51 protein-coding genes (2 of these 51 running past the window's edge) are annotated in these 57671 nt (G+C 44.0%); 19 read left to right on the top strand and 32 right to left on the bottom strand.

Going from position 1 to position 57671, the window contains the following annotated elements; translation table 11 throughout:
• A protein-coding gene (locus tag L3V35_RS06485; RefSeq protein ID WP_004733012.1) for an SDR family oxidoreductase crosses the window boundary here: on the top strand, positions 1-301 show its 3' end. It extends 419 nt beyond the left edge of the window; only the last 301 of its 720 coding nucleotides appear in the window; the start codon falls outside the window, past its left edge; its stop codon occupies positions 299-301.
• Positions 302-493: 192 nt separating this feature from the next.
• On the opposite strand, the gene L3V35_RS06480 is transcribed toward L3V35_RS06485, so the two are convergent.
• From L3V35_RS06480 to ompW, 8 genes are all read right to left on the bottom strand, one after another.
• On the bottom strand, positions 494-946 hold the full coding sequence (locus L3V35_RS06480; RefSeq protein WP_054546286.1) for an HIT family protein: 453 nt from the start codon (positions 944-946) through the stop codon (positions 494-496).
• Entirely contained in the window at positions 939-2513 is a 1575-nt protein-coding gene (locus L3V35_RS06475; RefSeq protein ID WP_054546285.1) for an AMP-binding protein, read from the bottom strand. Before L3V35_RS06475 ends, L3V35_RS06480 begins: the two co-directional genes overlap by 8 nt.
• Positions 2500-4548, bottom strand: coding sequence for an alpha/beta fold hydrolase (locus L3V35_RS06470; protein WP_237298901.1), 2049 nt, complete (start codon positions 4546-4548; stop codon positions 2500-2502). Before L3V35_RS06470 ends, L3V35_RS06475 begins: the two co-directional genes overlap by 14 nt.
• Positions 4541-4801 carry a hypothetical protein gene (locus L3V35_RS06465; protein WP_032555445.1) on the bottom strand — a complete coding sequence of 87 codons (261 nt, stop codon included), beginning with the start codon at positions 4799-4801 and terminating at the stop codon, positions 4541-4543. The genes L3V35_RS06470 and L3V35_RS06465 overlap by 8 nt, the downstream gene beginning before the upstream one ends.
• Positions 4798-5658, bottom strand: coding sequence for a diiron oxygenase (locus L3V35_RS06460; RefSeq protein WP_054546284.1), 861 nt, complete (start codon positions 5656-5658; stop codon positions 4798-4800). The genes L3V35_RS06465 and L3V35_RS06460 overlap by 4 nt, the downstream gene beginning before the upstream one ends.
• 26 nt (positions 5659-5684) lie before the next feature.
• On the bottom strand, positions 5685-7358 hold the full coding sequence (locus L3V35_RS06455; protein WP_237298899.1) for an AMP-binding protein: 1674 nt from the start codon (positions 7356-7358) through the stop codon (positions 5685-5687).
• Positions 7359-8185: 827 nt separating this feature from the next.
• Positions 8186-10012 carry a choice-of-anchor I family protein gene (locus L3V35_RS06450; RefSeq protein WP_237298897.1) on the bottom strand — a complete coding sequence of 609 codons (1827 nt, stop codon included), beginning with the start codon at positions 10010-10012 and terminating at the stop codon, positions 8186-8188.
• 202 nt (positions 10013-10214) lie between these two features.
• Positions 10215-10856, bottom strand: a complete 642-nt coding sequence (ompW, locus tag L3V35_RS06445; RefSeq protein ID WP_054546281.1) for an outer membrane protein OmpW — start codon at positions 10854-10856, stop codon at positions 10215-10217.
• A gap of 400 nt (positions 10857-11256) precedes the next feature.
• On the opposite strand from ompW, the gene glgC reads away from it, so the two are divergent.
• The gene (gene glgC / locus L3V35_RS06440; RefSeq protein ID WP_237298895.1) at positions 11257-12477 is read left to right on the top strand and encodes a glucose-1-phosphate adenylyltransferase; all 1221 of its coding nucleotides are present in this window, start codon (positions 11257-11259) and stop codon (positions 12475-12477) included.
• Positions 12478-12599: 122 nt separating this feature from the next.
• On the opposite strand, the gene L3V35_RS06435 is transcribed toward glgC, so the two are convergent.
• Together L3V35_RS06435 and L3V35_RS06430 are read right to left on the bottom strand one after the other, a co-directional pair.
• Positions 12600-14030, bottom strand: a complete 1431-nt coding sequence (locus L3V35_RS06435) for a Na+/H+ antiporter NhaC family protein (RefSeq protein WP_054546279.1) — start codon at positions 14028-14030, stop codon at positions 12600-12602.
• A gap of 412 nt (positions 14031-14442) precedes the next feature.
• Complete coding sequence (locus tag L3V35_RS06430; protein ID WP_054546278.1) at positions 14443-15027, bottom strand: hypothetical protein; 585 nt, start codon at positions 15025-15027, stop codon at positions 14443-14445.
• A 420-nt stretch (positions 15028-15447) separates the two neighbouring features.
• On the opposite strand from L3V35_RS06430, the gene raiA reads away from it, so the two are divergent.
• The 3 genes from raiA to L3V35_RS06415 all read left to right on the top strand — a co-directional run bounded on the left by raiA (position 15448) and on the right by L3V35_RS06415 (position 17148).
• The gene (gene raiA, locus L3V35_RS06425) at positions 15448-15804 is read left to right on the top strand and encodes a ribosome-associated translation inhibitor RaiA (RefSeq protein ID WP_004733000.1); all 357 of its coding nucleotides are present in this window, start codon (positions 15448-15450) and stop codon (positions 15802-15804) included.
• A gap of 299 nt (positions 15805-16103) precedes the next feature.
• Positions 16104-16259, top strand: coding sequence for a DUF3012 domain-containing protein (locus L3V35_RS06420; protein ID WP_004732998.1), 156 nt, complete (start codon positions 16104-16106; stop codon positions 16257-16259).
• Positions 16260-16368: 109 nt separating this feature from the next.
• On the top strand, positions 16369-17148 hold the full coding sequence (locus tag L3V35_RS06415) for an HAD-IIB family hydrolase (RefSeq protein ID WP_237298893.1): 780 nt from the start codon (positions 16369-16371) through the stop codon (positions 17146-17148).
• Between the two features lie 170 nt (positions 17149-17318).
• On the opposite strand, the gene phnE (L3V35_RS06410) is transcribed toward L3V35_RS06415, so the two are convergent.
• The 12 genes from phnE (L3V35_RS06410) to L3V35_RS06355 form a co-directional block, all read right to left on the bottom strand.
• Positions 17319-18122 (bottom strand): phosphonate ABC transporter, permease protein PhnE, encoded by an 804-nt coding sequence (gene phnE, locus L3V35_RS06410; protein ID WP_004732994.1) that lies wholly within the window; start codon positions 18120-18122, stop codon positions 17319-17321.
• Positions 18122-18946, bottom strand: a complete 825-nt coding sequence (gene phnE / locus L3V35_RS06405) for a phosphonate ABC transporter, permease protein PhnE (RefSeq protein ID WP_054546276.1) — start codon at positions 18944-18946, stop codon at positions 18122-18124. Before phnE (L3V35_RS06405) ends, phnE (L3V35_RS06410) begins: the two co-directional genes overlap by 1 nt.
• Positions 18934-19704, bottom strand: a complete 771-nt coding sequence (phnC, locus tag L3V35_RS06400) for a phosphonate ABC transporter ATP-binding protein (RefSeq protein ID WP_004732991.1) — start codon at positions 19702-19704, stop codon at positions 18934-18936. Before phnC ends, phnE (L3V35_RS06405) begins: the two co-directional genes overlap by 13 nt.
• A gap of 128 nt (positions 19705-19832) precedes the next feature.
• Complete coding sequence (gene phnD / locus L3V35_RS06395) at positions 19833-20873, bottom strand: phosphate/phosphite/phosphonate ABC transporter substrate-binding protein (RefSeq protein ID WP_004732989.1); 1041 nt, start codon at positions 20871-20873, stop codon at positions 19833-19835.
• 300 nt (positions 20874-21173) lie between these two features.
• Complete coding sequence (locus L3V35_RS06390; RefSeq protein WP_054546275.1) at positions 21174-22394, bottom strand: glycerophosphodiester phosphodiesterase family protein; 1221 nt, start codon at positions 22392-22394, stop codon at positions 21174-21176.
• Positions 22395-22685: 291 nt separating this feature from the next.
• A complete protein-coding gene (locus L3V35_RS06385) occupies positions 22686-24038 on the bottom strand; it encodes a sigma-54 dependent transcriptional regulator (RefSeq protein WP_054541528.1) in 1353 nt (450 codons plus the stop codon).
• Positions 24035-26008 carry an ATP-binding protein gene (locus L3V35_RS06380; protein ID WP_054546334.1) on the bottom strand — a complete coding sequence of 658 codons (1974 nt, stop codon included), beginning with the start codon at positions 26006-26008 and terminating at the stop codon, positions 24035-24037. Before L3V35_RS06380 ends, L3V35_RS06385 begins: the two co-directional genes overlap by 4 nt.
• Positions 26009-26390: 382 nt before the next feature.
• A complete protein-coding gene (gene dgcA / locus L3V35_RS06375; protein WP_054546274.1) occupies positions 26391-27377 on the bottom strand; it encodes an N-acetyl-D-Glu racemase DgcA in 987 nt (328 codons plus the stop codon).
• Between the two features lie 57 nt (positions 27378-27434).
• Complete coding sequence (dgcN, locus tag L3V35_RS06370) at positions 27435-28442, bottom strand: N-acetyltransferase DgcN (RefSeq protein WP_237298891.1); 1008 nt, start codon at positions 28440-28442, stop codon at positions 27435-27437.
• A gap of 91 nt (positions 28443-28533) precedes the next feature.
• A complete protein-coding gene (locus L3V35_RS06365; protein WP_237298889.1) occupies positions 28534-29424 on the bottom strand; it encodes a LysR substrate-binding domain-containing protein in 891 nt (296 codons plus the stop codon).
• Positions 29425-29508: 84 nt separating this feature from the next.
• Positions 29509-30345 (bottom strand): SGNH/GDSL hydrolase family protein, encoded by an 837-nt coding sequence (locus L3V35_RS06360; protein ID WP_237298888.1) that lies wholly within the window; start codon positions 30343-30345, stop codon positions 29509-29511.
• 86 nt (positions 30346-30431) lie between these two features.
• Entirely contained in the window at positions 30432-30944 is a 513-nt protein-coding gene (locus L3V35_RS06355; protein WP_017076500.1) for an RNA methyltransferase, read from the bottom strand.
• Positions 30945-31219: 275 nt separating this feature from the next.
• Between L3V35_RS06355 and L3V35_RS06350 the strand changes: the two genes are divergently transcribed.
• A complete protein-coding gene (locus L3V35_RS06350) occupies positions 31220-32881 on the top strand; it encodes a methyl-accepting chemotaxis protein (protein ID WP_017076501.1) in 1662 nt (553 codons plus the stop codon).
• A 172-nt stretch (positions 32882-33053) separates the two neighbouring features.
• Here L3V35_RS06350 and L3V35_RS06345 read toward each other — a convergent pair whose 3' ends face one another.
• Together L3V35_RS06345 and L3V35_RS06340 are read right to left on the bottom strand one after the other, a co-directional pair.
• The gene (locus L3V35_RS06345) at positions 33054-33725 is read right to left on the bottom strand and encodes an endonuclease (RefSeq protein WP_237298887.1); all 672 of its coding nucleotides are present in this window, start codon (positions 33723-33725) and stop codon (positions 33054-33056) included.
• 4 nt (positions 33726-33729) lie between these two features.
• Entirely contained in the window at positions 33730-34599 is an 870-nt protein-coding gene (locus L3V35_RS06340; protein ID WP_017088293.1) for a LysR family transcriptional regulator, read from the bottom strand.
• A gap of 262 nt (positions 34600-34861) precedes the next feature.
• Between L3V35_RS06340 and L3V35_RS06335 the strand changes: the two genes are divergently transcribed.
• Complete coding sequence (locus L3V35_RS06335) at positions 34862-35209, top strand: DUF3316 domain-containing protein (protein WP_114635660.1); 348 nt, start codon at positions 34862-34864, stop codon at positions 35207-35209.
• A 154-nt stretch (positions 35210-35363) separates the two neighbouring features.
• Here the strand turns inward: L3V35_RS06335 and L3V35_RS06330 are convergent, their stop codons facing one another.
• Positions 35364-37001, bottom strand: coding sequence for a methyl-accepting chemotaxis protein (locus tag L3V35_RS06330; protein ID WP_237298886.1), 1638 nt, complete (start codon positions 36999-37001; stop codon positions 35364-35366).
• Positions 37002-37262: 261 nt separating this feature from the next.
• Between L3V35_RS06330 and L3V35_RS06325 the strand changes: the two genes are divergently transcribed.
• A complete protein-coding gene (locus L3V35_RS06325; protein WP_010432976.1) occupies positions 37263-37688 on the top strand; it encodes a DUF3010 family protein in 426 nt (141 codons plus the stop codon).
• Between the two features lie 106 nt (positions 37689-37794).
• Here L3V35_RS06325 and L3V35_RS06320 read toward each other — a convergent pair whose 3' ends face one another.
• Entirely contained in the window at positions 37795-38694 is a 900-nt protein-coding gene (locus tag L3V35_RS06320) for a DMT family transporter (RefSeq protein WP_054546268.1), read from the bottom strand.
• A 130-nt stretch (positions 38695-38824) separates the two neighbouring features.
• Between L3V35_RS06320 and L3V35_RS06315 the strand changes: the two genes are divergently transcribed.
• The 4 genes from L3V35_RS06315 (at position 38825) to L3V35_RS06300 (ending at position 44173) form a co-directional block, all read left to right on the top strand.
• Positions 38825-40252, top strand: coding sequence for a PLP-dependent aminotransferase family protein (locus tag L3V35_RS06315; protein WP_054546333.1), 1428 nt, complete (start codon positions 38825-38827; stop codon positions 40250-40252).
• 119 nt (positions 40253-40371) lie between these two features.
• Positions 40372-41376 (top strand): LacI family DNA-binding transcriptional regulator, encoded by a 1005-nt coding sequence (locus L3V35_RS06310; RefSeq protein ID WP_054546267.1) that lies wholly within the window; start codon positions 40372-40374, stop codon positions 41374-41376.
• A gap of 145 nt (positions 41377-41521) precedes the next feature.
• Entirely contained in the window at positions 41522-42985 is a 1464-nt protein-coding gene (gene nhaC / locus L3V35_RS06305; RefSeq protein WP_237298885.1) for a Na+/H+ antiporter NhaC, read from the top strand.
• A 12-nt stretch (positions 42986-42997) separates the two neighbouring features.
• Positions 42998-44173, top strand: coding sequence for a MalY/PatB family protein (locus L3V35_RS06300; RefSeq protein WP_237298884.1), 1176 nt, complete (start codon positions 42998-43000; stop codon positions 44171-44173).
• Between the two features lie 110 nt (positions 44174-44283).
• Here the strand turns inward: L3V35_RS06300 and L3V35_RS06295 are convergent, their stop codons facing one another.
• The 3 genes from L3V35_RS06295 to L3V35_RS06285 form a co-directional block, all read right to left on the bottom strand.
• Positions 44284-44832, bottom strand: coding sequence for a carboxymuconolactone decarboxylase family protein (locus L3V35_RS06295; RefSeq protein ID WP_237298883.1), 549 nt, complete (start codon positions 44830-44832; stop codon positions 44284-44286).
• A 341-nt stretch (positions 44833-45173) separates the two neighbouring features.
• Positions 45174-46142, bottom strand: a complete 969-nt coding sequence (gene yidZ / locus L3V35_RS06290) for an HTH-type transcriptional regulator YidZ (RefSeq protein WP_145562944.1) — start codon at positions 46140-46142, stop codon at positions 45174-45176.
• The gene (locus L3V35_RS06285) at positions 46117-47328 is read right to left on the bottom strand and encodes an MFS transporter (protein WP_237298882.1); all 1212 of its coding nucleotides are present in this window, start codon (positions 47326-47328) and stop codon (positions 46117-46119) included. The genes yidZ and L3V35_RS06285 overlap by 26 nt, the downstream gene beginning before the upstream one ends.
• Positions 47329-47809: 481 nt before the next feature.
• Here L3V35_RS06285 and L3V35_RS06280 point away from each other — a divergent pair, with 481 nt between their 5' ends.
• Positions 47810-48973: an aromatic amino acid transport family protein gene (locus L3V35_RS06280; RefSeq protein ID WP_237298969.1), complete on the top strand. Its 1164-nt coding sequence runs from the start codon at positions 47810-47812 to the stop codon at positions 48971-48973.
• Positions 48974-49132: 159 nt separating this feature from the next.
• Here the strand turns inward: L3V35_RS06280 and L3V35_RS06275 are convergent, their stop codons facing one another.
• Positions 49133-49570, bottom strand: a complete 438-nt coding sequence (locus tag L3V35_RS06275) for a MarR family transcriptional regulator (RefSeq protein WP_171312141.1) — start codon at positions 49568-49570, stop codon at positions 49133-49135.
• Between the two features lie 127 nt (positions 49571-49697).
• On the opposite strand from L3V35_RS06275, the gene L3V35_RS06270 reads away from it, so the two are divergent.
• The 4 genes from L3V35_RS06270 to L3V35_RS06255 all read left to right on the top strand — a co-directional run bounded on the left by L3V35_RS06270 (position 49698) and on the right by L3V35_RS06255 (position 52912).
• Positions 49698-50120 (top strand): organic hydroperoxide resistance protein, encoded by a 423-nt coding sequence (locus tag L3V35_RS06270; RefSeq protein WP_016797728.1) that lies wholly within the window; start codon positions 49698-49700, stop codon positions 50118-50120.
• 199 nt (positions 50121-50319) lie between these two features.
• On the top strand, positions 50320-50628 hold the full coding sequence (locus L3V35_RS06265) for a helix-turn-helix transcriptional regulator (RefSeq protein ID WP_010432957.1): 309 nt from the start codon (positions 50320-50322) through the stop codon (positions 50626-50628).
• 154 nt (positions 50629-50782) lie between these two features.
• Complete coding sequence (locus L3V35_RS06260; RefSeq protein ID WP_237298881.1) at positions 50783-52123, top strand: aldehyde dehydrogenase family protein; 1341 nt, start codon at positions 50783-50785, stop codon at positions 52121-52123.
• Between the two features lie 9 nt (positions 52124-52132).
• On the top strand, positions 52133-52912 hold the full coding sequence (locus L3V35_RS06255; protein ID WP_237298968.1) for an oxidoreductase: 780 nt from the start codon (positions 52133-52135) through the stop codon (positions 52910-52912).
• 91 nt (positions 52913-53003) lie between these two features.
• On the opposite strand, the gene L3V35_RS06250 is transcribed toward L3V35_RS06255, so the two are convergent.
• Positions 53004-54983: a methyl-accepting chemotaxis protein gene (locus L3V35_RS06250; protein ID WP_017076516.1), complete on the bottom strand. Its 1980-nt coding sequence runs from the start codon at positions 54981-54983 to the stop codon at positions 53004-53006.
• A gap of 401 nt (positions 54984-55384) precedes the next feature.
• Here L3V35_RS06250 and L3V35_RS06245 point away from each other — a divergent pair, with 401 nt between their 5' ends.
• The gene (locus L3V35_RS06245) at positions 55385-55558 is read left to right on the top strand and encodes a hypothetical protein (protein WP_162838716.1); all 174 of its coding nucleotides are present in this window, start codon (positions 55385-55387) and stop codon (positions 55556-55558) included.
• Positions 55559-55712: 154 nt separating this feature from the next.
• Entirely contained in the window at positions 55713-56297 is a 585-nt protein-coding gene (locus L3V35_RS06240; protein ID WP_065206324.1) for a TetR/AcrR family transcriptional regulator, read from the top strand.
• Between the two features lie 107 nt (positions 56298-56404).
• Here the strand turns inward: L3V35_RS06240 and L3V35_RS06235 are convergent, their stop codons facing one another.
• On the bottom strand, positions 56405-57671 hold the 3' portion of the coding sequence (locus tag L3V35_RS06235) for a fructose-specific PTS transporter subunit EIIC (RefSeq protein WP_065206325.1). Its footprint extends 605 nt past the window's final position; only the last 1267 of its 1872 coding nucleotides appear in the window; its start codon lies off the right edge, out of view — the gene reads right to left on this strand; its stop codon occupies positions 56405-56407.

The following is a 57671-nucleotide window of genomic DNA, read 5'->3' as shown; positions in this document are numbered from 1 at the left end:
AAGCCACGCAGCTTACTGTGGTACTAAATTCGCGGTACACGCTATTTCTGAGAACGTTCGTGAAGAAGTGGCTGCTTCAAATGTTCGTGTTACGACTATCGCACCGGGCGCTGTAGAAACTGAGCTTCTGTCGCACACTACCTCTCAAGAGATCAAAGACGGTTACGATTCTTGGAAAGAAGACATGGGCGGCGTACTGGCAGCTGACGATATTGCTCGCGCGGTATCATTTGCTTACCAGCAACCACAGAACGTTTGTATCCGTGAAATTGCTCTAGCGCCAACTAAGCAACAGCCATAGGCTTTACGCAATAACAAACATCACGTCATAATTGACATTGAATAAAGAAGGGACCTGTAACTAGAAATAGATTGCAGATCCCTTCTTTATTTGCTGCTTGTTCGCTGAAAACACGTTTTTGTATCTCTATCAGAACTGCTCTCTACCCTGTCTCTATCATTGCGTTTCGCTTGATACAAACAGTCGTCGACTTCAAAAATGACTTTTCAGTTTTTGAGACACTTTTAGCAAGCGCCTTTTTGAAACGGTCGGGTTAATAAACCTTGTAAGTAATCGCCAGTAAAAATTAATGTTGTCCCATTTCCGTCGTGGAATTAAGTGAATATGAGCATGAGGAATATGCTGTCCTGAATATGTTCCATTGTTTACCACCAATGTATAATCATTGACATCATCAAATGCCTCGATAACTCTCAGCCCCAACTTCTTAGCGAACAAGAACAACTCCTTGTATTCATCATCATTTAGCTCTTCAAGATGAGAAACGTGACTTCTACTGAGAATAAGTAAGTGACCTTCCGTTATCGGATGTATGTCAAGTACAGCTATCAAACAGTTAGACTTCGCAATGAGGAAATGAGCAGATTGATCACGATTAATCTGACAAAAAATACATGATTGAGTAGCGTTAAAAACTTTATTCATTGGCTTTCAACATCTCCATAATGGCTCTACGATCTAACTTTCCACTACTGTTTGTAGGAATCTTATCTAAAAAAACGATGGTATCGGGCACCATATATGTAGGTAGCGACGAACGACAAAGTTCAACTAGATCCTCTGCACTAAAGCCAAGCTCGTTATGACACAAAGTTAAACCACTACACACCTTTTCTCCATAAGGGTACGGAACGACTACGATCCTATCTGAAGCAGTAAAACGACGAATCAATGATTCAATTTCTTGTATCTCTATGCGATAGCCTCTGAGCTTAACTTGATGATCGACACGTCCATGGAAGTACATTACGCCACTAGAGTCATAGCTCGCCAAATCTCCGGTCTTATAAAGCCGTTGAACAACGCTATCATTCCATGGTGACCATTCTATAAAAACTTGGTTTGTTTTATCACTATCTGTCCAGTACCCGTCTACAACCTGAGGGCCAGTCAAATAAAGTTGCCCCACTTCACCAAACTCGGCAGGGAGCAGCTCATCATTCAAAATAACGCAGCGGTTTTGGCCAAAAGGCTTTCCAATTGGGACTATTGGATGCGCTGCTTCATCGTCTCTATTAACCCTAAACAAAGTAAACGCAATTGTTGCTTCTGTTGGCCCATACAGGTTGTCCAATGTTGAGTTTTCAGCCAAACAACTCCAGTCTTCAACAACACTGTCCGTTAAAGCCTCACCGCAAAAAAGACTATGTTTCAACGTTGGCATCTTTTCAAACTGAAAACGTTCTCCCATTGCCTGCTTCGCAAATGTCACCATTGATGGCGTGGAAAACCAGACTGTTAACTTGTGGGTGTTAACAAACTTAGTCGGAAGCAATTTATCAAACTCAGTGGCTGCATATAGGCACCCACCAGTGGTCAAACATACAAAAATGTCATGAACCGATAGATCAAACGTAAAATCGAAAAACTGACTATGTCTATCTAGATGATCGAAGTTGTACAGTGAAGTAATGCCATCTAAATAACTAAGTAAGTTCTGCTCATTAACTGGTACGCCTTTTGGTAATCCTGTACTACCTGAAGTGAACATTAGATAAACATAAGAACTCTGCAAATTATCAAACTTTTGTTCATTGCAACCTGAAGTAAGATCACTACGCCTAGAACCTATTTTGAAAATCTTATCCTCATGGATATCTATCGCTAAATCATATGAACGAATAATTTTCAGCTTCCTATCACACAAAGGTAATAGAGACTCTAGTAAGTCAATGCTTTCTTCATCGACTAATAAAGTACTGCATCCGCTCGTACGAATAATCGAGGCAATTTTTTCAACAGGAAATGTATTGTTGAGAGGAATGTAAGTTATTTTAGATAACGTGCAAGCAAGTATAGAAGCATAACCGTCAAACGATTTTCCAACCAATAGTAGAGCATTGGGTTGCTCTAGCTGGAGTAAAGATCGCGCCAACTGACTGGCGCGATCTTCAAGCTGCTCATAGGTATATGTTACATTTTTTACCCATAATGCAGGTCGTTCTCGGTGTGCTTGAAAAGCTTGCTTAAGTCGAAGACTAAGCTGGAACACCTTCTTGCTCCTTTTTAAATTGCGCGATAAATTGGATGATCGACTCCGCAAGCGAGCTGTCATAGTAATGAGCAAAATGACCACTATCTTCTAACATTAACAATCGACCATTACTCAAAGACCTCGACAGCTCAACAGCAGATTCAGGATGTGTAATTTCATCGTTCTGACAACCAACAACTAACATTGGTTGATGAGCATCACTTGTATATGCATCGTCTCGTTCATTAAATAAGTTGTTCATCATATTGGCATATCGGTACAACGTTTCACTGTTTTGATAAGGTAGGCTTGTCATTGCCATTAATCTCGGGTCAGTGCTACTTATTACCGAATTGATTGCTCTTTTATCGTCAGCATCTCCTTGGATGTTTCCGTATATCAACTGACAATATAGTTCTGCATTTCTTCTAGACGAGCTAATTTTGGGGAGAAGACTCTTCAAACTTTGTTCGAATTCACTTACTGGTAACTTCCTTTTCTGCAATGAAATCCCTCCATTTAAGAGTACTGCTGAAGAAAAACGAGAAGGAAATGCACTCAAGGCTCGCAGTGTAACTTGGACACCACTGCTCCAACCTATCATTGAAGCTTGTTTAACGTCGAAGGAATCGAGTAGGCTTATCGCATCCCTTGCATGCGTTAATGAGTGACACTTTTCTAATTCAAAACCTTGAGTAATTCCAGGCACCCAACGGGTATCCCAAGTGACAACGTGATAATCTCGCGACAAGCGAGAGGCTAGAGGTTGCATAAAATCAACTGGCATCCCATATGCGTTAGCAATAATGAGCGTCTCTTTTTTAGGTGACCCCATTGTGTATACAGTTAGTAAGTTACCATCCCAAGTCTTTACTTGATGACGTTCAAACGAATCATCGCTACCTTCAAGAACAAGTTCTTCTTGAAACATACGAATATAGTTATCCATAACATTTAGTGACATTGGCTTATGATGAGGCAATGAACGTTCAAAAGATTTCAACGTGCCATAATACCCTTCATAGAACTCTGTTCTTCCATCAAACATTGATTCAAGTGTTGTCGTTTCACTATCTCTAGAATCAACAATGTCAATACAGTCAGTCCCTATGTGTTGTTCACATTGTTGAATTACGTCAAAGACCCTTAAGTTTGAGGGGTTTACAGAATGATAAATAGGTTGTGAACCAAAGTTAATCGACCGTAGATATAGTAAGTCTGCTACTACCTGATCGACAGGAATAAAATTGCCAACAGCTTCGGGATCGCCTACGAGTCGAATTTTATGGTTTAACTGAGATAACGTTGATTTGATCTGATACATCTCATTAAAAAATCCATACAAACCAAATCGAGTTCCTCCACTGCGCTGAGTCAATACTGGCCCCAAAACAATGGAAGGTCTAACTATCGTGGAAGCAATCCCCATAGATGCAGTATATTGTGAAACTAACTTTTCCGCATAGCACTTACTCTGTTCGTAATAGTTAGTAAATTCTGTATCCTCGCTATGCAGTTGCTCCTTTATTGACCCGCTAGTTTTACCTGCGGTATATGCTGTTGATATATAAATAAATCGCTTAACTTTCAACTTTTCTGAAACATCCAGTAAGTTTTGAGTACCTATTAAGTTTGTCGCATCAATTTTATTTTGGTCTTCCCAACGATAAGATAAACTTGCTGCAAAATGCCATATTTCGGTTATATTTGCTTGTTGTAACTGTATTATCTGCTTTTGACTGAGTCCTAATCCTTGTGACTTGAGGTCTCCTCGAACACACACGAGCTTCCGCTCTAACTCATCTTCTGGGATATCCGGCAGATCATAACTTTGAGCACAGGATTTCAAGTTATTTTTAATACGCGAAAGTGCCTCTTGCTCAGAATCGCCTCTGGATAGAACAAATATTTTTCCCGGAGTATGTAACTTCCAGTAAAGGTAGTTACCTCCTAGAAAACCCGTCGCTCCAGTTATAAAAATAGATTCTTGACTATCATAAAGAGGTTGTTTAATAAGTTCGAGTAAATTGATCTGTTGGCTTTTATTAGACATATTGATTTTCATCCTCAAAGAAGTGTTTTTTTACCGAAGCTAGGGTTTTTACTTTATCATGAAGAGTTTCATCGACTTCAATAATCAAGCCTGTTGACTGTTCAAGAACCATTAAGAACTCAACAAAAACAAGAGAATCTACGATCTTGTTTTTAATTAAATCAATATCGTGTTCAATTGGTGAATTTAATTTTGTTCGTTTTTGTAACCATTCACACAACTCCAAGAATCCTTTTTCCATTTTATTACTCATTGATAAGCTTCCTCCAAAGGTATACCGCACCTGATGAGCAATCGAGTGACATGTTTCAATAATTTTTCTCGATGGAATTCGATGCGCATTGGATTATTCATTAGTTCAGTTCTCAGTGCCAGTGGTTCTAATATCCCAGCATCACGATATGCAGATGTGTTATAGAGTGCTCCAATATTAATATCTATCGATGTTTGTAGCTGCTTCGCTAACATTTGAGGGCTTCCCTCACTTTCAAGCGCCGCAGGAGCCAAGTATTCAAGAAGTTGACGACCGTATGCTATATGTCTTGATTCGTCTTTGTAGTGCTCTTCATTTATTTCTCTTACAAAAGGGTGAACACGCTCATCTTTAGCATTAACAATATTATAGTGGTGGCCAATCTCTTCAAAAATCAATATTCTCGCGAATATTAAAAACTGTTCTTCAGAAGGAGTTAATACTGGATTTTCCAATTGAAGCTTTCTATTAGGATAAACAGTATTGGTATAGTCTTTACAAAACTTATGGAAATACCACATATGCTGGTTTTCTTCATCAATCAAATGAAAAAGATATTCTCTAGCATCTTTTAGTGTAACTTTATTCAGTATCCGGCTTACCTCATGTATCAACTCCAACTCTCCGGTATAATTGAGGCTAAAAGTATTCACGCACTCCCATTTAGATAATTTTTTAAGTTGTTCTTCAGAAAAAGTTTCGAATTTTTCAGTAAGGCTAACACTTAAAATATCAGGAGATTGCCACCATGAGTCCTCTTCAATATGTTGGGGCCAATTAAAAAAACCAAATGCATAGTTGTGCTTATTCACAGACAACTTAGATAAGTTGTCTGTCCTTCTTAATAGCTGTGACATTGTTAGTTCCGTCTAATTTAGATTATTTATGCGCTTGCAGACACTCGTTTAGAGTAAGCAGTGTTAGAAGACTTATCTTTCTCTGTTAATTTACTTTCAATGATGACCTCATAAGGTAAATTCAAGTTAAGTAAGTGTTCATAACGCTCTTCAATTTTATCCCTTTTGAGCTTTAATGTAGGCGTTAGCAAGCCATTCTCAATACTCCAGGGCAGCTCAACTAAAATCAGGTGATCTAGCCGCTCATGAGCTTCTAATTCTCTGTTTACTTTCCTTAAAGTAGCTTTAAGTTCTTTTCGTACATGCGCAGCGGTACTAGGTGTGCCTTCGCCTAAAACAATTAATGCAATCGGTTGTTTTCTACCAATTCCCATAACACACACTTGTTCAATATCTGGATTCCTACCTAAGCTGCTTTCAATGGGTACAGGTGAAACGTATTTTCCTTTACTCGTCTTAAACTGTTCTTTTACTCGTCCAATAATTCGCCACGAGCCATTAGCATTGAGCTCGGCTTTATCACCCGTCTTAAACCAACCCTCTTCAAAAGCGGCTTTGGTGGCTTCTTCATTTGCGTAATATCCCGAGAAGACAGCATCCCCTTTGATCAGAACTTCACCTTCTTCAGATAATTTCATTTCGACACACGGTTGAGGCGTTCCAATTGTTCCAAGGTGCTCGAAATCAAAAGGGACATTGCTACACGATAGGCCTGACGTTTCTGTCATCCCCCAACCTTCACCGATACTAATACCGATCTTATGGAACCACAGAAGCACTTCTGGGGAAATAGGTGCACTACCAGACCCAAATAAAACCGTGTCTTGAAGTCCTAGATTTTCACGTATTTTACGCGCAACAATTTGGCCAATAATCGGGATTTTTAGTAGTAGCTGTAAACGATTATTTGGCATCTTCGCCAAGATTTTAGACTGGAACTTAGTCCATAGTCTTGGTACTGAGAGGAAAGCAGTTGGGCGAGCATATTTAACATCTTCAATGAAGGTATCAATTGATTCAGTAAAAAACACTTCAGCTGGATTATAAATCGATGGAAGTTCAACCACACAACGCTCAGTGATATGAGCTAATGGCAGATAAGACATAACGCGAGTTTCCCCCGGTTGAAAAAATATCTCACTGCCAGATGTTGCTGACGACGCAACGTTTAAATAACTAAGTTCAACTCCCTTTGCCAAACCAGTGCTACCAGAGGTGTAGATGATCGAAAACGTATCGTTAAGGCTGGGGATGTTAATATTTTCAAGTGGCGTTAACATCGGCAACCAAGCACGCCAATCAAGCTTGCAATCAACTTTAGCACTAGGCATTGCTATGGTAAGTAATGAATCAGGTAAAGCTTTGCTGAGCTCTTTGGAATCATCAAGCTTGCCGATAAACATCGCTTTAGCGCCACTATGTTCCAACACGTACTTTATGTTGTCTGAACTTGCTGTTGGGTAAATCGGGACACTAATCAGACCAGCCATCATTATTGCTAAGTCACATATGTACCACTCAGCCGAATTTTTAGCGATGATGGAGACTTTGTCCCCCTCGACTAGTCCATTGTCAACTAAACCTTTTGCGACTTTCCGTGCCGCGATATCTGCCTCACACCATGTATAAGTATGCCACTTACGATCAACAGGTTGATGAAGCCACACTTTGTCAGGGTGCTTTTTAACATTAGCTTTCAACTGTTCTAACGGCGTACAGTAAGTTGTCATAGTTTAACTTTCCTTAGTTATTAAACGGTTTCAGACCTTAAATTCAACAACGCTACAGCACTTCGATAAATTTAAGCTCCCTAAAAAAGGTGTAAATTTAACCACCACCTGGTCAGACCACGTTAATTTTTATTAACATTTAAGCAACAAATACTTATCATCTAGTTATTAAACTGAGATATGAGACAGCAACACTTAGCCCGACAAATGATTGTTTTATAAATTAGAAAGGTCATTTACAAAATGGTGAGGTAACTTCGGAGTACATTTGTTGCCCGAATATATTACTGTTAATTCAACAACCGTAAGCGCTAAATCTATAGGGTGCCTATTTTTATCAACACGTCTGTCGTATATCACGGTAGTCTTTGCAATCGTGAACTTACCTATGATGAATTAACTTAATCTCCCCCATTTAACTGATGGGGAAACAGTTGAAATCGACGTTTACCTACTTCTTTAAAAGTGTGTCATTGAATAGATGTCGTTTGACAAACATATTTATTACGCAGCAGAAAAAGCAAGCTTTCTATATAAGCGCTAGAGGAACTTTTGATACCAGTAAGCGAGCATGGCTGAAGAGACGTTACTATGTTAAACCTTCCCAAAATGAAGGTATGAAATTTTTTCATCAAAATGTTTGCTCTTCTCTGATTGTTGTTCGGCGACTAAACCCTACAACTTACTATCGTTTATTTTAGTTTCAGCAAGCCATCAATAAACTAAAAAAGCGCCACGACTTAACAAGTCGTGGCGCTTTTGTTTTTGTTGAGTCTAGTTACACGCAGTAACCGTGATTAAAACTCAACGCGATAAACTGATGTGCTGCCGCTCACTTCATTGCCAACCGCGATAAAGTGGTTACCAGAACGAGTGAAATACTTGATCGACTCAGGGCCTAGGTCACCTGCTTTCGGGTTGTACGTATCGTTGTCGCAATCACCGTCTTCATCAACCTTAGTGCATACAGGTTGAGTAAAATTGCGGTTATTTAGATAGCTAATGAAACTTGTATTTTTAGGCTGCGTTACATCGTAAACCATGATGCCACCTTGGCGCTCAAGTCCAATAAAAGCATACTGCTTGCCGTTAATCTCAGCGACTTCAATAGCTTCAGGCTCTACCCCTTTATCATCACTGCGATCATCACCGCTCTGGTTGTTATCATTGGTGCTGTTGAAGTTTTCAGGATCTTGCTCAAGTACGATTCGAGCAAAATCATCACCGCTATCAAACACTAACTCGCCTGACTCATCCCAGATAGAGAACGAGCGGCTACCGAATACTTGAACCTTTTGATCAGCAGCAAGTGTCCCTTGTGGCTTAATCACCTTAAGACGAGCAAGTTGCTTATTGTCTTTCAATGCACCAGCTAATGGGTGGTTAACATCAACGTCTAGCTTCTTGCCACGCACTTCATCGACATAAGCAATACAAAAGTCTTTTTCTGTGGTGTAGTTTTCGGTGCCTTGGTAATCGTCACCATCCCACTCAAAGCCTTTGTCATCACACATTTGTTGTGTCGTCTTGATGCCATATTCACGGCCATCACCTTCGTTCGCAGTCACAATATAGGTGTTGCCATCAACACTGTAGCTGGTGATGCTGTCTGGCATGTAAAGGCCTTCTAGCATTGCGTAGCTTTGTAGGTTACCGATGTTTTTGTCTTTGTTTGACGCATCCAACTGAGCAGTATCCCAAGGCTTTCCACCTAATCCCAGAATCGCATCCACTTCTGCACTCGCCACGTCAATCGCTGCCAATGCATTGTTTTCTTGAAGGGCTACGTATAGCTTTCCGTTATCAGCAAACGTTAGGTATTCCGGTTCAAGGTCTTGAGCAACGGTTACATTAGGCACTGAGATTCGAACCTTGTCGGTTAGTTCTGTATGGCGTGGCTGGCCTTGGTTAAATGCCTTAAAATCAATCTGCGTGACTTTCGCTTGCAAAGGACCATTGGTTAGATCCACCAACGTTACTGAGCCTTCAGGGTCAATGCTGTAATCCGCATTCGGCTCACCTTCATTTGCAGAGGCAATATAGCGACCATCTTTCGAGAAGCTCACCATGTCTGGCAATGCACCAGCAGTGTATGTGGTGATAAGCTCTAGCGTGTCTGAGCGATACAGAGCAATGATGCCATTTTGTTGCTTGTCGGCGTTTTCAATCGCGACAGCAACTAAACCCTGATGAGTCGATACACTGTTCGCAGCACCGATATTAATACCAGAAGCCGCAGCGGCTGATTGAAGGTCGATAGAGCCCTCAGAGGTTGGTGCGCTGTCAGCGTTCATCGACAACACATCGACTTTCTGCGCTTGAGCGTTAACCACATAAAGCTTGTCGGTACATGAATCGTAGCTGACGATTTCGGCTGCAGAAGTATCAAACGGGGCGTCGGCAATAGCACGACCAACCAGACTGATTCCGGTTACCTCAGCATCACTCGCGATTGGCTGTTGGATGGATTGGCATTGAAGGCTAAAAGCATTAAGTGACGTTTGAGATTGCGGAGCAGTTGTTGATGGTGTTACCAACGTTGAAGTTGACTGAGAACATCCAACCAGAGCAGAACTTACCGCGATAGGCAGTAATAGAGTCAGCTTATTAAATTTACGATTCATATATCCTCCATAATTAGAATCGCGATCATAGAGGGCTGTTATGACAGTTATCTTTCTCTTTTATTAACAATAAATGACGATAATAGGTTTCTTTTACTCATAACAACAGAAAGTTAAGATGAGCACTCTATTAACAAGAAAGCAAAAAAAAACGCCCAAGCTGACTGATGCTTGAGCGCCTTTAGTAAACAAATAAGGAGGGTTAGAAGTTGTAACCACCACCGATCATGAATACCCATGGGTCGATATCAACGTCTGTTGAGTACTGTTTTCCACCCGCTTTGTATTTCGCTGTAGTGCTAATGTCTGCATACCAAACTGACGCATTCAAGAACCAATCTTCATTGATCATGTAGTCCATACCGATGTTTGCAGCAAGACCCCAAGAGTCATCAAGAGACAAGTCACTCAAGCCTGCATCTTTACCCGTACCATTCAAACTTTCATCAAAGAAGACAGTGTAGTTAATGCCCGCACCTACATAAGGGCGGAAATCACTGTTCGCTTGGCCGAAGTAGTACTGAACCATAAACGTTGGCGGAAGGTGTTTAGTGTCAGCAACTTTACCTAAACCATTAACAGAAATACTGTGAGAAAATGGGCTCGCGGCTAATACTTCAAAACTGATGTTATCAGTAAACATGTAGCCGAAAGTAAGGCCAAGCTGAGTATCAGAATCAACCGAGAACTCTAGGTCTGGATTGTTAAGTACAGCGCCGCTGCTGTCGTTTGGAGATACTGTTGCTGCACCTGCACGGATGATGAAATCACCTTCTTTATGAGCAAGAACATTGGTTGACATAAGAGCCGCAATAACCGCAATACCACATACTGTTTTTTTCATTATAATTTCCTTTTGAGGGCTTAATTCTTTATTGGTGAATGAGTAATCATTTCTTATTTTGCGTGCAAGGTAGCATATAATAACCCTACTTTATTGATGGAAATCAATTTGTGAAAACTTGTGATTATTTATGTAAATTTATATCGACTCGATCACTTTATTACCTCATTTTATTGACAATTTTGTAATGCAACTTTCCCGTGCGTCATGCCGTTAAACTCACCGCCTCAATCTTGCTCGGACCTTTTGGATCAAAATGGAGCAAGCCAACATTTCGTGCGCATCAATTTGGTGCGTTCTCGTATTATTAGCTCATACCTCGCTTAATATTCAATAGGTTACATTTGGCTTAGTGCTTGCAAGTGTATGTTCATAATCATAAATACATGAGGTTCTGACCATGCAAGACACTCTAACGATCGTTCTGGCCGGCGGTGTTGGCTCTCGGCTTTCTCCCCTCACCGATAACCGTGCAAAACCTGCGGTGCCCTTTGGTGGCAAATATCGAATCATCGATTTCACACTTGCGAACTGCCTGCATTCTGGGCTTCGCCAAATTCTAGTGCTGACTCAATACAAGTCTCACTCTTTGCAAAAACATTTACGAGATGGTTGGTCGGTGCTTAACCCCGAGCTTGGCGAATACATCACCAATGTTCCCCCACAAATGCGAACGGGTGATAGCTGGTATAGCGGAACAGCAGATGCGATTTATCAGAACCTGTATTTGCTTTCTCGCAGCGAAGCGAAACATGTGGTGGTGTTATCAGGCGACCATATTTATCGTATGGACTACGCGCCAATGCTCAAACAACATAAACAGAGCGAAGCCGACTTAACGGTGGCTTGTATGGAAGTTTCGATTGATGAAGCCAAAGAGTTTGGCGTTATGGAAATTAACGAATCGCATCAGATAAACAACTTCACAGAAAAGCCCCGTTATCCTGCCTGCGTACCCGGAAGACCAACACGAAGCATGGCTTCAATGGGGATTTATATTTTTGATAAAGAAGTGCTTACACAAGCACTATTGGCGGATGCAGAAGATCCAAATTCCAGCCACGATTTCGGTAAAGATGTGATACCTAAATTGGTGAGGGATAAAAGCGTTTATGCCTACAAATTTGGAGACACCGAAGGCAGAGTTACACAAGATGCTTATTGGAGAGACGTTGGTACCCTCGACTCTTATTATCAAGCCAATATGGATTTACTAAAGCCAGTTTCCCCTATCGATTTATACCAACCCGATTGGGCAATCCGCACTTACGAACCTCAATTACCACCCGCTCGAACCATCGCTTCAGTTGAAGGTAATCAAGGGATCTTCATCAACTCGATGATCGCAAATGGTGTGGTGATAGAAGGTGGTTCAGCGCAGAACTCCATCTTTTTCCCAAAAGTTAAAGTCAACAACGCGGCCATTGTTATTGACAGTATTCTGTTTGAAGATGTTGAAATTGGGAAAAATTGTCATATACAAAACTGCATCATCGACAAGCATGTGAAAGTGCCTGATGGTACCCAAATAGGTATTGATAGTAGAGCGGATTCAGAACGATTTCATATATCAAAGAAAGGCGTGATTGTGGTTCCCTCTTCTTACCAATTTGAAGAGTAATCTTGGTCATTGTAATAGCTTTTCTTTAAACGAAAAAAGGCAGCGAATTCGCTGCCTTCTTAGTAATTCACACGGCCTCAGTTAAACCCTAACTGTCCATGCATTCGATTAAACAGAAACCCTTAGAAAGGCCCTAGCTCAATCATTTGAGCAATCACAACTGAAATCAAAGCACCCACCGACCAGAACAAGAACAGCGGTAAGAAGAAGCGAACCCACTTAGTGTAAGGCACTTTTGCAATAGCCAATACCGCTAACAAGCCACCATTGGTTGGGTAAATATAGTTAGAAATACCATCACCCAGTTGAGAAGCCAGTGCTGCTACTTGACGAGTCACTTGACCAATATCTGCCAATGGAATGATGATTGGCATAGTGATCACAGCTTGGCCACTGCCAGACGGAATGAATAAGTTGATCGCAGCCTGCGAGAAGTAGATCCCTGCCGCTGCCACGAGTTTAGAGCTACCAGAAATGATCTGTGCGAGATAGAAGATAATAGAATCGACGATCTTCGCGTCTTCCATAATGGTTAACACTGATCGAGCGAAGAAGATGATCAGCACTGCCACCAATACATCGCTAACACCTTTGGTCCAATACTCACAAATCTTGTTCGGAGATAAACCGGCAACCAAACCCGGAATGATCGCCATTGCCACGAATGCACCCGCAATCTCGGTAAAGCCGAACCCCATCGTCAACGTGCCGAAGATCATGTATGCGAATACGCCCAAGAACGCGATGCCCGCAAGCTTTTCACGAGTAGTCAGTGTTTTCGCTTCAACGCTAGATTCGTAGTGGTACCCCGTACCATGCAACAAACTTTTGGTTGGATCTTGCTTAACTTTACGCGCGTAGTTAAGCACATACCAAGCACCCGTTAGCAACATGAACATGCCAACAATAAAGCGGTACCACATGCCTGAATACATAGGCAGTTCAGCAATAGTGTGTGCGATACCCGTAAAGAATGGGTTAGCCAAAGCTGCAGCGAAACCGGCACAACTTGCCAGTAAAACAACGCCAAGTGCCGTGATCGCGTCATAGCCAAGCTTAATACAGATCGGGATCATCAAAGAGATAAAAATGACATCAAGCTCACGCATACCCGTGAAGGTGACGTTGAAAAAAATCGCCGTCATGATCACAGGTGCAATCACGTACAAGCCTTGCTTCTTTAGCTTCGTCGTCAGCGCAACGACGGATGCGTCTAACAAACCCATGTGTTTGATAATGCCGAAAGCACCACCAACGAATACCACAACACCCATCACGCCAGAAGCGGATTTGAAGCCTTTAAAAAATGATTCGAAAAAAGAGGCTAATGTCGTTGGGTTACTGGTTAATAATGTGTAACTGTCTGGGTCAATCACCGTGCGGCCATTCATGACCACTCGTTCAAACTCACCAGCAGGGATGAAGTAAGTTGCGATTGCAGCAACAATAACCATGATAACCAAAGAGAGAAACGGGTGGTTTACTTCTTTCTCTATCGGAGCTGTGTTACCAGCTTGAGATGTAGGTACGGACGTAGATACCGTAGTCGTCATATAGACTCCTTACTTGTCAGCAACTAAGGAGTACTTAGCCGCCGAGAGGGATTTTTGGAAAAACGAAACCCTTCACGCAGAACTAAGTTCGCGCTAATTTAGGCTGTTTCAAAAAGGCCTTTGATAGATGGTGCTCTCAAATGTACATAGTGAAGTAGTGAGTACTACTCTCTTTGCGTCCGAGCAAAATGCAGATGTTCAGCCAAGTCAGGCCAAACTGAATGAGGTCATTACGGGCAGATAAACAAAGAAATCCGCTGAGTAATATGTTTTTTATCAATTACAAAGACAAGCCGCGCATGCTAACACAACGAGCGGTAAATTGTCAGAAAAGTGTGAGTTTCGTCATGTTTTGGTGGGCTTTAAAAAAGCGCCTAGCAAAAACTGGGCGCTTTTTTTACATTGAACTGAATTACTTAGGCGCTAGCTCATAGTTTTCTTGCATCTCATGAGGGGCAATCCCGTACTCATAATCCGCCAAGTAACCATCCTTATAGACCTTCATTCCCTTCTCATCCCAGCTCACTTTGATCATTGCCGTGTTGCCATCTTCACTGCCTAACAGCTCAAGAATTTCAGCATCGATCTTAATCGCTTTAATGGTTTTAATACGCTTAAAGGGCTTAAATTCAGTGGTTGAGGTTGGCAAAGATCCGTAGCTGCTGATCCATGTCTCTTTAGGTACTAGCCATTGGTTGAAAACATCATCCACAATCGCTTTCGGCATGCTTGCGATAACAACAGAATCTGTCATTACGTTATTTGTCTCGATGCTGTAACCGCCCTCACCGTCTGAAACATAGGTAGGGAAATCAATGCCAATTTCAGACTCTGCTGGCAAACGACCTAGAGTGACCGACTTCTTAACGTACAGTTCTGCCGTTTCAAACTGCTGCATGATCTCTGGAATTTTCTGAAACTCAACAGGGGCAGCAAAGGCATTAAAAGCGAAAGAAAGGGAAGCTGCGATTACAGCGAATTTAACAGGCATTTTCATGTTAACGGATCCAAATAGAAGATGGCAGTTAGAGTATCCCGTACTAAAATTCATCTCAATATCTCATTGTTCTTTATATCAGTAATTGTGATATAGGCAGAGCAGATATGTTTTGTTCACTAAAATGGATGTGGATTTATAAAAGCAGACTAGAATAAGTATTTGGAGTGATGCGTGATTAGGGCGATAAAAACTAAGTTGAAAGAGTGAATTGGAGTAATACTTCAAAGGTGAGGGATTTTTAAACACGTTTGAAATTCACGAAACATAATATGCGACCAGTTCATCGGACTTTCAAGGGAGTAATGGGAGATTATTTGATAACACTGAAGTGAATCACACATGTGCTATTTCGCAGTTGGTTAAACTCACCGATGTTTGCTACGTTTAAATGACACAGTCATTGGAAAGGTATGATTTATGAAAATAAATGTTCAAACACATCACGTATCAATTAACGACGAGTCACGCAAAGACATCGAAAGTAAATTCGAGAAGATATCGAACCATTTCCCATCACTGATCAGTTGCGACATCATCATTACTAAAGAACACGGTCAACATCAGGTAGAAGTATTCACCAACTACGAAGGTGTACGAGTAACAGCAAAATCTACAGACGATGTTATGTACCCAGCTATCGCTGCAGCACTCAAGAAACTTGAAGCAGGCTTAAGTAACCGTAAGGGACAATTGAAAGCAGACCTACACGAGAAACCAACGAGCACGAAGCCAGAAATCGCTTCGGACATCATCCAAGAGATGAAACTGGTATAACTCGACAAGTAGTTAAAGCGCACTAACGAATAGAAGCGCACAAGAATTTCAAAGCCAGCACATGTTGCTGGCTTTTTCGATCTACCCCTCAATTTCTTTATCAATCTATCACTTTATCACTTTATCACTTTGATTTTGCCTATCGCGACGGTCTAACCCCCCCCTTCGCTTCCCATCTTAGAACCAAGCCCAACTCTATATCGTTTTTAGCAAACTTATGTCACTGGCTGCTATAACAATCGCTAGTCGTATTTGGTACAGTTATAAGCAGAAATTTAGAGAATAAAGGAATCTTTATTATGAAAAAAATCGCGCTAATTCTATTTCTAGCGACTCAACTGATGGCTTGTACAGAAGTGGGCAGTGAAGCTTGGTGTACAGATATGAAAGAAAAGCCGAAAGGCGACTGGACTGCCAATGAAGCCGGTGATTTTGCTAAACATTGTGTTTTCTAAACACGGTTAAGCTTTAATTAACGTCACTTAGTCAGACTGAGAGAAAGACGTTTAACGACGAACAGAGCACTCCACGCAACACAATAAACCCGAATAAGTGAGTTTGAGGATGGAACACCAACTAGGTAATGACTGGCAACACATCAACTGGGTATTAACCGACGTCGATGACACGCTCACTTGGCAAGGTTCACTCCCTCCAGAAACCCTGATTGCGTTACAAAAGCTGAGAGACAATGGAATCAAAGTGGTCGCTGTAACGGGAGCCTGTGCTGGTTGGTGTGACCATATTGCGCAGCTTTGGCCTGTCGATGCCGTGCTTGGAGAGAACGGCGCCTTCTTACTAGAGAAGCAAGATGGTGCATTACAACTCTCATCTGAAACACCGCTAGAACAAGTGCGTCAGAACCAAGCAAATCTAAAACAAGAAGTTGAAGCGATCTTGTTGAGTTACCCCGACCTATCGCTAACTTTGGATCAATCTTACCGCTTGTGTGAGGTCGCGATTGATATCGGCCAAAACCGTAAGCCTGTTGATCCTGAAACTGTTCAAGCCGTACTCGAAAGAATACACGCTTTAGGCGCACACGCGACGGCAAGTTCGATTCATATCAATGCTTGGTATGGCGAACACTCAAAGAAAAACGCCGTGCACCGTTTCCTTACTAATAAAGGCTTATCGCTTGAGCAAATCCACAATCAAGCCTGCTATGTCGGCGATTCAATGAACGATCAACAGATGTTCGAATCACTACCACTCACCGTTGGCGTGGCAAACATTAAGCATTATTGGGATAAGTTAGATCATCATCCAAGTAAGGTGATGTCGCAGTCAGGTGGCTATGGGTTTGCAGAATTTGTGGATGCGCTGCTGGCAGTTAAAAGCTAGACACTTAAAAACGAGTCACGCCCTTCTAACAAGGTCTCAGGTCACTCAATAGACATAAAAAAACGACCGCTAGGTAGACCGAAGTACCTAGGGTCGTTTGAGCTTCAAAATGCTAGATAAGCTCTTAACTTTGACACATCACACAAAACACGCTGCATTGCACCATATGTTTATATGAGTTTGTTACGGATGTGGATCACTACGGCTTCTGCAACGATAACCACTGCGAAGATACTCACTAATACCATCGAAACTTTTTGCCACTCAAAAAGGTTCTGCGCATCGTTTAGCACCACGCCAATACCACCAGCGCCCACTAACCCCAATACCGCAGATTCACGCACATTGATGTCCCAACGGAACAACACGATGGAGTAGAATGCGGGCATCACTTGTGGCCAATACCCTTTAAGCAAGATGCTCATCCAAGAAGCGCCGGTTGCGCGCAGAGCTTCGATAGGCCCCATGTTCACTTCGGCAATCGCTTCCGCTAACAGCTTCCCTACAAAGCCGATACTGCGAATGGCAATTGCCATAATGCCTGCGAGAACACCGGGGCCAAATAGTGCGATAAACAACAAAGCCCAAACCAATGAGTTCACAGAACGTGAAGACACCAGAAAGAATTGAGCCACCCAGTTCAGCGCTTTATTAGGTGTGATATTTGGCGCGTTCAACAACGCCAACGGAATTGCAAATATCAAGGTAAACAAGGTACCTAACGTCGCAATGTGCAGTGTTTCAATCATCGCTGCGTGGATTGATTCAGGATAGAAAGCGTAGTCCACTGGCACCATACGCTCGAACATATCAGCAAACTGCGCTGGCGCGTCGTATAGGAACTCAGGAATCACTTCAACCGTCTGCCAAGACCAAACAATCGCGCACACAAGGCTAAGGTAAACGGCAAATCGAGCCACGCGTTCGTTTGGTGTAAAGCGCTGCCACTCTTTATCGATAGATGCTGTTGTCATTAGAAGATTCTCCTAACAATGTTGGAAAGAAATTCACCCACAAGAATCAATGCGATAATGGTGATCAAAATAGCGGCAACAAAGTCGTAATCGAAGCGTTGGAATGCAGAGAAAAGCGTACCACCAAGGCCGCCCGCACCCACAATGCCAACCATGGTTGAGTTACGTAGATTTGAATCAAGCTGGTAACTAGCAAAGCCAATAAAACGAGTAAATACTTGAGGCATTACCGCATACAAAATGACGCTGATAAAACTGGCACCGGTTGCTTTAATCGCTTCAACCGGTTTAAAAGAGATCTCTTCAATCGCTTCAGCAAAAAGCTTGGCAATAAAACCAATCGATGCGAAGACCAAGGTCAGGATCCCAGCAAGAGCACCGAAGCCCACCGCTTTCACAAATAGGATTGCGATGATCACCGGGTGAAAAGAGCGACATAGTGCGATGAAACAACGTATTGGCGTCGATACGATTGAAGGCATCATATTTCTCGCAGCTAACAAGCCCAGAAACAATGAAATAACGATGCCAAAGAAGCTTGAGATAATCGCAATTTGTAAGCTTTCCGCTAATCCACTCAGCAGTAAGCTAGTACGCGAAAAATCAGGCGGAAACATTCTTGATAGTAACCGCTCACTTTCACCAAAACCGATGACCAAACGATCAAAGGTTAGCCCTAACGTCGAGAAACTGTAAAACAGATAAGCAACTATCGCAGCGATGATTGCTCGGTTAGTCCATGAGATTTTGAATGGGTTTTCATGCTTCGCTGGCGACTGGTTTGACGGTACGCTTGGCGATGAACTTGGGGTTAATCCAGCCATGACTCACCCCCGTAAATGATTTTTAGATCTTCTTCTGAGATCCCTTCAGGGCTACCGTCATAATGCACTTTACCGTTACACATGCCGATGATGCGCTTGGCATAACGCTTGGCTAAGTTCACATCGTGGATGTTAACCAACACGGGAATGTTTTTCTGTTCTGCGAATGTCTCCATCAACTCCATGATCTCAACCGCGGTTTTCGGGTCGAGTGATGAAGTCGGTTCATCCGCCAATAAGATATATGGGTCTTGCATAACGGCGCGAGCGATACCGACACGCTGTCTTTGGCCGCCCGATAAACTGTCGGCACGTTGGTTAGCAAAGTCTTGCAGGCCAACAAATTCAAGTAACTCGAACGCTTTTGCTAGGTCTTGCGCAGAGTAGTTGCGACGCCATGCATTCCAAGCGGTCATGTAACCCAAACGGCCACTCAACACGTTCTCGATAACCGTTAAACGTTCGACAAGGTTATATTCTTGAAACACCATGCCGATGTGTCGACGCTGTTTACGTAGCGCTTGGCCTTTTAATTGAGTCAGGTCTGCGCCATCAAATATGATCTCACCTTGGCTTGGATCGTTGAGTCGGTTGATACAGCGTAGAAGTGTACTTTTACCTGTACCAGATGGACCAATGATCGCGATGATGCCTGGTTCATCGATATCAATATTAATGCCTTTAAGGATTGGCTTGCCTGCCACATATTCGTGGAAAAGGTTGTTTATCTTTATTCCTTCATAGCTTGCTACGGCCATACTGCATTTCCTTGTGCGAATTTTCGAATGATCTATGCCCTACCCGCGAGGGCATAGATATTTAGTTGAAGTAGGTATTTTAAAAGGGCTAAGTCTTTCTAAAACTTAGCCTTCTAATAGAAAAAGAGTTAGCCGTTGTTTGCTTGTTTTGCTAGCTCAGCTGCTTTTTTCTTTGCGCGTTTAGCCGCATCTTTTTCAGCCAATTTCTTCAGGCCTGTTTTGGTGTAAGCCGTACCTGTCGCATGAGCGATATCACGAATCACATCCCACTCTTCTTTGTAGCTGATTGGCGAGAAACGATCTGCACCTTTAAATGATGCGCTCATCTCTGGTGTAAAGCGGTAGCTAAAGAAAGCTTCGTTGATCTTCTCAACTAGCTCTGGTTTTAAGTTGTACGCGTAACCAAAAGCAGACGTTGGGAAACGAGGGCTACGGTAGATGATCTTCAGTTCAGAATCGTCAACACGACCTGCTGCTACCATACGATCGTACACGTCCGATGCCACAGGTGCTGCGTCATAATCTCCATTGAAGACACCTAGAATCGATTGGTCATGCTTACCTGAGTAAAGCACTTTATAATCTTCATCTGGCACTAGGCCTTTCGCTGGGAATAACGCACGTGGAGCTAGGTTGCCAGAGTTGGAAGATGCAGAAGTGTGTGCAACCTTTTTGCCTTTCAGATCAGACATTTTGTTAATGCCGCTATCTTTACGCACAATCGTGATTAGGTTGTAGCCTTGAAAACCAGACTCATCGCCCTTCACCGCAATTGGAACGTAACCTGCCAAGTTAACTGCGTAGCCTGTTGGGCCCGTAGAGAAACCAGCAACGTGCAGTCGACCAGAACGCATCGCTTCTACTTGCGCAGAGTTCGAGTGAACTGTGTAGTAAATCACTCGCTTACCTGTAATTTTACTTAGGTGAGCTTGGAAATCCGCAAACGCATCTTTGTACAACGCAGGGTCTTCTACTGGCGTGTAGGTAAACACAAGCGTACTTGGGTCATTCCACTCATCTGGGTTCTTTGGTGAATCGGCCACCAAATCTTGGTTTTCATCACAGTATCGATCGTCTAACACACCACGACTAGAGCAGTCGCTTGCCATAGCCATTGAAGGAAGTAGTAATGAGCTAGCGATTAACAGTCCTTTAACACTGATTTTCATATTCAAACCTTACTTTTACTTATTGTTGAAAGTCACCTTAGCTACTGCAGCCTTCGTGCCATATTTTTATTTACTAAATTTCAATAACTTACAACAAAACTCAAACTAGCCAAGATCTTTTGAGTCATTCGTGTCCAACTAAAAATCCATCATTTGGGTCATTTCTGTCCCACCAATTTCAGTGGTAAAAAAAGAGCCCGAAGGCTCTTTGGTTCACTGCTTTTTCTCTTATTATTCTTTGGCTAAGCGCTCTCTATACAAACGCTATAATTAGCGACGTAACAGCGCTCTCAGAATCGCCTATGCGTCGCTGTCCATGCAGTTAGCGTAATAAGTTACCGTTGCAGGCCAGTCGCTGAATACACCCATCACACCCACATCTTGTGCCAGCACATCAAGCATTTTCATCATATCGCCATCATTGTTGATGCCGTCCTTCACGCTCTTGTAGTACCAACCACCGCCTTGCGCTAGCGGGCCAGAACGTTCCAGTGTCCATGCGATAATGTCGAGGTCTGCATCCTTAGCCAGTTTCGCGTAGTTAGACGCCACTAATTCGTTGTTCTTATCAAGTTCAACCAAAGCAAACAGAGGTGGTGCGATGATATTCACACCCGCATCGTGCAGTTCTTTCATGTTCTCAACAGACGCGACAAAGTCCGTTTGCTCATAAACACGGTCATCAAGGTAAACCGCTTGTTTGCCGAACTTCGGCGTTTCATTGATCCAATACTTCACATCATCCAAGTTAAATGACTGTAGGTAAGTCTCAGAAGGCTTGAAACCCGCCTCTTTCAGTTCATCCACCAACTTCTGCGCGTACATCTCTTGGCTAAATCCATTGAAAGGCATGTCTACTGCTGCCGATTTCAATTCAGGAGTCACTTTCACGCCGTGCTCTTTAAACAGTGCTGCACTTTCTGCGTGCGTCATCAGTGTCCCACTTTGACTGTAAAGATCGGTTCTCCAACCTGGAGTGCCGTTCATGTACTCTTCAACCGTGGTGGCTTTTGGATTCGCACCATCCATTTTACCTTTGAGCGTCTTAAACTCAGCCAGCGTGAAATCAGAAGTACGGCACTCAACCTGAGCATCTTCGCCTGTCGTTGGATTAGCTGGTGTAAACGGGGTTGAGCACTTCTTAGCAAGATCTGGGTGCGCTAATACATCGGTCGTCGTGTGTAGATCACTTTGCGAGTGACGACATACCAACGCCTTATCTTTGGTAAAGGTCACATCACACTCTACAACACCTGCGCCCATTTGAATCGCCGCTAAATAGGATTCCTTAGTGTGCTCAGGAAACTGCATCGCAGCTCCGCGATGCCCAATAGAAAAATCACTACGATGAAAAGGTCCTTCGCTGCAACTCAACAGCTTAGTTTTCAAAGGGCTCTCATCCATATTGTTGACTAAAAAGAGGGGACGAGGTCCTAAGTTTGCTGGTTCTGCAGCGGCCCATGCCGTTATTGAACTCATGCCTAATATCAGAGCAATCGAACCTTTCAGTATTTGCTTCATGTTTGTATCTCCTTGCAACAAGCAATTATTTTTCTAATGTCCTTTATTCGATCATTCAATGTTGGATAACCGTCATATGTTTTTTTGACTCAACACTGAATAACCTCATGTGGGCTGACGCCACAATGTAGGGATTGCACGCTTTGTGCCAGATGTTAAAGCTCTTTTATTACAATCACTTGAAACAGTTAGCCATTCGACTAAAAACCAAATGGGTCATTGTTGTCTTGTGCTTTTTCTTTTGGCTTTGGTTTTGCTTTTGGTTTTCCATTTAACAAACACCTGAACGAATTAAGCTTTGAAACTCTCTTTATCCAATTGGTGTTTCTTCATTTTTCGATAAAGGGTTTTACGCGGTAAATTCAGCTTACTTGATACCTCGTTAATGTTACCTGCGCTTTCAATTAGCGCTTCCGTCAGTACATTCCTTTCGTACTGCTCCATCTGCTTTTCAAAGGCGAAATCTTCTCCGGACGCTTCACAAATTGGCGATTGAAGATCGAAGCCATCACCGACGATACCCAGCACAAATCGATCAGCGACATTACGTAGTTCACGTACGTTACCCGGCCATTCATGCCGACATAGCTGCTGTATCTGCTCGGGGTAAATCGTCGATGGGCGCGTCTTATATTTGTGGCTCGCTTGAATCACAAAGTGGCGAAACAGCACCTGAATGTCTTCTTTTCGTTGGCGCAGTGCCGGAAGGTTTAAGCTTGCAATGTTCAAGCGATAAAAGAGATCGGCTCTGAATTCCCCAGACTCACTCAAGCTCACAAGATCGGCTTTACTGGCTGCGACCACGACAATGTCGACAGGTATCAACTCATTACCACCAACACGCTCAATCATTCGCTCTTGAATCACACGCAGTAGTTTTATTTGTACCGCAATCGGCATGCTCTCAATTTCATCGAGAAACAGAGTACCGCCATTGGCTTGTTCTATTTTGCCAATGCGCTTCTTGTTCGCGCTAGTAAACGAACCCGCTTCATGGCCAAACAACTCACTCTCAATAATGCTCTCTGTCATACCACCACAGTTAATCGCGACAAATGGCTTAGTCTTACGACGACTGAATTGATGCAGAGCTTGAGCTATCACCTCTTTGCCCGTTCCCGTTTCTCCGTTGATGATGGTATCGACTCCGGTATGCGCTAAAGCGAGCACTTGCTTACGTATCGTATCCATCGCTTTTGATTGGCCAATAACCACAGATTCAATCGGTAAATCCTCCTGCCCATCGCCATCCGAGGTTGACGGGCAACTGTGCTGACACTGGGCAATCGCCAAATCAAGCTTCTCCACCAGCTCACTCGAATTAAGCGGTTTTTCCAGAAAGTCGAAAGCGCCCAGCTTCATCGCTTCGATCGCCATTGGGATATCGCCATGACCACTCATCAATAAAACGGGCACATTCGGGGCACGGTGTTGGATTGAGCTCAACAACGTCAAACCGTCCACTTTCGGCATGCGCACGTCACACAACACAACCGACTGACTGTTTGCTTTAAGCGACTTTAGGCCAAGGTTGGGATCAGTAAAGGTGGTGACACTAAACCCTTCTAGCTCTAACATTTCGCTCACGGCTTCGACGACATCTATTTCATCGTCGATAAGAACTATGTGTTTTTCTGAAATCATGAACCTGTGCCTTTTGGTAGAGTGACGATAAAGGTGGTGCCTTGGTGTTCAACCGATTCCACGTGAATCGAGCCGCCAAAATCTTTTATTATGTTGTATGCGATAGACAAGCCGAGCCCGAGCCCTTTACCTGTTGTTTTGCTGGAATAAAATGGGTCAAACAAATACGGGATATCTTCTTCAGGTATGCCCAGTCCGTTATCCTTGACCAAAATCTGCATGGTGTTCGAAAGCTCTTGCGTTGCAATACTAAGTTGAGGCTGCTCTTTATGCTCAATCGCATCCAGAGCATTGCTGATGAGGTTCACCAGCACTTGTTCCAAGCGTATGCTGTTGGCTCGAACCATCTGGTAGCTTTGGGGCGAATATTGAATCGATACTGGGCTCTGTCTGGTTTCAAACAGATCAATCGCATCGCCAATCACCTTCTCTAGTTCCACATTATCAATCTTGCCGTCGCTCTTACGTGAGAAGGCTTTTAAGTGACGAGTTATCGCAGCCACCTTTTCTAGCAGGACTTCGATCTTTTTAAGATTCTCTTGTGCTCTGTCTGGTCTATTTTTACCGAGCCAAAGCTGAGCACTTCGAACGTGGCTATTCACAGCCGTCAGAGGTTGATTGATCTCGTGAGTTATCCCAACACTGAGTTGCCCCAATGCAGCCAGTTTTCCGGCTTGGATTAACTCATCTTGAGTCACTCGCAGCTTAGCTTCGGCTAGGGTGCGCTCTTCCACTTCAGCTTCTAATTTTCGGTTGGTTTGCTTAACGACTTTGGCCGTGGTTTGGAATACCTTTAGGTACTTGGCCATTTGCGTCACTTCGTCTTTGCCACGAATGGACACTTCGGTATCTAAATGGCCGGTAGAAATCGCAAACATGTTGTCTTTAAGCTGTAAAAGTCTTTCCAAAATGCTCTTACGCACGTAGAACCATGAAATAGCAGCGGCAGCCAACACGCTAAATAGAGAAAGGAAAAGAGAGAGACGCTGGTTAGATTGCAAAGATTGCTGCGCCTGCTGAATCGATTGGTCAATATTGCTATTCACCTTGCTGGTGTTGCTTTCGATCTGCACGGTTAATTGGTTCAAATGCTCGCGGCTGTTTTGCAGGAAGTATTGCTCTTGATAAAGATGATCGAGCGCTTTGTTTTTCATTCCATACAAGCTGCTATCGCTTGAGGCAAGGTTATAAATCACCGTGAGTTGATGATCTAATTGAGGAAAATCACTTCTTAAATCACCACTGACCCAGAGCTTCCACCACTCTTCCCCTACCTGCTCTAATCGCAAACTGGTGTAATCCAGTTCATTAAAACTGGAGTCGTTATACAGCTTTTCGACCAAGCCTAATTGGTAATAAAGCAGAGACTTGAGCTGTGTGTACTGGATTTGATCTTTGGCAGACTCTGGCAAGTTATCGAGTGAGTCACTGGCTTGCTGCAATAGAGGGTAAAAACCTTCGAGCAAATTACGAAGCTCTTGGTTGAGCTGTTCTGACTCAATTTCACTTTGATACAACAAGCTAAGGCTGTTATTAACTTGAGCGATAAGATCTTTAAAATAGGAGTGATAGTCCGGGAACTGAACCATAACGCTATTCATCACGGAAATAGCGTCTTCGATTTTTAGCATCGCCTGTTTGCGCTCTAAATTCGATTCAGCGTCACTGAGCTGAGAAGATGTTGTGATAATCACTCGCACCATATCATTAAGGCGTGCAGCATTATCTAAGGCCGGGATTTCACTCTCCTTTAGCTCAACAAGACGTTGGTTTAAATCATCGAAAGTAAAGCTGGAGACAACCGAGAGGAAGATAGTAGTCATCGATAGCATGGCTAACGCAAGTACCAAGCGCAGCTCAATACCTTTCCAACCAAACCACTTACGACGTGGGATTTTGATCGAGAACGGGCGCTCGAAACTATCCTTATTTTCTACAACCTCGGAGACATGACTACTCACTCGCCCCACCTTCTTCTCATCAAACAATCAACAGGAACTGTCAATGATTCAATTAGTTAGGGTGTGAGCCTTACTTAGGTTTGCATCGAATAGCTTTAGTGAAACTATTAAATGAAGAGTAATCATTAACATTTCACATAAGATATCATAACAATTGTTTTATAAAACTTGAGCTGTCTGTTTTGCGATGATAGAAAGTGACCGCACCGACAGAAACGTGATTACTTTATCAATACGCCCGTAAATCATACGAATAGCGCGCTCAATCAAGCAGTAAAAACCTTTGATTATTTAATAAGTTAAGGACTAGAGATCTAAAAAATCGCACAAGCTTTCACTCGTGCGATTTCATTTATGCCATGTCCATCGACTAACCCGAGGCTCAACGAACTTAGAGAATAATCATCCCATCGCGATAAGTCAGAGCAGGAGAAACGTCTTGGCCAAGTAAGACTGGGCCATCAAGGTCGACGATTTCAGATTGAACGGCGATAGGCAGAGCTGCACGCATCGCCAAAGAAGTACCAAGCATACAACCAGACATCAGCGTAAATCCTAGCCTTTGGGCTTCTTCTGCAAGAACCAATGCTTCAGTCAAACCACCCGTTTTATCGAGCTTGATGTTGACCATTTCATACTTACCCAACAACGATGAGAGCTGTGAAGTGGTATGACAGCTTTCATCAGCACACAGTGGGATCGGGTGCTTGATGTGTGCCAGTGAAGCATCATGTTGCTGTGGAAGAGGTTGTTCGATCATCGCAATATCAAACTCTGTTAGTTGATTAAACAACTCTTCGAGATTCAGCCCCGTCCACGCTTCATTGGCATCCAGTACAATCTGAACATCTGCCGCAGCTTCTCGTACCGCGCGAACACGCTCTACCACTTGCTCTCCATCAAGCTTCACTTTCAGGAGTTTTGCCCCATTTTCGACATAGTCTCGAGCCTGAGTCGCCATGGCTTCTGGAGTGCCAATCGAGACTGTCATTGCTGTCACGATTTGATTCGGTAACTCAAACAGGCTATTTGGGAAGACCTGGTCATGTTGTTTGGCTTCAAGCTCCCAAAGCGCACAATCGACCGCATTTCGCGCTGCCCCTCCGGTCAATAAAGACTGAAGATGATCTCTTAGCTCTGCCGGAGCGGTAACGCCTCGCTCAAACATACCTTCAAGAGCACTAGACGCTTGTTGGATTTGCGCTAACACAGACTCCGATGACTCGCCGTATCGTGGATAAGGCGTGCATTCGCCCTGAGCTTGTTTGCCATCATGTTCAATGTAAACACGAACAACGTGACACTCAGTTCGGCTGCCACGAGAGATGCGAAAAGGCGTTTGCATCGCGATAGTAATGGGTTCTGCTGTAATCTTCATAATTTCACTCGGTTGATGTTCGCTTTAACAAATGGAAACGTAGAAATGATGAAGTCGTTAAAGTGAATGTCGCAAATGATCAGTAATGTGTTGTACACCAAAACGAACTGGGTCCGTCACGGGTACTTGATAGAGTGTGGTCCATTGTTGGCATAATGTCTCAGCGTCTTCAGTGCTAATCGCCGACGTGTTCAAACAAATGCCAACCAGTTTCACGTCTGGATTCGTCAATCGCGCGGCTTGCAAGTTAGCTTCGATCGTCTGTTCAATCGTTGGCAATTGCGCATGAGGAAGGTTACGAATATGTGGTCGCCCGACTTCATGGCACAACACCAAAGCATCAGCTTGTGCGCCATGTAAAAGACCCAAACTCACGCCTGCAAATGAAGGGTTGAACAAAGAACCCTGCCCTTCAATGATGTCCCACTCATGGTCAGTAAATTCGGGGCTAATCGCTTCAACCGCGCCGGAAATAAAATCCGCAACCACAGCATCAATCGAAATCCCGCTACCTTCAATCAAGATACCCGTCTGTCCTGTCGCTTTAAACTGAGCTGACGTTCCCACTTGTTTAAGCGACTTTTCGATCGCCAACGCCGAGAACATTTTTCCTACTGAGCAATCTGTTCCGACCGTGAGAAGGCGTTTACCTTGTCGTGGTTTGCCGTTACCAACCTTTAGATCACCATCAAAATGGCGTACATCATGAAGCTTAGTCAATCCTTGTTGTTGCATGTCAGCAAGCGGTGAAAACTCGCTCAAGCGCTGGTGCATGCCAGATGCAATCTCAAATCCCATTTCTGCAGCTGCCATTATGATTGGCTGCCAAGAGTCAGGAATAACGCCCCCCGGATTTGCAGTGCCAATCACTAGCGTTTTCGCACCCTGCGCTTGCGCCTCTTGCAAGGTCATGTCCATTAAGCCCAGTGAAACGGTATCTCCCGTTAAACGCAGTTGGCCTAGGCAGATTTCTGGTCGCCACTGGTGAATACCGCGAGCAGTTTTCGCGGCGAGCGGGTCAGTAACATCCCCAAGAAAAAGAAGGTAAGGTTGAGCGATAGACATGAGTATTCCTAATTAATGAATCCTTGTATGGATTTACTCTAATTAAGAACTTGGAAGCTGCCGAATACCTATTTATGGCGAGCCTATAACCTTAAGTTATAGGGTGAGTATGGCTCTTCAATGAAGCGATAAATTGCTTAACGGAAATCGACTGAGGGGTGTGCTCTGCGCAAAGCATCGATACCGAGAATTGGATATCTGGTTGAAGTGGCAACACACAAACCGAATCGTCATTTTGATACTGCTCTGCCGTCCAAGGATCCACAATCGCAAACCCAGCTTGATATTTAACTAATTCAGCAGCCGCACTATATCCACGCACAGATATTGGATGATGATAATGCTCATCTCGCGCAATAAGGCTTTGATGTAACAGCAGACCTAATGGATCGCGGCTATCGAGCCCGATGATCGGCAACGGATAATTGATCAGATCATCGAGGGTTAACTCTGCAGGTAACCGAGCAGCCGTATCTGCTGGAACCAAAACCTTAAGTGATTGGGTCAACAAGGTTTCAGCCAATATCGCCGGCGGCGCTTCATCTCCAAACGCGATAGCGATATCTAACTCATGCTTTAACAACCCTGCACACAGTTCATCACGGTTGGCAGTCAGTAACTCAAAAGAGAGCTCTTGTACGCGAGACATTTGGGCTATCACCGGCGTAAGTAATTTAGTCGCCAGTATCGGTGGCGCACCAATGCGCAAGTGTTGATGACCTTGCTTGACTTTGTTGGTCAAAGAACGGAACTGCCCCAATTGCTGATAGACCTTTTCCGCTTCTGGCAGCAAGGTTTTCGCTTCAACTGTTGGCACTAATCGCCCTTTAACACGTTCGAATAAACCGAAGCCAAGCTGTTGCTCGGTGTGCGCCAGAATACGGGTAACATTGGGTTGTGACACATGCAGATTACGCGCCGCTCCGGATACGGTACCGGTCTGCATAATGGCGTAGAAGACTTCCAACTGTCTTAGGTTCAAATCAATGTCCTTTTGGGTTCACTTACCTATTTAACTGTTTAAACACTTATCTAATCAGCTATCTAATCCGTTACCTGAGCGAGTTTATTTTAATAACGCTTCTATCTTAGGTTGGAGAACCTCAGCCCAAACTTGATAAGCCTTAGCATTCAAATGCAAGTCATCACAACTGTACTCATTGGATAGTAATTGATTCGGTGCTAGCACACGGTTTACATCCAAAAACTCGATATCATGTTGTTGGCAATAAGCCTGTAGTCTTTTATTGAGTTCTGAAACTTGAGGATTCAACCCTTGCAGTTTATTGCCTACGTGCAGCGTTGATTGAACAAGAACAGTAATACCTTGAGCTCTCCATGTTGTCAGTATCTCAACATAGTTCTGATAGATATGATCAACGCTGTAACCTTGTGCAAGATCGTTAATTCCCGCCATAAAACACACCAGCTTTGGCTTCACGTTCAACGTGGTATCAATACGGCGCAACATACCCGTTGTGGTATCACCCGCCAGGCCACGGTTGACCATTGAGACATCACGGAAAATATCCGCCCACGGAGCCCACTCAGTGATCGAATCACCAAACACGACTAGATCCGATTTTGGCGAAAAATGACGGTGATTATCTGATGTCATGATGTAGCGACTCATACTGTGGCCTCGCTGTTGAATCTCAGATTGGATTGCGACCGATTCTAGGATTTCACTATCAGACGTGGTGCTATCGAATTGAGCCAGTAATCCTTCAATGTGAGGCTTGAAAGGGCTAAGACGAGTATTTAATTGATGCTGTTCTTTAAGGGAAGATAATCGCTCTAATAAAGCATATAAAGAGTGGTTTTGACCGACTTCTTGGAATAACTGGTATAAATCGAGGACAGGATTTTGTTGTAGCGCGGCAAGTAATTGCTTGTCTTCCATGGTGTTATCTAACCCTTCAATTATCTGGTGGTGAACTCAGATAATATCCGATTGCATGAGGGATAGATAACACTAGAAGCGGAGAATTACTTTTCTTTGACTAATAAGTGGTTACGATTATCACGGCTTTTCTTAATAAGCTCGTTGCTCTCGTCCATTTCATCCGATTTCGCAAGGCGATCATAAAGTAGCACGTTGACCGTCGCAGCTAGATTCATACAGCCTACCGTTGGTACATACACAACGTGATCGGCTCTATCTGCCACATCTTGAGAAATAGAACCGTCTTCAGGGCCAAAGATATAGATAGCATTTTCCGGGTGTTTAAAACGCGGCAATGGCGTTGCGCCTTCTGCTAGTTCCACACACACAATTTGTGTTTCTGTATCAAGGTTATCTAAAAATGACTCGACACTAGTCAGCGGAATAGTGCGCGTTGCACTCTTAGTATCGGTATGGAATTTAGCGGCTTTTTCGTAGCGTTGCCCTGTGTATTTAACTTCGTCGACTTGGTAACAACCAGCCGCACGCATAACAGCACCAACATTCGTCGGGCTCTTTGGGTTAGTTAAACCAATAGTCACATGGCTTTTGTTCATGAATTTTCTCACTTAACGAATAGACATAGCAGGGTGCTACAAAGCGTCGCATTCTAACAAAGCAACGTTCAATTCAAAAGCACATAAACGATCCTCATAGTTATGCGCACTGCCCTTGATTACATAGGCCTGCGAGCAATAAAACAGAACCACCTTCATATTTACAAAACAAATGCCATTTAGGGTAACAATTAAACAACAAGTTCATTTACATTTTGAAACCACATTAATAATCTGTTGAAAACTGCATTGGACAATCGCACAGGAACCGTGACATGACCCTAACCATCAAGAATCGCCTCTATATTCTCTCCTTCATACCCTTGTTGCTAATGGCAATCGGGATGATGAGCGTGACTTATATGAAGAGCACCGAGCTAACGGCTCAGCAAGTAGAATCGACGCGTAGCAATATGATGGCGATGAAAGAAAAGGAACTCAAAGCGTATCTCCAAATGGCCTACTCTTCGATAAGCCCATTTTTGGACAGAGGGGCAACGCTTGAAGAGGCTCTACCAACACTGAGAACATTAGAATATGGCGAATCTGGATATATTTTTGGGTATGACTCTAAAGGTGTCCGAGTCGTTGTTGGGCAAAGTAACGATGGCATTGGTAACAACTACTTCGACCTACAAGACAAGAAAGGTAACTACTTAATCCGCGACCTCATTAAGAACTCCAAACTGGGTGAATTCACGACTTACTATTTCCCAAAACCGGGGCAATCTGTCGCGCTACCAAAGCTAAGCTACTCAGTATTTGTTCCACAGTGGGACTTAATGCTTGGTACTGGCTTCTATACCGATGATATCGATGCTGTTATTGCAGAAATGAAAGAGAGCTCGAATGTCGCTCTACAAAGCTCATTAACTGCTATCGCAATTTTCTGTGGTTTGATTGCCCTTGTCGTTGCTGTATTCGCTGTTGCTGTGAATCGTACGATCATGCAGCCACTTGAGCAGTTTGACCGTTCGATTAGCGCTTTTGCTAGTGGTGAAGCCGATTTAACCGCACGAATGGAAGCGTTCAAAGCACCAGAGTTCACTAAGCTCAGCGAAAACTTCAATGCCTTCGTTGCTAGCCTGCAAACCATCATTCGTAGCGTAAGTGATGTGGGCCAGCAAGTCGTATCAGAAACCAGCAGCATGTCTTCTCGCGCCGCACAGGTTGACGAGATTGCCACAGGCCAACGTGAAGAAACAGAACAGGTCGCGACGGCAATGACCGAGATGACCACGACGGCACAAGAGATTTCAAGCAATGCAAGTCAAGCAGCAGACTCAGCCAAACAAGCGGAAAACAACGCCAAAGAAGCTCAACAGATTGTTAATGCGGCTGCAAACTCGGTTGCAGGCCTTGCCAGCGAAGTATCAGAAGCGAACACTGTGGTATCTAGACTTGAAGGTGATGTACAAAACATCTCGTCTTCACTGACAGTCATTCAAGATATTGCAGAACAAACCAACTTGTTAGCACTGAATGCAGCGATTGAAGCCGCACGTGCTGGTGAGCAAGGACGTGGATTTGCGGTGGTAGCGGATGAGGTACGTAAACTGGCAAGTCGTACTCAAGAAAGTACGGGCGACATTCACAAAATGATTCAACAACTAAAAGCCGCTTCAGATGCCGCCGTAAAGGCCATGGATTCGAGTCAAAATAGAAGTGCTCAAACCGTAGAAGAAGCGAATGCCGCTGCTGCAGCACTGGCGAAAATTCAGGCGTCGATTGATACCATCATGGACATGAACTCGCTTATTGCAACCGCGACTGAACAACAAAACATTGTAGGCCAAGAGATATCACAACGTATTGTCGTGATTTCAGATCAAAGCTCACAATCGGCATCACTGGCGAATCAAAACCGTACAGGTAGCCAGAACCTAAACAGCCGCGCGAATGAGCTTTACCACTTGGTGGATCGCTTCACGGTTTAATACATTTTCAGTCTAGTTAATAACAAGCAAACGCTACTTAACTATAAACGTTTTCGCACTACATAAAAGTTTTCGCACCACATAAAAAACGGGCTTCAGAATCACCATTCTTAAGCCCGTTTTTTATTCCAATGATATATTGATACAGTAAACTCGTTGAGTCGAACTAAAGTCAAACTCCTGCCTTAGTACAACCTTGATTCAGTGGGCAATGTTCACACTTGGGCTTTGGGTTACAAAACTGCTGGCCGTGCTCTACCAATAAGCCATGATAGTAAGCATACCCTTGTGTATCCAACGGAATCACACTCTCCATCAAGGCTCGGAATTTCTCATACGATTTAGGGACATCAAGCCCGTTGCGAGTGAAGATCCTTCTTGCGTATGTATCAATCACAAAAGAAGGTTTACCTATCGCGTACACCAGAATCGCGTCAGCCGTTTCACCGCCGATTCCTTTGACTTCCAATAGCTCTTTTCGCAACTGATTCTTATCTTGCTGCTTCACTACTGACAGATCGTATTCATAACTCGCAAACCATTCCGTAACAGCCTTTAATTTGATGGCTTTTTGATTGTAATACCCACTGGAACGTATCTTCTGCGCAAGCTCATCAATATCCATCATAGCAACGGCTTTCGGATTACAGTCTTCTCCAAGGTTATCTATCGCCTTCTCTGCATTCTTCCAATTGGTGTTCTGAACCAGAATAGCGCCAAGCATTACCAGGTAAGGAGCATCCGTTTGCCACCAATCAAAATAGCCATAGTGCTGCTCAAGTGTATCGAACACTCTGAGTATCAAGTCGTTTGGACTGATTGCATTACGGTGGCTTGGCGTCATAGAACTAGTCCAATTGCTCAGACAGGAAGTCCACCAGCAAGCGAACCTTTGAAGACAGGTTACGGTTCTGCGGATAAAGCGCCCAGATCCCTTCTTTATCGTCTCGGTAATCGGATAGCACCTCAACCAACTCTCCCGACTCTAGATCTTCACTCACGTAATATTCTGGCAGTTGAACCAAGCCAATGCTCTGTTTAGCGGCGTCCAATAAGGCTAAGCCACTGTTACACCTAATTCGTCCATTAACACGAACCGAACGCGGACGACCATTTTCCTTGAAGCGCCAATGCTCAAAACCACCCACTAAGCATTGGTGATGACTCAATTCAGAGAGCGTATGCGGCTCACCATAGCGTTCAATGTATTCAGGGCTTGCACATACATAAAGCTGTCGCTGCGATAACTTCTTTGCGACCAAGCTTGAATCTTCTAAGCGGCCAAGGCGAATCGCCACATCAACACCAGAATCGATGAGATCGAGCTTTTGATTGGTCAGCATCAGCTCAAGTTCTACTTGTGGGTGAAGCTTTAAAAATTGATGAAGTATTGGAGCGAGTTGGCGCTCACCATAGGTCACAGGCGCAGTGACTTTCAGTAAGCCTTTTGGCGTGGATTGCATCTGCGTGACCGCAAGCTCAGCAATTTCTAAGCCTTCAACCAGCAACTTACACTGCTGATAATAGAGTTGCCCAGCCTCTGTAAGAGAAACCTTACGCGTCGTTCGATTGAGCAGTTTCACCGCGAGTCGTTCTTCGAGATTTGCTACTCTACGACTGATTTGAGCCACCGACGTAGCGAGCTTCTGCGCCGCACCGGTAAAGCTTTCACGCTCTGCCACTGCAACAAACTCACTTACCCCTTCCCAATTGGCCATGTTTTTACCTTATGCTGAACGATGGTTACCCAGACAGTGTATTGAAGATAGATATCAGTGTCACCTTGCTTGATATGCGCTGTTCATAAATGGTCTTCATCTACAATCGTTCAAAATCAATACAACCAACACCTGACATTTCTCCATATTCCTTACTTAATACTAACAAAATCGGCTTTTATCCTGACACTCATCTTACCACTTCATTGGTATGTTGGTTCTGTACCGGAACACAGGTATTCCAACAAAGTAAGGTAATCCTATGAAAAAATTAATCATACTTGCATCAACTCTTGTTCTCAGCACCACAGCGTTTGCAGCAACTAAAACAACGATTCAAGAAACAACGCTAAAGTCTGATACATTTGTTACTGAAGCGGAAGCATACGATGCAGGCACGAACCTTATGGATGAGTTAGGCACAAAAACTTCTTTTGAGCTTTCAAGAGAACTGCCACAGTTCCAACAAACAACAAAGTACGATTCGTTCAAGATTGATGACGCGAATATGGAAGTGAAGAAAATCACGAATATGAACGGCGACATTCATTACCAAGCGAACGTAAAAGTTGACTACCGTTACACATACAAAGACGGTCGTAGCAGCTAACACCGAATGATTGATTAGGTCTAAAAACTGATCACCTAGTCAAAAAAAAGCCCGCACTCATAGAATGCGGGCTTTTTTGTCGTTCAGCTATGATCAATGGGAGCCAGAGCGAGCAACCATTGTCAGCTCATGTTTATCTGCTTATTTTTGAAGATTAAACCTCAAACTGAGATACAAGGCTATCAAGCGCTTCACACTGTTCGGCCAATGCCATGCAAGCATTCTCAGCGCTGCTCGCCATTTCAACCATTTGCATAGTGCTTTCTGCGATGCGTTGAACATTCTTGTTCACTTCTTCAGACACTTGAGACTGCTGAGAAGCTGCGGTTGCGATTTGTGTGTTCATGTCATTCATCTTGCCGATTGAGTTACGAATCTCACTCAGTGAAGACGCCGCAGTTCCTGCCTGAACAATGGTTTTCTCGCCACTCACTTTGCTTTCAGTCATCACGCCAACCGCGTGTTTAGCACCCACTTCTAAGCGTTCAATCATTGATTGGATTTCACCAGTGCTGTCTTGAGTTTTACTCGCCAGCGCTCTTACTTCATCTGCGACTACGGCAAAACCACGGCCTTGCTCACCGGCACGAGCGGCTTCAATCGCCGCATTTAATGCAAGCAGGTTGGTTTGCTCTGCAATGCCTTTGATCACGCTAAGAATTGAAGCTATGTTCTTCACATCGGTATCCAGCTCTTGAACCACGCCACCCGCGTTCTCGATATCTTGCGCAAGGCGTTCAATAGAAGTCACGGTTAAACCCAACGTCGTATCTGCCGATTCCACTTCATGATTGGCAACGTTACTTGCAGTTGCGGCATCCAGTGCATTACCACTGACCACTTCGCTAGTTGCTTGCATTTCATGAACCGCTGCCGCTACGACTTCACTTTCTCTCTGTTGGTTCGATGAAAATTCAGCAACACTTTGCGTGAGCGATTTGATGTTTTCCATCTCGCCACGTACTGCGTTCGATGTGAGAATAACTTGTTCCACGGTTACATGAATCTTGCCAACAAACTGGTTAAATGCGGAGCTTAAGCGAGCAATTTCGTCGTTGCCTTCAACCTTCATGCGTTGAGACAAGTTACCGTCGCCCGATGCGATCTCATTCATCGCTTTCTCTACGTTCTGGATTGGTTGGACGATAAAACGGTTAGATAACCACATCGCAAAAAGCGCAGCGAAAACAGCGACCGCCATTCCCACTTCAATGATCAACTTACTTGATTCGATAGAGTCAGCAGCTTGCTGGCGAAGCCCTCTCTGCTTCTGTTCAATCAGGGTTCTGATATCACGAAGCTGAACACGAATGATTGAAAACTCAGCGTCTAATGCTGGTGAGTAATTGATGTTATATTGGTATGCGTTGGCAGGATCTGCAAACATTGGCTCATGCAGCGCCACCCACTTGCTCATCGCGTTCACAAGCTTTGACAACTCACCGCGAGAAGAAGGATCCAGCACACCCGCTGTATATAAAGTTTCCACACTTTCAAAACGAGGAACCGCTTTGTAAGCGTTGTCTTTAAATTCAAATTTTTGGTACTCAATCGCCGCTTGGTCTTTCGCGAGTAGCAGACCTTGAGCAGAAGCAATAACTTGGTAAATGTCACGATACCCATCTTCCAAATTGTCTAGCACGGGCTGAACCACATTATTCAGCTCATGGTTGATCGCAGCCTGAGCATTAGATCTAATGACATTAAGCACAGTAACAGTCGAGAAAACAATCACGATTACCATTAGTGGAATCGCAATTTTACTCTTAATAGATAGGTTGTTGATACTCATAAGGGGGTTAATAACCACACAGTAAATAGGGACGCGCGCATAATATACAGTATCAATTTAAAAGCTAGCTAAAAGTTTGTGAACCTAGTCGCATAGCAAACGTTACCCTTGAATCGACTGTCTATTATTTATCCAAAGGTCAACTTTAAAAAGTAGAGCCAAAGACGTTTTTGCACTTATTTACCACAGACATGCTCAAATACTGGAGAAGTAATGGAAATAGCACCATAATGTACGGCTCAAAAGTAAATAGGTATGAACATGAAAATTTGTGGTGTTGAAATCAAAGGTAACGATGCTGTCATCTGTCTTCTTTCTCTGTCAGATGGTGTATTTAATATCCCTGATTGCCGAGTTTCAAAGGTTGCGATTAGCGACGCAAACGACACGCAGAATATGAAAGACTTTCAATTCTCTTTTGCAAAGTTAATGGAAGATTACCAAGTAGACAAAGTTGTGATTCGTCAACGCCAAACTAAAGGCAAATTTGCTGGCGGTGGCTTTGGTTTCAAACTAGAAGCAGCAATTCAACTGATCGACGGCCTAGACGTAACCGTTGTATCACCTGCTGACATCAAGGAGAGCCTTAAGCGCAACCCTCTTATGATGAAGTTCAAAGAAACTGGCCTTAAGCAATACCAAGAAGCACCGTTTACAACGGCTTACGCTTGCTTGATGCAGCGCTAATCAATAGTCGCTAGCCAATATTTGATACAGAAAGAGCCTGAATATTCAGGCTCTTTTTTGTTTCTATCACTCGGCTTTAAACCCAGTTAGTTTTGATGAAATACGCTTACCGCTCTAACGCTGTTCGCCTGCGAGCCTTGATCCATTCTGGCTTCTTCACCACCAGATAAACAGCAGCGGCAGACAAAGCGAAGCCCATTGTGCCGTAGATATCGAACGACTCACCAAAGATAAGCCAGGCTTGAATGGCTGTCGTCGGTGGCACCAAGTAAAACACCGATGCCACACTTGAAGATGCACCGTGCTCTACCATGTAAAGCAGCAAAAGGATGGCAACACAAGACAGAACAACCACCAGCCAGGTTAGAGTCAACGTGAATTCTACCGTCCAGTTCACTTGCATCGTTTCGTAACGCATTGCAAACGGTAGAAACAGCGCAGCAGAAGCCAAGTATTGCACCATCGCACCGCCGACCATATCTGTCCCCTGACAAAAACGCTTCTGATACAGAGTACCGCAGGTAATACCCACTAAAGAAACCAAACACAACAGCGTTGCCAAGCCTTTTTGGTCGTCTGACTGCCATTCAATATTGCCCATCAGCACCAAACTGATACCCGCAAAGCCGAGCGCTAATCCCAACCACTGTGCAAAATTAAAACGCTGTGAGGTACAGCTAATCATAATCAAGGCAGTCAAAATCGGTTGTAAGCCTACCAGTAAAGAACTCAACCCGGCAGGCATACCCATATCAATCGCCAGATAGGTGCCACCAAGGTAGAAACCATGAATCAAGATGCCGACCACACAAGCATGGAAGAATGCACGACCACGAGGGATACGACGCTTAAGGATTGCAATCAAAACCAAGAACAGCGCTACGTTGGCCACCATCCTCAGTGAGAGTAATGTTGCGGGTTCCGCGAATTCCACACCAAGACGTGCGCCGACAAAACCTGACGACCACAATATTACAAACACAAACGGAATCATTTTAATCAGCATTACAAACCTCTGGTCAACTCTTCATCAATGCTGTTACCTTAGTTGGGTACAGATAACTAATAAAGATACAGATATAACACTTTAAATGGTTACAGATTAAGAGTGAGCAACGAGGGAGAAAAACGTGGAAGTGGAAGCAGAACTCAGCGGCAATAAATATCTTGCTACCGAACAACATATTAAGGCTCAGATCGATAAGGGACTCTTTCATCCAGACGATCGCCTTCCCTCAATCCGTCAACTAAGCGAACAGCTTGGCGTGAGTAAAAATACCGTGATTCGCGCCTATCAAGAATTGGAAGCAACGGGTTGGGTTTACTCAGTACCTAAATCTGGCTATCGCGTAAAGACACCGAACACCACCAACTGGGATACACCAAGCCAACCTCAAAAAGTGGACCTCTTGTCTGTCACCAAATCGGTACTCTCTCGCCCGAAAGGCCGCCTGAAACTGTTGGCAGGTTCTGCGCACCCGAACATAAACAACCCTGCGATTCGTAGCTTGTATGCCGAGATTGGCCGCCACAGTCGATTACAAACTCAATTGCCCGGTTATTACCAATTACCTCCCGGCGATGAGCAATTAGTAAAGCAATTGTTAAAGATCACCCATGATCTAGGCGTACCTGCGGGATCGAAAGAGATTGCGATTACTCATGGTGCTCAACAGGCGATCAGTTTGGCATTACGTGCGCTCACCAAGCCCGGTGACATCGTGGCGGTCGAGTCGCCCTGTTACTTCGGTAATCTACTTTTACTTGAATCACTTGGCTTGCAAGCCCTTGAAATACCAAGCAGTGTTAGCCATGGCATTGATATCCCATCACTACAGAGTGCGTTGGACAAATGGGAAGTGAAGACGCTGCTGCTAACACCAAACTTTACTAACCCAACCGGCTCAAGAATGCCATTGGCGAATCGAAAAGCATTACTGGAGATCACCGGATCTTTACCAATTATCGAAGACGATGTGTTCGGTAGCTTGGCGTTCGATACACCAATCGCTAGCCTCAAAGAGCTTGATGACCAAGATAGAGTTATCTACGTGAACTCTCTATCCAAAACCTTAGACTCTCGCCTACGAATTGGTTGGTTACTCTCGGGGCGTTACCAAGCTCAAGTCGAAAAATATCTACTTTGCGACAACATGGGCAGTTCCAATCTCATGCAATCGGCGGTCGGACAGTTTCTCACCACAGGCAAATACCGCAGTCACCTGTCCAAAATGAAACGACTCTATCAAACCAATCAAAAGCAGTTTCAAAGCTTGTTAATACAAGCATTGGACAGCTATCCTCATATGGAAGGGCATTATCATTTATCGAAGCCAGAAGGCTCTTTTTTAAACTGGATAACACTGCCGGAATCGGTCGACAGTTATGCCGTTTATCAAGATTGCTTGAAACATAAACTAGGAATCTTACCCGGCACCGTTTTTGGTACGCACGATCAATTCAAGCACTGTTTGCGCTTTACTGTGGCTAACATTGAAGAGAGTAAAGATTGGAAAGAAGGGATAGTGACGCTGGCGAAATTGATCGCTAAACATGCACGCTAAATACTCACATATTCGACAAATATTCTCAGCTCGGCTTTCAGAAGCTTTGACCTTACTAACATATTAAACAGTAGAGATTCGCTACACTCGCAGCCTTTCTATGCTTGGCAGAATTATACGTGGCAACAATAAAAGATGTAGCAGCACTTGCAGGGGTTTCGACAGCAACGGTTTCTCGAGTATTAAATCGTACCTGCTATGTCGAACCTATAACCTTAGAACGCGTAGAGCGAGCAGTAAAAGAGCTCAACTACCACAAAGATGCGCGTGCAACCGCCTTAGCAAGTAGAAGCAGTAACACGCTTGGATTACTGACAGGTAACCTTGCCGACCCATTTTTTGCGCTCGTTGCAAAGAGTGTCGAGGAAGTAGCGAGAACCAATGGATACCAGCTCGTGGTGGTGAGCGGTGGGCACAATGCACAACGTGAAAAAGAAGGGCTCGATTTCTTAATCAGCCAAGGTTGTGAAGCGATGGTCGTTCACTCGAAAATGCTCGATGACACTACACTATTACGTTACACAGCTCAGTTGCCCGCCATGGTATTGCTCAACCGCACCATCGCTCAAGTATCCAATCGCTCAGTATGGGTAGATAATAGACTAGGCACTCAGGTATCGGTGCAACACCTTATTAAGCTTGGACACAGAAAAATAGCTTACGTCTCCAGTGATCTTCCCATCCAAGACAGAACCGATCGGTTAGAAGGCTACAAAGACGCAATGAAAGCAGCTAACATCGAAGTACAACCTAACTGGGTCATCAGCCAAAGCTTCAGCGAGTCTGGTGGTGAAGCCGCCGGTGATATATTGGTAAGCCAATGCCCAGAGGTTACAGCCGCTGTCACCTTTAATGACGTAATGGCTGCAGGCTTAATGACTAGTCTGCATGATCAAGGTATCTCTGTACCAAATGATATCTCAGTGATCGGCTTTGATGATGTACTGCTCGCTCGCTATCTCTACCCTCGATTAAGCACAATGCACAACCCCATTGACGAAATGTCGACCTACGCAGCTAACCTCGCCATCAAGTTGAAGACAGCTGGATACGCCCCACCGAAACAACATAAATTCGAAGCAACCTTAGTCGAAAGACAGACAGTTACGCCAATCAAGAACTAAAATCAGCCAAAATGTGACTAAAATCTCATGTATGCACCTCATGTAACCGCTTACATGAAAACAGTGTTGAAGTCCCACTTTCGATTTCAGAGCGCGCTTATTATCCATTCCGAACAAACCCTACATTAACCTGAGGACAACTAATATGAATAACTCAAAGCCTCTACCATCGTTCGGATTAGCACTGGCACCCATAGCCGTTATGTTTGCGCTGCTCGCTATTGGATACGGTGTTTTAGGACTTCGAATTGAAGTTTTGCTACTTATTTCTGCAACGTTCACAGCATGTATTGCCTGGAAGATGGGCTACAACTGGGATGACATCATCAACTCAATTGTTGAGAAGCTTGCCAAAGCGATGCCTGTCATCTTGATTTTAGTTTCGGTGGGCGGTCTGATTGCCAGCTGGATGATCAGCGGCACCATCCCATACATGGTTTACTGGGGGCTTAAAGTCATCAGTGCTGAATACATCCTGAGCGCCGCATTCTTCGTAACTTCTATCGTCTCGGTATGTACTGGTACTTCATGGGGTTCTGCAGGTACAGTTGGTGTTGCATTGATGGGTGTCGCCGCAGGCTTAGATGTGTCACTTGCTGCTGCCGCAGGTGCTGTTGTATCCGGTGCATATTTTGGCGACAAAATCTCCCCTCTTTCTGACTCAACAAACTTTGCGCCTGTTGTCTCGGGCACCACACTATACGAACATATTCAGCACATGCTTTACACGACGCTACCAGGCTTTGTGATTGCTTCTGTGGTCTTCTTCTTTGCAGGACAAAGCGCTGATGTCGCAAACATTGGTCAACCGGAAAAAGTAACGCAAATCCTTGCGGGGCTAGATAGCCTTTATAACTTCAGCATCTTCCTTATCATTCCGCCAGTTATGATTCTTTGGGGCGCGTTAACCAAAAAACCTGTTCTGCCCCTGATGTTAGGCGCTTCCGCCCTAGCAATTGTACTAGGTATGGTTCTTCAAGGTTTCTCTCTACAACAAGGTTTCCAAGCTTACGTCGACGGCTTTAACGTTTCATTATTTGAAGCGAACGGCACGGCGATTAATGGGTTAATTCCTGACGTATCGAAGCTACTAAACCGTGGTGGTCTGTTCTCAATGATGAGCACTATCCTATTGGTTTTCTGTGCGTTTTCATTTGCAGGCGTTTTAAGTCTAACTGGCGCCTTGAATGTGGTTCTAGGTCGCTTCTTACACATGATTCACTCGACAGGACAACTTATCGCATCGACTGTAATCGCAACAATTACAGTGGTATTCACCACATCTGACGGCAAACTAGCACTTCTTATCCCAGGCGAGTTATTCCAAAACGCTTACCGTAAAATGGGGCTAGATACGAAGAACCTATCAAGAACCATCGAAGATGCGGGCACGATTATCGAGCCACTAGTACCTTGGACAGCCGCAGGTATTTACATGGCAAGTACGCTAGGTGTCGCGACATTAGACTACCTGCCTTGGGCTATCCAATGTTACACCGGCGTCATTTTCGCTCTGATTTATGGCTTCACTGGGTTTGGCATTGCACGCGCAAAGCCTGAACAGTTAGAAGACTCAGTAGAAACATCTCTAGCTCACAGCACTAAGTAAGGCTCACATCTTATGAATTCTTTCGACAATACGATTAACCGCCGAAACACAGGGTCGGTAAAGTGGGACTTTATGGAGCAGAAACTAGGGTTGGAAGGATCTGACTTGCTGCCAATGTGGGTCTCTGACTACGACTTCCAAGCACCTCAGCAAGTGCTCAACCGTTTATCGCAAGATATCTCGCATGGTATTTTTGGTTACTCAGAACGTCAGGATGACTATTACCGAGCTGTGATTGATTGGTTCAAAAGCCAACATAACACTGAGATCGAAAAAGAATGGATCACGACAATACATGGTGTATTGCCCGGTATCGCTATGGCATTACAAATGCTCACACAAGTGAATGATCAGATAGTCATTCAAAGCCCAGGCTACGGTTCATTTCGTAAGATCATCGAACTCAATGATCGTCGAGTTCTAAACAACCCATTGATTGAATCTGATGGTCACTACCAGCTTGATTTTACACATTTGGAAGATTGTTTCGCCAGTGGCGCAAAGGCTTTGATCTTCTGTAATCCTCATAATCCGACAGGAAGAGCCTGGAATGAGCAGGAGATTACGCAAGTTGCCGAGCTTTGTAAAAAACATGATGTATGGCTGATCAGTGATGAGATTTGGAGCGATTTAACACTAGCACCCAATGTATTTCACTCCACTTTGAAATTGCCAAGTTCACTAACCGACAAACTTATCGTCGCAACAGCGGCCAGTAAAACCTTTGGTTTGTCGTCATTGCGAATTTCGAATTTTATCATCCCTAATTTGCAGTTGAAGGATCAGTTTGTTCGTCGTTTGGATGCTCATGGCATGGATTGCTTCAACAGCCTGTCAATGTCAGCGGCGACCACAGCGTATCAAGAGTGTGAAACTTGGTTGACGGACTTAAAACACTATCTGCAAGACAATATAGAAACGCTGAACGGATTCATAAAAGCAGAATTGCCTCATATCCGTTTCACAAAACCCGAAGCGACTTACCTTGCATGGCTAGATTGCCGAGCAATGAAAATAAGTGATTCAGAGCTAGAACGTAAACTCATTGCAGCCGGCATTGTACCGAGCATGGGTTGTGCCTTTGGCGAGGAAGGTTCAGGGTTTATTCGCTTGAATCTAGGGTGTCCTGCAGAAGTATTGGCAGACGCTTTAGCGCGACTTAAGGCGGCATTAGGCATAGATAAATAAATAGATAGATAGATAAGCAATAAGAAAACGTAACCCAACCAATACAACAAAGCCCCACTCAACCGAGCGGGGTTTTCACTATTCTGACTCTTTACTTAGCTAAAGGCGGATTAACCTTGCCAAGCAAACTGTTCGAACACCTTGTCTACTGGTGTTTTAGCAACGTGGTTTACGTAGTTGCTGATCACTTTCTGAGACAAACCTAAAATGACTTCTAACACCTGTTGTTGACCGTAACCCGCCGCAAAGAAGGCTTCCATTTCGTCCGCAGGCACATTGCCACGATTACGTACCATGCTTAACGTGAAGTCGTGCAATACTTGCAGTTTTTCAGTTGGCAGTGCAGTACGGTTACGAAGTGCTTCGGTGATTGCAGGATCAACCTTCATTGAATGTGCAATGCCAGTATGTGCCGGCACACAGTAGTGGCACTCGTGCTCAACATTTATGGTTTGCCATACCACGGTTAACTCATCAGCATCAAAAGACGAATCACTAAATGCTTGATGAAGCTGCGTGTAAGCTTTGAGAGTATTAGGTGATTCAGCCATCACCCCAAAAAGACCAGGAACTCGACCCATCTGTTTTACAGCCCCTTCAAGAATGGGTTTGCTTTGCTCTGGTGCTGATTCTACTGAGTGAATTTTAAAGTTGCTCATGTTCTATTCCTTTCGATTCTTTATACTAATTTGATTCACAATCGGAGTGATATATGACTGTTCTCCGTTGGCGTGAAAACAATATAGATCAAACTGGAACGATCGTTCAAGTATTAATTTGAACAATCGTTCATATTGACACTGTTTATCGAATCAACAATTAAGAAATAACCGTATTCATTTGAGAAGTTCTGACCCTATCCGTATGATTTAAAATAAAAAGCCCATCAGATAACATCTGATGGGCTCGCTTCTAACTCTGAGTTCTTATTTCAATCAACGATCAATATTAACGGTACAAGCCTTCAGGTCATCTAATCACATTTAATCTCATCACAAGGTTAGACACTTTTCCCTTCAAACTGGTAAAGCTCTCTAAGCGTGTCTTTTAGCCATAGAACGATTGGGTTGTAAGCATTGCGTTTATGCCAAATCATGGTGAACGGGATCAGCAGCTTTTTGGCGTTCTCTTCATCTAGAGGAATAGGCAGACAAGTAAGATTAGGATGAAGTTGTTCAACGTAACGTCGGCAGTAATTCGGTGCCACGGTAGTCATAGTGTGGTTTGACTGAGCCGCCATAAACAAAGACTGCTCAAAACCCGCTAGCGTAAGTGCGATATGTCGGTCGAGTTGCAAATCTGTGAGAATTTCATCCAACGCCCATGTTTCACTTTTCTCCCACACAATATTGATGTGAGGGTATTTGAGGAAAGCCTCAAGGTTCCACTCTTCTTGCAAGGCTGGGTGGTCTTTTCTCAGATACACCACGGGCAAATCGTGGAACAGTACCTCGAAATCAATGAAGTATGGCAGTGCATCTAGAGATTCTTTCGAACGAGGGTGGCTTTCTCGCCCTGAAAATCCAATATCAGATTCGCCACGTACGATGGAATCTATCGAATCGTAATCCCAATTGCGCATTTTGATCTTCGCATTGGGATAACGTTGATACACGCTTTGCGTCAATTCGTTCAGCATGATCAACGATAACGGAGATTCGGCTTCTAAATTTAAACGTAAGTCCTTTGGGGCATCGTCGCCACGAGTAGTGAGTATTTGACTACCAATCTGCAACCAGTCTTGAAGATCTTTCACCATGCTCAGCGCAAGTGGTGTTGGCGTTAAGCCCCTCGGCGTTTTCACAAATAGAGGATCATCGAACCAGTCTCGCAGCTTAGTCAGTGATTTGCTTACCGTTGAAGGCGTGACGTTAAGCTTTTTGGCAGCTTTTGAAACACTCTGTTCTTGCAACAGCAATTGCAGAGTGAATAACAAATTCAGATCAAGACGGGCTAGTGGCTTCTTCATAATCACTTTTTACTTGGGAAGGACTTATCCATAGTATTAGAGCAATACTGATAACTCCACCAGCAGCCAATATAAATACCAACATATTCAATGCACTTAGCCCGATAACGCCCATAAGCCAGATAAACAGTGCTGAAGTACATACTTGGGAAACTCCGAGTATTGAACTTGCCACACCAGCGCGCAGTGAATAACAGCTCAATGCTTGGCTCATCGCGACACCAAAACCCAGTGAGAAGCCGCCGCACACGAAAGCAAAGCCCAACAAAGTCACGTAATGCCCTAACCCACCGTCAATCGATGCGAGCAACAAGATAGCCGCAACGACAAAGCAAACTTGTGAAGTCAGCATTAAGTTCTTTTGCTTAAACACATTCAAAGCAAATGGTGCAGAGAATGACACCAACATACTCACCAAAGCCGTGAGTGCCATGGTGTAAGAGTACTGACCTCGATCGAAGCCAAGCTCTGTCATGATAAGCATTGGAGAAACATTTACGTAAGTCAAAATCGCCGTCACGCCTAAGCTGGTCATGATCACACGGCTGATAAACAACGGGTCTTTAAACGTTTCGGTTGAGGTTGATTGAGATGTCTCAGATAAAGAAACTTTCGCTAATACTGACTCTGTAACCTTAGGTTTAGTCTCTTTTAGTACGAGCACCGACAACAAACACACCACCACACCCATGCTCGCCATGGTCGTGAACAAGCTCGGCCACGGGTAAACCGTCATGATTAAGTGGCCAATCACAGGCGCAAGCACTGGTACGATGCAGGTAATGCCATTCATCATCGACAGCACCTTAGCGCGTTTTTGGTCATCCAATACATCTCGCAAGATAGCGAACGCCACCACATAACAAGAGCCAGCACCCACACCTTGAAAGAAACGCACGAGAAGAAATGGTTCTGCACTGGTCACAACACCGCCGAACATCGAAGAGGTAGCAAAGACAATTGCACCGAAAATAGCGACAGGTTTTCTTCCTACACTGTCGGCAAATTTACCGGCAAACAACATGGTGGTTGCCATTCCTGTGAGATAAATAGAGAACGCGGCATGAAGCTGAGCCTCAGACGCATTTAGGTCCGCGGCAATTTGAGGCAACCCAACCAAATACAAATCAATAGCCGTTGGATACAAGAGAACAAGCGTAAAACTACAAAATAGAAAACGGTACATAACACCCCCACATAATTGGTGTGAGGATAATAAGAGCGAAACGCCAAACTACCGAGTGGTATCTACGACAACGGATCTTTCCATTTACGACAAACCCTCATGCTACAACTGGATAGTCTCTTCATTGAGGAGATCCAATTAATACTCATAAAATAAGGGAATCCGGCAGGAAATCATCAAATTAGCAAGGTTTTGACTTGGTTTCACTGAAATTAAGGCATCCGTTAATCAGCCGTATAGAACGAATGATTAAACGGCTGTTAATGAACATAAGTTATCAAAAAGATAAAACAACTCACAAGATGAATATCAAAAACAACCAGCCATATGCAGCGCAAATCTCTTCGTAATTTTTTTAGAAAAATTCAAAATTTATTAGAAATTAACCCCTAACTTTACTGAGTAATTTGTTAGTCTTGGCAACAAATATTTACAATCCAACTAAAAATTATTTGGATACTTCGAGGTTGTTTTCTTGAATATGAAATTATTCGGCAGTTCCCTAATCCTTTCAGGGACTGCATTAGGTGCAGGCATGCTGGCCATTCCGATGGTATTGGCTCAATTTGGTTTCATGATCAGCTCAGTACTGATGCTACTTATCTTTATCGGCACCACCTACTCTGCGCTTCTACTAGCGGAAGCGTGTACAAAAACGAAAGACAACAGTGGCATGAGCAGTGTTGCTTACCTAACTCTGGGCAGCAAAGGTAAACACTTTATCAATGCACTCTTTTACTTGCTGTTGATGTGCATGCTCATCGCTTATATCTTGGGTGTCGGCGACATCATTCATAAGCTACTGCTCGATGTCGGCGTAGACATCTCTGCATCCGCTGCTTATACCGTTTTCAGCCTATTAATGGGTGTGATTGTGGTGGCGGGTAAGTCGTATATCGACAAACTAAATCGCGGTTTATTCATCACGATGGTGGTGATGCTGCTTATCGTTATCGCCTCTTTGTTTAGCAACATTCGCCTTGATTACCTGACTCAAGCTAGCAAATACACGGCTAATGACGTGGTGCAATACAGCGCGGTTATCTTTACCAGCTTTGCCTCTATGGTGGTGATTCCGTCACTGGTTATATACAACCGAGAAGCGACTCAAAAGCAGATCCGCAATATGATTCTGCTAGGCTCTGTGATTCCACTAATCTGCTACCTCACTTGGTTATTCGCGATTATCGGTAACCTTGGTACAGACGCTATCAGCCAATTCCATAACATTTCAGAACTGATCTCGGCGTTTAGCGGGCAGTCTTCTTGGCTGAAAGTAGTGATTGCGCTGTTCTCAGTATTGGCATTGGTAACCTCTTTCCTTGGTGTGTCTATGGCGCTGTATGACCAAAACAAAGATGCAGTCACCAGCAACAAAGCATTGGCTTATGCCCTAACCTTCGTTCTACCTTTGGTATTAGCTGAGTTATTCGCTAGCCAATTCGTGAGCATGTTGGATTACGCGGGGATGGTGTTGGTGTTCTTAGCTATCTGGGGACCACTTGCAATGGTAGTTAAAGTTCGTAGGCCAGACTTTCCTCACCTACAGACTCAAGGCAGCTATACCGCAGCCGGTGGCGACACGGCACTTATCGCAACATTTGGTTTTGGTGCGTTGATTTTTATCTCTTGGTTTATGGGTTAATTCTCAAACTAATACAATATCAAGTGACCATTTCAACGGTAGTCGATACCAGAAAGCCCGTGAGCATTACTCTGGATTAGCAATGACCGCTAATTAGTAGTAAAGGCTTATGGGCTTTTCATTTTCTGATTATCATTGCCGAGAACTAAAAGCCCTCTCTCATTTGGTCAAATTACCAAGCAATTGCTCACACTGTGCTTTTAGTGATTTAAGCTCATCTTCGTTCATCTTGGAGAGACACAGCATTTCGACTGGCACGGTTTGCGCTTGTTCTTTGAGATCGACCCCAGCAGGTGTCAACGTGATAACTCGAACTCGTTCATCTTCAGCACTGCGAGTTCTAAGCACATAACCTTTCGCTTCCAAACGCTTGAGTAGTGGCGTCAAGGTGCCTGAATCTAAATGCGTTTTTGCGCCTAGCGCTTTGACATTTATCTCTTTTTCTTCCCAAAGCACCATCATCACAATGTACTGCAAGTAAGTAAGATCAAGCGCTTTCAGTAAAGGTTGATACGCCCTACTCATTGCATTCGACGCACTATACAACGCAAAACACACCTGATTATCCAGCTTTAGATAGTCATCTTGGTCGCTCATGATCACCTCACCAATAAATTAAATTGTGCACAATATACTTGCGCGCTCAAATTTTATCAATTAAGCTAGCTTTAAAATTAAGTTGCGTGCAATTTAATTTTACACAATTCAAATAAGGACTAAAACAATGACAACACTCTACACAACTTCTGCAACAGCAACGGCAGGTCGTAATGGCCAAGTATCAACTGATGACAATCTACTCTCAGTGGCATTGAGCTACCCTAAAGAGATGGGCGGTTCAGGTGAAGCGACCAACCCAGAGCAGCTATTTGCTGCGGGCTATTCTGCGTGCTTCTCAAACGCGTTGCTTCATGTAGCGAAAGAGATGAAGATTAAGATCGCATCAGCGCCAACCACTGCAACGGTAGGCATTGGTCCAAATGAGAATGGTGGCTTTGCTTTAACCGTTTCACTAGCCGTTGAACTCGATTTAGATCAGGAACAAGCTGTTACGCTTGTGAAAACGGCTCACCAAGTTTGCCCTTACTCAAACGCGGTTCGTGGCAACATTGATGTGAAATTGTCGGTTAACGGACAAGCGCTTTAGTTCTTGGTTCTTGGTTCTTGGTTCTTGGTTCTTAAAGCATAGAACGAGAACCTAGAACTTAACGATGAAAATCAACACGCCGACGATAAGCGTGAATGACATTCTTACCTCAATGCAGCTAAATCATGATATCGAGATATTGCGATATCTTACTTTAAAGAGTATATTTCACGTTAATCGAAAACAGCAGCCAAACGCCATGTCAGATATGAATGAAGTTTTAAAGTCAATCAACAACCCAGTACGAAGGGATATTCTTCACTGGCTAAAATCCCCGCATGAGCACTTTAACCTAGAGAAACAACTCGTTGATACCGACGTTGAAGGGGTATGTGTCAGCATTATTCAAGAGAAAAGTGGCTTATCCCAATCGACCGTCTCGTCTTATCTCTCTAACTTGCAACGTGCAAAGCTGGTTACTTCAAAACGCATTGGCTCGTGGACGTACTACAAGCGTAATGACGAATACATCGAGAAGTTTTTAAAAGAGTTATCTAACTCACTCTAAGAAGCAGAATCAAAACAGACTGGGTGGATAACGCCGCCCATTTTAATCTTATCTATTTTTGGAAGATTAGATATCGAGATTTCTCGATATCTAGCTATGCAGATGTGCAATTAAATAGAAAAAATATACGAAAAATTAAACGGAGTTGGTAAACATGAGCAAGTCTATTCAATCTTTTAATCCTAGTAATGGAGAACTGCTTGGTGAGGTCAATAACGCCTCTAGATATGAAGTAGTTCAAACGATTCGCCAATCAAAGGCAGCACAAAAAGCATGGAGAAAACTCCCGATAAATGAGCGCGTGCGAACCATTATTAGAGCTTACCAACACCTTGATCAGCATGCAGACTCCTTCTCAGAATTACTTGCCCGCGAAATGGGTAAAGATATTGGTCGTGCAATTGGCGAAGCAACAGGCGCGATTTATATGGGTCAGCATTATGCAGAAGAAGCACAACGCGCGCTCAACACTCGTAAATTGTCGGGGTCAACAGAGCTTCAATATCGCCCACTTGGAGTTGTCGGTGTAATCTCTCCTTGGAACTACCCAGTGATGATGGCAAATAACCTCATCGTGCCTGCGTTAGTCGCGGGTAATACTGTGATTCTAAAACCTTCTGAAGAGACCCCTCTTATCGCTCAAGCCTTCTTTGGTGAGCTACAGAAACACCTACCCGAAGGCGTATTAACAATTTTGCATGGCGATCGCGAAACGGGTAAGGCTTTAGTTGAAGGTGACATTCAAATGATTGCGTTCACGGGTTCTAAAGCAGCAGGCCAAGACATCATGGTTCGTGCAGCAAGCAAAGTGAAACGCCTTGTAATGGAGCTGGGCGGCAAAGACCCCATGATAGTGATGCGCGATGCTAACTTAGAGCAAGCAGCACGTTTTGCCGTCGCGGGTAGCTTTGAGAACTCAGGGCAAATGTGTACGTCCATCGAACGTATTTATGTTGATGAGCGAATCGCCGATAAATTCGAACAACGTGTTACTGAGATCGCCAATATGTACCAGATTGGCCCGTGGGATATGCCTAACGTAAACATAGGACCAATCATCAACGCGACACAACACGCTAAGATTGTCGAACAGCTAAAAGACGCACAACAAAAAGGGGCAACTTTCCTTCTAGGCGGGATTGAACAACCAGAGCGTTATATCCGCCCTACTGTTATCACTGGAATGACTCCTGAAATGACGTTAGAAACAGAAGAGACTTTTGGGCCAGTGGTCGCTATCAGTCGCTATTCCGACATTGATGATGCGATTGAACGTGCTAACAACAGCGAGTATGGGTTGGGTGCCGTGGTGTTCGGAAACCAAGGTGTCAATGACGTTGCTGATGAACTTGATGCTGGCATGGTTGGCATTAATCAAGGACAAGGCGGTAGTGGCGACGCTCCCTGGGTTGGCGCGAAACAGAGTGGCCTTGGTTACCACGGCTCGGTTGACGGGCACCGTCAGTTTGCACAAGTAAAAGTGGTTTCAAGATAGAGGTTGATGATGAATAACAAAGAAAATTTTTATGTCGTTCGACGCGAGTCTGGTACTCAGCGCAGTGACCTTCCCGTTTGGGCACCAAAGTCGGCTAATCCATTTGCACTTGATAACAACGTGAATGCAGTGTCACGCGTTGAAGTAAACAATGTACCAGGTGCTTTCCAACTAAGAGATGTACTTCTTCCTGAAGAGGTTAAGCGGATACTTAATGAAGCGAACCAACTTGGTTTTACAGAAGATGCCGCAGTTTCATTGCCAAGAGAAGTACGCCACAACCGAAACCTCAACCTGATCGCCGATCCTAAAACACTCGAAATCATCTGGAACCGCTGCAAAGATCATTTCGTTGATAAGTACGATCATTTTGCTGGAGTGAAACCACTTGGAATCAACGGTCGTTTTCGCTTTTATCGCTACGATGAAGGGGATTTCTTTAAGATGCACACCGATGGCTCTTGGCCCGGTAGTCAAGTTGTCGATGGAGAACTGATCGATGACTCTTTTGGCGACCGTTGGAGCATGTATACCTTTTTGCTTCTCTTGAGTGATGATTTCGTCGGTGGCGAAACTCAATTTATGGTTAACCGGAATGACCCGAGCAAGCCTGCTCGTCGTCAAGGGCATAATCAGGAGAATGCCAATGTAGAATCGGTTAGAACACCAAGCGGCAGCGTGCTTTGTTTTCCTCACGGTACGCACCCCGCCCATTGTATTCACGGTTCTGCGCCGATACTTTCTGGGACGAAATACATTATTCGCACCGACGTTCTATTCGAGCTCTAAGCGACTCTACTGGTCGTTTCAACTCTTAAAAAAATGTCCCGCATTAGGCGGGACATTTTGTATAAGATGGAAAACTTCTAACTCTGGAATGTTAACTCTTAAACGTATTCGAAAGCTCTTTCAGTGATGTAGCCAGTTCAGCTTGCTCTTTAGCTGTTGCGGCAATTTGGGTTGCACCCGTCGTAGATTCTGTCGACTTCTGCTCAACCGCCACCACGTTCTGAGCAATGTCTTGTGTCACGACCGCTTGCTCTTCTGTTGCCGTTGCAATCTGCTCTGTCATGCTGAATATCTCGCTCACAGCACTTGAAATATCTTGTAGCGTTTGTTCTACTTCTCGCGAATCTTCAACCGCTCTTGATGACATTTTCTTACTGTTCTCAATCACATTGAACGCCGTTTGAACATCAGACTGTAGCGAACTGATGAAGCCCTCTATCTCTAACGTCGACTCTTGCGTACGCTGAGCCAATGTACGAACTTCATCAGCTACAACGGCGAAACCACGTCCTTGTTCACCTGCACGTGCCGCTTCGATCGCTGCGTTTAGTGCTAACAAGTTTGTTTGATCAGCAACCGACTTAATCACATCGATAACGCTGTTAATGTTATTGCTGCTTTCGTGTAGGTGGGTAATTTTCTCAGCTAAGCCGTTAATCTCAGATGCCAAGATTTCAATCGATTCATAAGAGTGTTGAACTGTGCTCAAGCCCTCTTGTGACTGTTGATCCACCATTTTCGCCGAAGTTGCCGTTTGCTGCGTTTTAGCCGCGACTTCATTCACGGTTGCCGAAAGCTCTTCAGTTGCCGTTGCAATCAGCCCAATTTGGTCTTGTTGCTCAACTAATGTATTGGAGTTGTATTGGCAAGTTTGCGCCGTCTCTTCTGCTGCCGAAGCGAGTGTTAAGCTTGATTGAGACAAGTTATCGATCACCTGAGAGAACTTCTCTAACGTTTCGTTAAGCGATGAAGATATCTGACCAAGCTCGCTCTCACCCAAGTAAGTTGCGCGAACCGTTAGGTCATTATCATCACGAACCTTTGAAAGCACTAAATTCAGGTCTTTAACTCGGGTGGTTAGGTCTGTAATGGCTTTGAAACTGACAAAGGTTGCAAACAAAGTAATCACAACAAACATCGCGATACTGCCCATCATTGCTGATTGAGCTTGCTGAGTTTTCTGATCAGTCAATGCAATAAGAGAGTCTGCCAGTTGGTTCTCTGTCTTTTTCAGCTGAACAATGCGCGCCGTTGATTGCGCGAACCAGTACACAGGGTCGACATCAAATCCGCTCATTTTCGATTCAGCCACATCACGAAGCTTCTCGACTTCCGCGACCGAGCGGTCATTCAATTGTTGTTCAAAAAAGCGAACATTGTCTGGATTACCCAGTACTTCAAAGTTCGAGAAATAGGTATTTTGCTCGGTCACCAAAGAGATGAATTTAACCAGCATACCTGGGCCAAATTCATTTTTGGAAAAGGTGTTGTTAAGGACCGCACGTTCGATACCCGCACGCTCTTTACCTTGAAGGAAGTTATAGTAAGCGATGGTTTCAGTAGTAATCGTCGAGTCTGAGCTCAGTTCCGCAATCAAAGCCGATACACTAAGCAGTTTTGCATTCAGTTTTGTGTAGTAACCTAACGCCTCAGAGAGTGGAATTGATTGAGAATCCACTCGGTTTCGAATCGTGGTTATTTGATTAAGGCTTTGGCTTATTTCACTGTTCAAGCGATTGATCTGTGGCAGATCGATATCAGCCGACTGCCAGTATTCGTTTCTCTGATCACGTCGACTATCCGCACTAGTACGTTGTGAACGTAATTCACTCACAAATTGAGTGCCTTGAGAGCCGATAAAGCCAGCCGTCATGCCTCGCTCTTTTTGCAACTCATGTACCAATTCACTGTAAACAACCGACAAGCGTGTCAGTTGATTCAATGATGACATTTCACTCGTCGTTTCTACGCCTTTTGAAATCGCAGAAACACTGAGCCATAGAAACCCTAAGATCGGCAAAATAAGCAAAGCAATGATTTTTTGCTTAAAAGACATATCGGATAATTTCATTTTTATTCCCTAGCAGCTAACAAATCTCTATCTGTCATGTAATTAGACACACTTCTAAACCGGCATGCCCTTGTTGAGATCATATAATTATTCAGTTTTAACAATTGCCGTTCTATATCGACGGCAATCGATAAATCTAACACTTAACCTTACAAAACTCATTGATTTATTTATAAAACTGCAAGCTATGCAACCTTAGTAGCCATACAAATGCGTGCAACAACATTTTATTGGCGGAGTGACTAAAAATTGACAGATTTTGCATAACCATAAAGAGGTAGATCGGCGCTCACAGTATAATCCTTACCAAACCATGCACTCGCGATCATCTATAAATTCAACATCAAATATGTATAATGCCCAGCTCTTAAAATTAACGTAGATGCATAATTAGAGGTTTTATGAATTGTCCTGCTTGCGAAGAAAACATTGGATGGGAGTGGGTAGAAGAGGCCGCAATTGAACCCAACGAAGAATTCAACTGCCCAGAATGCGATGAAACTCTAATGTATACCATTGATGAAGGCACCTATTACGGCGCGCAACATAAAACCGTAGAAGTAGTCGACGCGTAAATTACGGCCTTATAGCGACAAGCTGACCACCTTATTTCAAATACTTAGCAAATAACTAAACTAAGTGGCTTACTTTCTTGCTGGCTCTTCTTTACTAGAACGGGCGTTCAGCATAAAATATTGAACATATGTTCAGATTAATGAAGTAGATGTTATGGCCAAGACAGCGAAGTTCGATAGACAAGATGTAGTAGATAAAGCAACTAACCTGTATTGGGAAAAGGGCTTTCACGCAACGTCTATGCGTAACCTACAGGACGTGATTGATATGCGCCCAGGAAGCATCTACGCGACTTTTGGCAGCAAAGAAGGCCTATTTAAGGAAACTCTTGCTCGTTATACCGAGCTTGGCATCCTAAATCTGAATCGCTTCCGCAGTGAAACGGACTCGCCGATTAAAGCGCTCGAAAATTTTGTGAAGCGCGCCGTGGTCGAATCTAAACAGAGCTCTCCTAACGGCATGTGCATGTTAGCTAAAACGGTTGCTGAACTGACTGACGAGCACGCAGAATTATTAGCAGAAGCGAAGAAATCATTAAAGATCATGGAAGGTGAATTCGCCAAGTTGATAGCTGAATCACAAGATCTAGGTGAGATAAGCAAAGAGCGAGAACCCGCTCAGCTTGCTCGTCATGTTCAAGTTCAGATCGCAGGCTTGCGTACCTATGCCAAAACATGCGACGACATCGAATTACTCAACTCGATGGTTGAGGACGTATTTAAGTACCACCCTTTTTAGAGGCTGAACTTATATAAGCTCAGACCATATAAAAAGACGCCCAAATATTATTATCAATACTTGGGCGTCTTTTTATTTATCGCTTTTCAGCCGATCTCAAGAGCCGATTACTTTGATACTTTCGTCATGATTAACGCCTGTGCATTAAGCATCGCTTCTTTGGTGCTGACATCTAAGGTTTTAACGTTCGCAAAGCGCTCGACTTCTTTGATTGCCACATCGTGAGCAAAAATCACTAGCCTAGCTTTTTCAATATCTTTTTGTGTAATGCGATTGCCTATCCCGTTTGCACCTTGTGTTTCGACTTTTATCCGAACCCCAAGATGATGTGCCGCCTTTTCCAAAGACTTAGCCGCGAGAAAAGTGTGCGCGACACCTGACGGGCAAGAAGTAATAGCAAGTACATCAGCTTGCCCTTCTTCCGTGACCGAACCACCCGCAAATTGATTAGAGCGAGACTCATCTTCAACCACATTCTTTTTAAGCAGTATCACGATCGCAGCCGTCGTCAGTGCACCCGCTAACGTTCCAACAATGTAGCCAATCTTGCCATCAACCACAGGCAAAACAATCCAGCCCCCCCAAGGAGCATGGTTTACTACATGGAACATAAAGCCAACCACGTTACCGACAATGCCACCAGCCACAACCGCAGGCAGAACACGCGCAGGATCGGCCGCTGCAAATGGGATTGCACCTTCACTGATGCCAATCATTCCCATAATACCTGCTGCTTTACCTGCTTCGCGTTCGTCTCGTTTAAACTTCTTCGGCGATAAGAAAGTCGCCAGCGCCATACCTAATGGGGGTGTACAGATGGCAATGCCAACACCCCCCATTAACCATGGCTGAGTATTCACCTGAGTTTGTGCAAACAGCGTGGCTACTTTGTTGATTGGGCCGCCCATATCAAACGCGGTCATTGCACCTAGAATGCTACCCAGTACTACTTTTCCTGAGCCAGCCATACCAGTCAGCATTTGATTCATCTCAAGCATCACCTGCGCAATGGGGGCACCAATCACCCACATCACAGCCCCACAGGTAACAAACGTGCCGACAAGCGGATAGATGAAGATAGAGCTCAGCGAGATCATGCTGTCTGGCAGCTTGATCTTCTTAAGTAGATTAACCACAAAGCCTGCGAAAAAGCCGACCACAATCGCACCAAGGAAACCAGTGTTGTATTGATTGACCGCAACCCAAGAACCAATCATACCCGGTGCTAAACCCGGTTTGTCTGCCATTGAATACGCGATGTAACCGCCGAGCACGGCGGTAAAAAGCGTTAAGCCCGCAATACCCATTTGTGCAATGTCAGCCAAAACGCCGCTCTCTGGAACGGCACCGTGACCAGACATCATGACCGATAAA

Origin of the sequence: Vibrio sp. L5-1 (assembly GCF_021728315.1) — a bacterium.
Classification (GTDB): Bacteria; Pseudomonadota; Gammaproteobacteria; order Enterobacterales; family Vibrionaceae; genus Vibrio; species Vibrio splendidus_K.
The sequence above is the reverse complement of the archived record's forward strand: the minus strand, read 5'-3'. Positions and strand labels throughout refer to the sequence as shown.

Excerpts from the sequence above, each read along its gene's own strand:
- L3V35_RS06415 (WP_237298893.1), top strand. The coding sequence starts at position 16,369 with ATGGAACACCAACTAGGTAATGACTGGCAACACATCAACTGGGTATTA.
- L3V35_RS06295 (WP_237298883.1), bottom strand. The coding sequence starts at position 44,832 with ATGAGCAACTTTAAAATTCACTCAGTAGAATCAGCACCAGAGCAAAGC.
- L3V35_RS06355 (WP_017076500.1), bottom strand. The coding sequence starts at position 30,944 with ATGAACAAAAGCCATGTGACTATTGGTTTAACTAACCCAAAGAGCCCG.
- yidZ (WP_145562944.1), bottom strand. The coding sequence starts at position 46,142 with ATGAAGAAGCCACTAGCCCGTCTTGATCTGAATTTGTTATTCACTCTG.
- L3V35_RS06345 (WP_237298887.1), bottom strand. The coding sequence starts at position 33,725 with ATGACGCCAAGCCACCGTAATGCAATCAGTCCAAACGACTTGATACTC.
- L3V35_RS06480 (WP_054546286.1), bottom strand. The coding sequence starts at position 946 with ATGAATAAAGTTTTTAACGCTACTCAATCATGTATTTTTTGTCAGATT.
- dgcA (WP_054546274.1), bottom strand. The coding sequence starts at position 27,377 with ATGAAGATTACAGCAGAACCCATTACTATCGCGATGCAAACGCCTTTT.
- L3V35_RS06350 (WP_017076501.1), top strand. The coding sequence starts at position 31,220 with ATGACCCTAACCATCAAGAATCGCCTCTATATTCTCTCCTTCATACCC.
- L3V35_RS06265 (WP_010432957.1), top strand. The coding sequence starts at position 50,320 with ATGTCAGATATGAATGAAGTTTTAAAGTCAATCAACAACCCAGTACGA.
- L3V35_RS06240 (WP_065206324.1), top strand. The coding sequence starts at position 55,713 with ATGGCCAAGACAGCGAAGTTCGATAGACAAGATGTAGTAGATAAAGCA.
- L3V35_RS06335 (WP_114635660.1), top strand. The coding sequence starts at position 34,862 with ATGAAAAAATTAATCATACTTGCATCAACTCTTGTTCTCAGCACCACA.
- L3V35_RS06280 (WP_237298969.1), top strand. The coding sequence starts at position 47,810 with ATGAAATTATTCGGCAGTTCCCTAATCCTTTCAGGGACTGCATTAGGT.
- phnE (WP_004732994.1), bottom strand. The coding sequence starts at position 18,122 with ATGACAACAGCATCTATCGATAAAGAGTGGCAGCGCTTTACACCAAAC.
- L3V35_RS06420 (WP_004732998.1), top strand. The coding sequence starts at position 16,104 with ATGAAAAAAATCGCGCTAATTCTATTTCTAGCGACTCAACTGATGGCT.
- L3V35_RS06300 (WP_237298884.1), top strand. The coding sequence starts at position 42,998 with ATGAATTCTTTCGACAATACGATTAACCGCCGAAACACAGGGTCGGTA.
- L3V35_RS06460 (WP_054546284.1), bottom strand. The coding sequence starts at position 5,658 with ATGTCACAGCTATTAAGAAGGACAGACAACTTATCTAAGTTGTCTGTG.
- L3V35_RS06470 (WP_237298901.1), bottom strand. The coding sequence starts at position 4,548 with ATGTCTAATAAAAGCCAACAGATCAATTTACTCGAACTTATTAAACAA.
- L3V35_RS06325 (WP_010432976.1), top strand. The coding sequence starts at position 37,263 with ATGAAAATTTGTGGTGTTGAAATCAAAGGTAACGATGCTGTCATCTGT.
- ompW (WP_054546281.1), bottom strand. The coding sequence starts at position 10,856 with ATGAAAAAAACAGTATGTGGTATTGCGGTTATTGCGGCTCTTATGTCA.
- raiA (WP_004733000.1), top strand. The coding sequence starts at position 15,448 with ATGAAAATAAATGTTCAAACACATCACGTATCAATTAACGACGAGTCA.
- L3V35_RS06390 (WP_054546275.1), bottom strand. The coding sequence starts at position 22,394 with ATGAAGCAAATACTGAAAGGTTCGATTGCTCTGATATTAGGCATGAGT.
- L3V35_RS06435 (WP_054546279.1), bottom strand. The coding sequence starts at position 14,030 with ATGACGACTACGGTATCTACGTCCGTACCTACATCTCAAGCTGGTAAC.
- nhaC (WP_237298885.1), top strand. The coding sequence starts at position 41,522 with ATGAATAACTCAAAGCCTCTACCATCGTTCGGATTAGCACTGGCACCC.
- phnE (WP_054546276.1), bottom strand. The coding sequence starts at position 18,946 with ATGGCTGGATTAACCCCAAGTTCATCGCCAAGCGTACCGTCAAACCAG.
- L3V35_RS06320 (WP_054546268.1), bottom strand. The coding sequence starts at position 38,694 with ATGCTGATTAAAATGATTCCGTTTGTGTTTGTAATATTGTGGTCGTCA.
- L3V35_RS06260 (WP_237298881.1), top strand. The coding sequence starts at position 50,783 with ATGAGCAAGTCTATTCAATCTTTTAATCCTAGTAATGGAGAACTGCTT.
- L3V35_RS06245 (WP_162838716.1), top strand. The coding sequence starts at position 55,385 with ATGAATTGTCCTGCTTGCGAAGAAAACATTGGATGGGAGTGGGTAGAA.
- L3V35_RS06385 (WP_054541528.1), bottom strand. The coding sequence starts at position 24,038 with ATGATTTCAGAAAAACACATAGTTCTTATCGACGATGAAATAGATGTC.
- phnD (WP_004732989.1), bottom strand. The coding sequence starts at position 20,873 with ATGAAAATCAGTGTTAAAGGACTGTTAATCGCTAGCTCATTACTACTT.
- dgcN (WP_237298891.1), bottom strand. The coding sequence starts at position 28,442 with ATGTCTATCGCTCAACCTTACCTTCTTTTTCTTGGGGATGTTACTGAC.
- L3V35_RS06250 (WP_017076516.1), bottom strand. The coding sequence starts at position 54,983 with ATGAAATTATCCGATATGTCTTTTAAGCAAAAAATCATTGCTTTGCTT.
- L3V35_RS06340 (WP_017088293.1), bottom strand. The coding sequence starts at position 34,599 with ATGGCCAATTGGGAAGGGGTAAGTGAGTTTGTTGCAGTGGCAGAGCGT.
- L3V35_RS06430 (WP_054546278.1), bottom strand. The coding sequence starts at position 15,027 with ATGAAAATGCCTGTTAAATTCGCTGTAATCGCAGCTTCCCTTTCTTTC.
- glgC (WP_237298895.1), top strand. The coding sequence starts at position 11,257 with ATGCAAGACACTCTAACGATCGTTCTGGCCGGCGGTGTTGGCTCTCGG.
- L3V35_RS06330 (WP_237298886.1), bottom strand. The coding sequence starts at position 37,001 with ATGAGTATCAACAACCTATCTATTAAGAGTAAAATTGCGATTCCACTA.
- L3V35_RS06285 (WP_237298882.1), bottom strand. The coding sequence starts at position 47,328 with ATGTACCGTTTTCTATTTTGTAGTTTTACGCTTGTTCTCTTGTATCCA.
- L3V35_RS06270 (WP_016797728.1), top strand. The coding sequence starts at position 49,698 with ATGACAACACTCTACACAACTTCTGCAACAGCAACGGCAGGTCGTAAT.
- phnC (WP_004732991.1), bottom strand. The coding sequence starts at position 19,704 with ATGGCCGTAGCAAGCTATGAAGGAATAAAGATAAACAACCTTTTCCAC.
- L3V35_RS06465 (WP_032555445.1), bottom strand. The coding sequence starts at position 4,801 with ATGAGTAATAAAATGGAAAAAGGATTCTTGGAGTTGTGTGAATGGTTA.
- L3V35_RS06275 (WP_171312141.1), bottom strand. The coding sequence starts at position 49,570 with ATGAGCGACCAAGATGACTATCTAAAGCTGGATAATCAGGTGTGTTTT.
- L3V35_RS06450 (WP_237298897.1), bottom strand. The coding sequence starts at position 10,012 with ATGAATCGTAAATTTAATAAGCTGACTCTATTACTGCCTATCGCGGTA.
- L3V35_RS06360 (WP_237298888.1), bottom strand. The coding sequence starts at position 30,345 with ATGGAAGACAAGCAATTACTTGCCGCGCTACAACAAAATCCTGTCCTC.
- L3V35_RS06255 (WP_237298968.1), top strand. The coding sequence starts at position 52,133 with ATGAATAACAAAGAAAATTTTTATGTCGTTCGACGCGAGTCTGGTACT.